Genomic DNA, 57,671 nt, shown 5'->3' with positions numbered 1-57,671 from the left:
AGTCAGTCCGGGGCGTACGGGATGGCGATCCGGACCCTGGCCGTCGACGAGCGCACCCGCTTCGCGAAGATCCTCGCGCCGGGCAACACCTGCGACGTCACCATCGCCGAGCTGCTCGGCGAGCTGTCCGCCGACCCGGCGACCCGCACGCTGTGCTTCCTGCTCGAGTCCCTGGCCGACGGGCGCGCGTTCGTCGCGACGGCCCGCCGCACGGGCCGCGAGAAGCCGGTGATCGTCGCCAAGACCGGCCGCTCGGCCGCGGGCGCCCGCGCGGCCGCGTCGCACACGGCGGCGCTGGCCTCGTCGGAGAACGTCTGGCGCGGCGTCTTCGCCCAGGCGGGCGTCGTCGAGGTGTCGTCGGGCCAGGAGCTGCTCGACGTCGCCCGCGCGCTCGACGGGCAGCCCCGGCCCGCCGGCGACCGTGTCGCGGTGATCACGAACTCGGGCGGCGTGGGCGTCGAGCTGTGCGACCTGCTCGCCGACGAAGGGCTCGTCGTCCCGGCGCTGTCGGCGCCGCTGCAGGAGACGATCCGCGCGATGCTGCCCGCCTTCGCGAGCCCCGTGAACCCGGTCGACGTCACGCCGGTGTGGTCGCGGTTCGCCGAGCTCTACCCGGCGATCACCGACCTCCTCGCCCGCAGCGGCGAGGTCGACGTCGTGGTGCCCGTGCTGCTGCAGCGCGCGGCGATGGACGCGGCGACGGCCGAGGGCCTGCGGGACGCGGTGGCGGGGCTGCGCGCCGACGGCGTCGACGTGCCGGTCGCCGTGTGCTGGGTCGCCCCGCGCGACGCCCGCCCCAACGCCGACCTGTTGCAGGAGAGCGGCGTCCCCTGCTTCGACTGGCCCGCCCGCACCGCGCGGGCGCTCGGGCACGCGCAGCGGTGGGCGCGCTCGCGCGAGCGGCCGCTGCCCGCCGTGCGCGCGGTCGAGCCCGCCGCCGCGCCCCCGCCGCTGGACCCCGCCGCGGCCGCGACGTTCCTGGCGCGCTTCGGGGTGCCCACGGCGTCGTCGACCACCTGCGCCACGCCGGACGCGGCGGTCGCGGCGGCGACGTCCTTCCCCGCGGTCGTGAAGATCGCCGAGGCCGCGCACCGCACCGAGCTGGGCGGCGTCCGTGTCGGGCTCGGGACCGCCGAGGAGGTGCGCGCGGCGGCCGTCGAGCTCCTCCCCCACGGCCCGGTGCTCGTGCAGCCGCTGCTCGCCGGCGTCGAGGTCGCGGTCGGCGCGCTGCGCGACCCGGTGTTCGGGCCGGTCGTGATGGTGGGGCTGGGCGGGATCTGGATCGAGGTCCTCGCCGACGTCGCCTTCGCCCTCGCCCCCCTCGACCGCGCCGACGCCCGCGCGCTCCTGGGCCGGCTCCGGGGATCGGCGCTGCTCACCGGCGCGCGCGGGGCCGAGCCCGTCGATCTCGACGCGCTCGCGGACGTCGTTGTCGGCGCCGGCGACGCCCTCGTCGCGGCCGACGACGTCACCGGGATCGACCTCAACCCGGTCCTCGCGACCCCGTCCGCGGCCGTCGCCGTCGACTGGAAAGTCACCTGATCCGCCCTTCCCTGACGCGACGGGAACGGACGAGAAACGTCAGCCCTGTTCTCAGAACGACCACGAACGAATCGCGATCCACCGCCGGGAGATCCGCGCACAGGCCCCGGAATTGATGTCTTTCGCTCGCACGCGGCGCGCTGGCATGCTGATCTGTGGCCGGCCGGCCGCTGATCGGGAATGCTGATCTCGTTGTGACCGGAATTAGACGTGAATGTCGTCGACCGGTGACCAACCGGACATGCACGAGATGCGTCTCTGGTCACGGGGCAGCACCATCTATTCATGGTCACCTTTCGCGACGGAGATCGCCGGCCGGGAGGAGGTGGAAACGAGCAGCGCAGACGGAGCGCCCGGAACGGTTGCGCAATACCGTTCCGAGAAGGGCGATCCGCGGGTAGCGACAGATGGGGGGAATGAATGGTTGAGCGTATCGGAGTAGTGGGTTACGGCTATTGGGGCTCGAAGCACGTCCGCGTGCTGAGCAGCCTGCCCGGCGTCGTCGTGAGCGTGATCGACGCGAATCCGGACCGTCTGGTCGAGGCCCGCCGCGTGCACCCGGCTGTCCGGGTCGAGCAGGAGCTCGGGGCGGCGTTACCCGAGCTCGACGCGGTCGTGGTCGCGGCGCCGCCGGGTGCGCACAGTGCGCTCTCGCTGCGGGCGATCGAGGCCGGCGTGGGCGTCCTGGTCGAGAAGCCGCTCGCCACCACGGTCGCGGACGCCGAGCTGATGGTCGAGCGCGCGGCCCAGAACGGCGTGTGCCTCATGGCCGGCCACACCTTCGAGTACAACGCGGCGGTCTGGAAGCTCAAGGAGATCGTCGATTCCGGCGAGCTCGGGCGCATCCTCTACGTCGACACCGCCCGCCTCGATCTGGGCCGGTACCAGAGCGACTGCAACGTCATCTGGGATCTGGCACCGCACGACATCTCGATCATTTCGTATCTGCTCGACGAGATTCCGGCCCGCACCGCGGTCTGGGCCCAAGGCTGCGTCGGACGCCGCTATTCGGACGTCGCCTACCTGCAGATGACCTTCGAGAACAGCGACGTCCACGCCTACACCCACGTGAGCTGGCTGGACCCCCGCAAGGTGCGCCGGGTGACCGTCGTGGGAGAACGCAAGATGGCGGTCTACAACGACCTCTCGGACAACGAGCGCATCCGGGTCTACGACATCGGTGTCGACGTCCTCGAATCCGACGACCTCCACGCGATGCCGGTCTCCTATCGCACGGGCGACATCGTCTCGCCCTACGTGCAGTTCTGCGAACCGCTCACGGTGCAGGACAGCCACTTCGTGGAGTGCCTGCGGACCGGCCGCCGTCCGGACACCCCGGGCGAACGCGGTCTCGACGTGGTGCGGGTGCTCGCCGCCACCGACGAGGCCGCCGTGGAGCCGACCGTCCCGGTGCACCGACCGATGCGGACCGCGTCGTGACGCTGATCGACCGCGCGGCGGGTCCCACGGACGACATGCCGGTGCCCTTCCTCGACCTGCGGGCCGTCCACGCCCGCACGCGCCCCTCCCTCGACGACGCCTGGGGCGCGGTGCTGGCGCACGGCCAGTACGTCGGCGGGCCGGAGGTCGCCCGGTTCGAGGCCGAGTTCGCGGCCTACTGCGGCGCACGCCACGCCGTCGGCGTCGGCAACGGCACCGATGCGCTCGAGCTGATCGTGCGCGGCCTCGGGATCGGCCCCGGCGACGAGGTGGTCGTCCCGGCCAACACGTTCGTCGCCACCGCCGAGGGCGTCTGCGCAGCGGGGGCGACGCCCCGGTTCGTCGACGTCGACCCGGACACGCTGCTCCTCGACCCCGACGCGGCCGCGGCCGCGATCGGGCCGTCGACCGCCGCGATCATCGCGGTGCACCTCTTCGGTGCCGTGGCCCCGATGGAGCCGCTCGCCGCGCTCGCCGCCCGGCACGGGCTGGCCCTCGTCGAGGACGCCGCCCAGGCGCACGGCGCCCGCTACGACGGGCGCCGCGCCGGGAGCCTCGGGCGGGCGGCGGCGTTCAGCTTCTACCCGGGCAAGAACCTCGGAGCCCTCGGCGACGGCGGCGCGGTCGTCACCGACGACGGCGACCTCGCCGAGCGGGTCCGTGGCCTCGCCGACCACGGCCGGCGCCGCGGCGACCGCGACCACCACGACCGGGTCGGGCGCAACAGCCGCCTCGACACGCTCCAGGCCGCGCTGCTCTCGGTGCGCCTGGGCTCGCTCGACGCCGAGAACGCCGCCCGGCGCCACGTCCTGGCGCACTACCGGGAGCGTCTGCCCGCGTCGTGCCGGCCGGTCGACGTCGACCCGCGGGTCGAACCGGTCGTGCACCTCGCCGTCGTCCGGATCCCGGACCGGCCCGCCCTGATCGCCGCGCTGACCGCGGCCGGTATCGGGTGGGGCGTGCACTACCGCGTCCCCTGCCATCTCCAGCCGGCGTTCGCCGGGTCCACCGGCGCGCCCCCGCGGCTGCCCGTGGCCGAGGAGGCAGCCGGCCGGATCCTGTCGTTGCCCTGCTCGCCGACCCTCGGCGAGGACCGTGTCGAGCGCGTGTGCGATGTGGTGAGGAGCGTGTCATGACCTCCGAGGACCCGAAGGAGGGCTCGAGCAGGCCGACGGTGTCGGTGCGCCGCTTCGCGGCCCCGGCCTGGCGCCCGGACCCGGGCCCGGCGGGCAAACCCTCCGTGCCGAGCGCGCGGACGTCGACCGAGTCCGGCACGGGCGACCGGTCCCATCCGCTCGACGACGACGCCGCGACGACCGAGATGTCCGACCGGACCGACCAGCCCGAGCGGGCCGAGGAGCCCGGCGGCGCGGCCGAGGGCGGCGGGTCGCTGCTCACGGGCTCCCCGCCGGGACCCGCCGGCACCGGCGCCGGATCCGGCGGCACCGACGGCGTCGGCAGCCGGGACGGCGCGTCCGCGCGCCGCGCCACCGACGCCCCGGACGGGGTGCTGCACGGCAGCGACGTCCGCCGGCTGGGCGTGATCGGCCTGGTGATCGTCGTGCTCGGTGCCCTGGTCGGGTTCGGGGCCTCGTTCCTGTGGCCCGCGCAGTACGTCGGGCGCGCGACGGTGCTCTACGTGATCTCGCAGGACCAGCCGACGGGCTTCCTGCGCGAGGACCGCAACCTGACCACCCAGCAGCTGCTCATGTCGAGCAACGCCGTGACCGCGCCCGTGGCCGGACAGTTCGGCCTGAGCGCAGAGGACCTGCAACGGAAGATGACCGTGACGCTGGCCGACGGCAGCGAGCTCCTCACGGTCGACGTCCGCGACCCGTCCCAGGACCTCGCCGTCCGGATCGCGGCCGCGGTGAGCACGCAGTACCTGCAGGTCAGCGCGGCGTCTCAGCCCGTGGCCGACCAGGCCCGGTTCCTCCAGGACCAGCTGAACGTCGTCGCGGGCCAGATCAACGCCCTGCAGACGGCGAACACGCCCGCGTCGCTGGCGCAGCTGCCCGCGGTGTCGCTGCGCCAGAGCCAGCTCGCCCAGCAGCTCGACCAGGTCAACCTCGTGCAGATCGCGCAGCCGACGGCCCGGCTCGTGGTCCCCGCCTTCCCGGTGGGGCAGGTCAGCCCGCGGCCGTGGTTCGGGGCGGCCACCGGTGCCGTCGCCGGCCTGATCGTCGCCATCGTGACGGTCGCGGTGCTGGCCCGCCGCCGGCACCGCGCTGCCCGGTCGCGGTGACCGTGCGGCCCGCCCGGGCGCGGGACGGGACCCCGCACCGGAGAGGGGACGGCGGCGACGACGGGGGCACGGCCCGGGGCTCGCTCACCACGGCCGGCTGGACGGTCGTCAGCCGCGTCACCGGGCTGCTGCGGGTGGTCGTGATCGGGGCCGCGCTCGGGCCGACGTACTTCGCCAACCTGTTCCAGTCGGCGAACCAGGTGCCGAACCTCACCTACGAGGTCGTCGCCGGCCCCGTGCTCGCGCTGGTCGTCGTGCCCGCGGCGGTGCGCGCGCGGGCGCCGGGCGACGCCGGGGGACCACGGTCGCCCGATCTCCTCGGCGGTGTCGCCGGGCTGCTGACGGTGGTGTCGGCGGCCGTGGCGGGCCTGCTGGTGCTCGTGGCGCCGGTGGCCGCCTGGGTGCTGACCGCGGGCGTCGACCTCTCGGGCGAGCGGGGCCGGGCCTGGCTGGTCACGGTGGTGCTCATCGTCCTCGTGGCGCCGCAGGTCGTGCTCTACGCGCTGGCCTACCTCGGGGCGGCCGCCCAGCAGTCGCGGCGACGGTTCGCCCTGCCGGCCGCCGCACCGGCGATCGAGAACGTCGTGCTGATGGCGGTCGTGGGCGCCGTGGTGCTGGTCCACGGGGCCGGGGTGGAGATCGACACCGCGTCGCCGGCGGTCGTGCTGCTGCTCGGCGGCGGGAGCACGCTGGCCGTCGCGATCCACGCCGCGATCCAGGTCGCCGGCGCCCGCGCGGCCGGGGCACCGGTCCGCCCGCGCCGGGGATGGCGGGACGACCCCGAGGTCATGGCGGTCGCGGTGCGCCTGCGGCGCTCGGTGCGGGTGGCCGCGCTGCCGGCGGCGGGCGTGTTCGGGCTGATCGCCGTGGCCGGCACCGTGCCTGGCGGGGTCTCGGTGTTCTGGCTCGCCTACAGCCTGGGCGCCGTGCCGACGGCGCTCGGCGCGCGGGCCGTGACCGCGGCCGTGCTCCCCTCGCTGTCCGCGGCGTCGCAGGCGCGCCGGGACGCGGACTTCGCCGCCGGGTGGCGCCGCGGCCTGACCTACTCGTCGCTGGTCAGCGTGCCGGCCGCCGCGCTCATGGTGACCTTCGCGGCGACCCTGGCCGCGATCCTCGCGGTGGGCGAGCTGCGCTCGGCCGCGATCGTGACGGCCCTGGCGGTCTGCATCGTCGTCATCGGGATCTCGCAGCTGTTCGGCTCGACCTACGAGATCGCCCGCCAGGCCCTGTTCGCGCGGCTCGACACCGCGACGGCCGGGCGGGCGAGCGACCTCGGGTTCGTCGCCGTCGTTGTCGTCGCGGGCGCCTCGTTGCTGACCTCGGACGCCGTGGTCCGCCTGGCGCTGCTCTGCGGCGCCGTGGTGGCCCGCGACGTCGTCGCGTCCGTGGTCGTCCTGACCCGGCTCCGGCGCGAGATCCGCCCCGAGCCGCTGGTCGACGGGCGCGCGATCGGCGTGGTCCTGGTGGCGACGGCGGCGATGGCGCCCGCGCTGTGGGGCGGCCGGGAGGTGCTCGCGACCGCGCCCCCGGGCGGGTTCGCCGCGATCGCCGCGGTGACCGTCGCGTCCGCCGTGGCCGTCGGCTGCTTCGCGGGCACCGCCCGGGTGGCGACGGTGCTCGCCCGCGGCCGCCGGGGTGCGCCGTGCTGACCGGGGCGGCCCCCGGCCCGGCGCGGCCCGTGGGCGGCGGCGCGCTCGTCCCGGTGGTCACCGCGGTCGCCGTCGCGATCGTGGGCTCGGCGGTCGCGGCGCCGCTGGCCCAGGGCACGCCCGCGGTCCTGGTCGGGCTCGCGGCGGTCGCGGTCGCGCTGGCCCTGGTCGCGCTGAGCTGCGCGCACCCGGTCGCGGGCACCTTCGTCTACGTCGCGACGCTGCCGTTCCTCGCCGGCATCGAGCGCGGGGCGCTGCTGCCGCTGATCCGCCCCAACGAGGCGGTGCTCGTGCTGGTGGTGCTCGGCGCGCTGCTCGGGTGGGCCCACCGCTGGCTGCGCGACGGCTCCATGAGCCTGCCCGCCCCACACCCCGTCGACGGGCCGTTGGCGATCTTCCTCGGGCTCTACACCCTCTGGCCGGTCTGCTGGATGATGCTGCGCGGCCTCACCCCGGAGGGCAGCGACCTCGCGGCCATCCTGCCGCTGCCGAAGCTCGTGGCCCTCTACCTCCTCGTGCGGCTCACCGTGCGCACCGACGCCGAGGTGGTGCGGCTGCTGCGCCTGGTGGTGTGGCCGGCGGCGGTGGTCGCGGTGATCGCCGTGCTGCAGGTGCTCGCGGTCGCCCCGGTGCTCTCGCTGCTGTCGACCTTCTGGATGTCGGCCACCGACGCCCCCGACGACCTCGCCGAGCGCGGCACCACCACCCTCGGCTCGCCGCTGTCCACCGGCGACTACCTCGTGCTCGCGCTCGTCGTGCTCGTCTGCTGCGGGATGCGCGGCCTGCTCGGGCGCCGCGAGCGCCTCGTCGCCGGCGGCCTGCTGGTGGTCGGGATCCTGGCCAGCGCGCAGTTCACGGCGTGGCTCACCGCGCTGATCGCCGGGGTCGCGATCCTCGCCCGCTTCCCGGACCTGCGCCGGCGGGCGGCCCGGCTGTGGCCGGTGCCCTTCGTGGTGGCGCTGCTCGCGGTTCCGGTGGTGGTGAGCCGCCTGCAGGACGTCACCACGGCGGGCATCCCCGTGAGCTGGGCGACCCGGTGGGACAACCTCACCCACTACTACCTGCCCGTGCTGGGCGGGTTCCGCTTCCTGCTCGGGATCGGGCCGAGCTCGGTGCTCCCGGCCCAGGAGACGTGGCGCGACGTCGTGTACCTGGAGAGCGGCTACCTCGAGTTCCTGTGGGTCGGCGGCGTGCCGCTGCTGCTGGGGTTCCTGTGGTTCGGCGTCGCCGTGCTGCGCACCGCCCGGGACGGCGCGGCCGGGCCCGGTCCCCGCGGTGCGGTCGCCGAGGCGCTGCGCGTCGCCTGGTGGACCCTGCTGGTCTCGACCGTCCTCGACCCGCACCTGACCCTGCGCGGCAGCGGCGACCTGCTGTTCGTCCTGCTCGCCCTCGTCGTCGGCCACCGGACCCGCACGCTCGCACGGCCCGACCCCGGCCCCTCGCGCACCGCGGCCGCGGCGGGCGGCTGGGGACCGCCGAGCGCCGTGACCGCGGGCGGCCCGGTGCCGCACGCGGGTGACACCCCGGGCGGCCGGGCCGAGGCCGCGGTCCGGCGCACGCTCGACGTCGCCGGCGCCCTGGTCGGCCTGGTGCTCCTCGCGCTGCCGATGCTCGTCATCGCGGCCGTCGTGCGGCTCGACAGCGCCGGCCCCGCGCTGCTGCACCAGCGGCGGGTCGGCGTCGACCGGCGCTCGTTCGTGCTGCTCAAGTTCCGCACGATGTACCTCGGCGGCTCCGACGAGGCGCTGCGGGCGCTCGTGGCCGCCGAGCTGCGCGGCGAGGACACCGCGATCGACGGCAGCACGAAGCTGGCCGGCGACGCCCGGGTGACCCGCATCGGCGCCTTCCTGCGCCGGACCAGCCTCGACGAGCTCCCCCAGCTGATCAATGTCCTGCGCGGCGAGATGAGCCTCGTCGGGCCGCGGCCCTGCCTCGAGTGGGAGGCCCCGCTCTTCCCGGCGGACTACGCCAGCCGGTTCGCGGTCCGCCCCGGCCTGACCGGGCTCTGGCAGGTCGAGGGCCGCAGCACGATGGGCACGCTGGAGATGCTGCAGCTCGACGCCACCTACGTGCAGGCGCGGCGCAGCCACGGCGTCCGCGGCGACCTCGTCATCCTCGCCCGGACCGTGCCCGCGCTGGTCCGCCGGGACGGTGCGCGGTGACGGCCACCGGGGTCCGGGCCCCCGTCGTCCTCGACCCGGGCACCGACCCGAGGTGGGGCGAGCTCGTGGGCAGCGGCCGGGGGTCGCTGTTCACCTCGCCGCCGTGGATCCGGGCGGTCGCCGGGACCTACGGGTTCAGCCCCCGCGCCCGCGTCCTCGTCACCTCCGACGGGACCCCGCGGGCGGGGATCGCGCACGTCGACGTGGACGACGCGCGCGGCCCGCGCCGGGTGAGCCTGCCCTTCGGCGACCGGGCGGACCCGGTGGCGGGCGCCGACGAGGACCTCGACGTGCTGCTCGCCGACCGGCCGCCGGGCACGCCCTGGACGCTGCGGGCCCTGGAGCCGACCGGGCTGCTCGCCGTCCCCGGCCGGGTCGTCACCGGCCGCGCCGCCTGGCACGCCACGACGGTCACGGGCGCAGCGGAGGATGTCTGGGCCCGTCTGTCGGGCACGGCGCGGCGCAACGTCCGGGCGGCGGCCCGCCGGGGGGTCACCGTCCGGGCCGACACCGGACCCGAGGGCGTCCGGGCGTTCCACCGCCTGCACGTGGCCCGCCGCAAGCGCCGCTACGGGATGCTCGCGCCGCCGGCGGCCCTGTTCGACGCGATCTGGCGCGAGTTCTCCAGCTCTGGCGGCGTGGTGACCCTGCTCGCCGAGCACGAGGGTCGCACCGTCGGCGGCGCGCTCTTCTGCGAGTGGGACGGCGTCCTCTACTACAAGTTCGGAGCCTCGCGGGACGACCGGCTCGACGTGCGGCCCAACGACGCCCTGTTCTGGGCGGGGCTCGAGCACGCTCACGCCCGCGGCCTGCGCCGGGTGGACTGGGGCGTCAGCGACCTCGACCAGCCCGGGCTCGTCGCGTTCAAGCGCAAGTGGGCCGACGTCGAGGGCTCGGTGGTGACGGTGCGGCTCGGCCCGCGCCCGGACTCGGCTGGCGTCGACGCCATCCTCGCCGCCGCGACCGCGCTGCTCACCGACCCGGCCGTGCCCGACGAGGTCAGCGCCCGCGCCGGCCGCGACCTCTACCGCTACTTCTGTTGAGCGCCGGAGGGGTCATGGGCGGAGAGGGAGAACGCCGGGCGACCGGGGCGCGCGCCGCGCAGCCGCTCGGCGAGCGCCCGCACCGCCGCCCGGCCACGGGGGTTGCGGCGCACCGTGTCGTAGGCCAGCCGCACCGGCGCCGGGACGATGCGCTCGACGGCGGGCGGGTAGGCGTACGGGACCCCGCCGAACGACAGCTTCGCGCGGTCGCCGCCGGGCCAGCGCTCCGGATCGTCGGTCCGCCCGGCGAGCAGGTCGTCGAGCATGCCGGTGTCGATGCCCCCGAAGTCGAACCAGCGGTAGCCCTGCCCCCGGGCCCACCGGATCTCCGCCCAGCGCATCGCCCCGGGGACGCTGAGCTTGCCCGCCTCGCCGGAGCGGTCGAACCCGCCGAGCCGGCCCTTGATCACGCCGCCGCACCCGGTGAGCAGGTCCGCGGCGACCGGGCGCCCGTCCACCTCCCCGACGAAGAGCACGGCGTGGTCGGGGGCGAGCTCCCGGTGGAACGCCTCGACGTAGGCCGCGGGCAGCGGGTCGTAGCCCTGGTGCTCGGCGGTGCGGGCCATCAGCGCGGCGAGCAGCGGGACGTCCCCGGCGTCGCCGCGCCGCACGGTCACGCCGCGCTCGGGCCACTTGTTGGTCCAGTACCGCAACCGGCGGCCCAGGCCAGCGCGCAGCGTCTCCTCGTCGGCGGCGAGATCGAGGCGCAGCGTGCCGGCCGGGGAGATCCCCGCGTCCGACGGGCGGAACCCGCGCCCCAGCAGGGCCCGGCTCGCCTCCTCGCCGTCGTCCGGCGGCTGCACGAACAGCGGCCGCAGCGGCCCGGCGAAGCGGTCGAGGGCCGCCGCGAGGGCGGTCACCGTCGCCACGCGGTCCGGGGCGTCCCGGGCCACCACCGGGCCGGAGGGCACGTAGGCGAGCGCCGCCGGGCCGACCGGGCGCAGCAGCACCTGCGCCCCGCCGACGAGCCGGCCGTCCTGGCGGGCGAGCAGCAGCCGGGAGCGGTAGCCGAGCGTCGCCCGCACCCGGGCCCACGCGCCGAGCTGGTTCACGTCGGTGCCGGGGGTCGCGACGACGAGCGCGTCCCAGGCGGCGCGGACCTCCGCCGTCGGCGCGGTGGGCGCCTCGACGGAGACGTGGCGGTTCACCCCGCCAGCGTCGCAAAGAAGAGCGGCAGGACCCAGGGGCCGGACCGGCCGGTCGCCGACGGACGAGAGCGAGGCCGAGGACCGGTGAGGACGTGACTGCGCGCAGGAGACGGATCGCGTGCGTCGGTGGCGGGCCCGCGGGCCTGTGCACCGCCATCGGCGCACGCCGGGCCGGGGTCGCCGACGAGGTGGTGGTCGTCGAGCGCGATCCCGCGGGCGTCACCCACGGCTGGGGGGTGACGTTCTGGGACGAGCTGCTCGACGCGCTGCACCGCCACGACCCGCCCACGGAACGGGCCCTGCGCGCCGCCGCCGTGGTGTGGGACGGCCAGGTGCTGCAGGTGGACCGGCGGGCGCCGGTGTTCCTGGGCGGCTCGGGCTATGCGGTGGGCCGGCACGCCCTGCTCGCGCTGCTGGCCGACCGGGCCCGCGAACTCGGCGCCGAGGTGCGCTTCGACGCGACCGCGGCGGACGTCGAGGACGCCGTCGACGGCGCGGACGTCGTCGTCGCCGGGGACGGGGTCGCCAGCGGCCTGCGCCGCCACCACGCCGAGCGCCTCGGGGCCGACGTGCGGGAGAGCGGGCACCGCTACATCTGGCTGGGCAGCCCGCACCCGTTCACGACGTTCACCTTCGCGTTCGTGGGGACCTCGGCCGGCTGGGTCTGGTGCTACGGCTACGTGTTCGGCAGCGACCGCAGCACGGTCGTCGTCGAGTGCGCCGAGGCGACCTGGCGCGGGCTGGGCCTGGACACGATGCCCGCGGCGGAGTGCCTGCTGACCCTGGAGCGGCTCTTCGCGCACCTCCTGGACGGCGCTCCCCTCTGGATCGCCCCGACCCGGCGTCCGCCCGACGGCGCGCCCGCTCCGTGGGTCCGCTTCCGCCGCGTGGACAACCGCCGCTGGCACGACGGCCGGGTGGTGCTCGCCGGCGACGCCGCCCACACCACCCACTTCTCCATCGGCTCGGGCACCACGCTCGCGCTCGGGGACGCGATGGCGCTGACCCGCCGCCTCGCCGGGGTCGACCTCGGCTGCGACGCCTCGGTCGAGCGCGCCCTCGCCGCCTACGAGGCCGAGCGGCGCGCGGTGCTGCGCCCGCTGCAGGCCGAGGCGGACCGCAGCACGGCCTGGTTCACCGGGCTCACCGACGGGCTCGGGGGTCGGCCCGACGACCTGGCGCTGGGCTGGTCGCTGGCCCGCCGCTGCCACGACGAACCCGCGTGGCGGTGGTACCTGCTGCGCGCGACCCAGGTCCCCGCGCTGCGGGCGCTGCGCAGCTCGGCGGAGTCGGTGCGCCGCCAGGTCCGCGCCCAGCGCCGCGAGCTCGCCGGCTCGGGGCGGCGGTCGTGAGCGGGCGCCGGGGTGTGTCAGCGAAGTGCCGTCGCAGACGCTCAGCGTCCGTATCGGTACTTCGATCACCCGGGACCCGGGCGCGCCGGCTCCCGCACGTCGTCGTCGCGCTCGCCGGTCTCGTGCTCCTGCTGACCGGCGCGTGCGCGGGACCCCCGGCGGCGTCCGTCCCGACACCGGGCCCCGCGTCGGCCGACGTCCCCGCATCGGCGGCGGGCCCGAACGGCGAGCCGCCGCCCGACGGCTACTTCGCCCTCCGGCCCGTCGGCAGCTTCGCGACGCTCCCCGACGACGAACAGGCCGCGGCGACGGTGCGCCGCACGTCCTGGGAGCCGCGCCCCGAGAACGACGCCGCGAACAAGACCCCCGCCCCGCCGGGGACCCACGTCACCGGCTACGCCGGGATGCTCAACAGCCAGGCGGTGTTCGGGCGGGTGACCGGCGACTTCACCGGGACCACCGACGAGGTCATCCAGTGGGCCGCGGTGAAGTGGGGGCTGCCCGACGAGCTCATCCGGGGCGAGGCGGTCGTCGAGTCGTCCTGGTACCAGGGGCTGGTGGACCCCTCGGGGGCGCCGATCAACCAGCGCGGCTTCGGGGACTTCGGCGACTGCGGCGGCTCCCCGCCGGGCGCGCCGTACGGCCCGCGCGGACCGTCGAGCTTCGGGCTGCTCCAGGTCAAGTGGTGCTCCATGGAGAACCGGCCGGCCACCGGCACCGGCGGCTGGCCGTGGACCGAGCGCTCGACGGCCTACGCCGTCGACCTGTACGCCGCGGTGATCCGCGGCTGCTACGAGGGGTGGGACGTGTGGCTGGGCGCGAACTACCGGGCGGGCGACCTGTGGGGGTGCGTGGGCCGCTGGTTCGCCGGGGACTGGCACTCCTCGACCGGCGACGCCTACGCCGACCGCGTGCAGCAGGCGGTGGCGGCGAAACCGTGGCTGAGCTGGCCGAACACGTAGGCCCGCCCCGGGTCGCGGTGGTGCGCCAGCACTACGTGCCGCAGGACTCGCGGGTCGCCCGGGCGGTCGAGGCGCTGGCCGCGACCGGCGCCGAGGTCGACGTGTGGTGCCTGCGCGCCCCGGGCCAGCCCCGGCGGGAGCGGAGCGGGCGGGTCACCGTGCACCGGCTGCCGCTGCGGCACCGGCGCGGGACGAAGCTCGGGTACCTCGTGGAGTACGGCGCGTTCGGCGTCCTCGCGACGCTCGTGCTGACGGTCGCGCAGCTGCGCCGGCGCTACCGGCTCGTCGAGGTGCACTCGCTGCCCGACGCCCTCGTGTTCGCCGCGGCGCCGGCCCGCCTGCTGGGGGCCCGCGTGCTGCTCGACCTCCAGGAGTGCATGCCGGAGTTCTTCGCGACGCGCTTCGGCGCCGACCACCCCGCGGTCGGGGCCCTGGCGGCGATCGAGCAGCGCGCGATCGCGTTCGCCGACCGCGTCATCACCCCGACCGAGCAGATGCGCGCCGTGTTCGTGGGCCGTGGCGCGCCGCCGGGGCGGATCACGACGGTGATGGACGGCGCCGACCCGGCCGTCTTCGCACCGCCCGCCGACGACGGCCGGCGCGGGGCGCGCTTCACCGTCGTCTGCCACGGCACCGTTGAGCCCCACTACGGGCTCGACACCGTGGTGCGGGCGATCGACCTGGTGCGCCGCGGGGTCCCCGCGGTCCGCCTCGAGGTGATCGGCGACGGCAGCGACCTGCCCCGCCTGCGCGGGCTGGTCGCCGATCTCGGCCTGGACGACCACGTCGGGTTCAGCGGCGGCTTCCTCCCGGTCGGGGACCTGGTGGCCGCGCTCGCCGCCGCCGACGTCGGGGTGGTCGCCATGGTCCGCGACCCGTTCCGGGACGTCGCGCTGCCCGGCAAGGTCTTCGACTTCGTCGCGATGGGCCTGCCCGTCGTCGCGTCACGCACCCGCTCGATGGAGGAGACCTTCGGCCCGGACGCGGTCGAGCTGTTCACCTCCGGCGACCCCGAGGAGCTGGCGCGGGCGCTGCGCCGTCTCCACGACGACCCGGCCCGGCGCGCACGTATCACCACCGAGGCCGCCCGCGTCGTCGAACCCCTGCGCTGGGAGCGGCAGCGGGCGACGTACCTCGCCGTGGTCGACGAGCTGGTCTGATCTACCACCCCAGCCAGGGCTTGGCCTGCAGCTGCTCCTGGACCCCTCGGATGTAACGCTCGGCCACGGGGTCGTGCCACGCACCGGAGTTCCACCGCCCGACGCAGCCCCAGAGGTCGCCGGCCCGGTAGGCGGGGCCCAGCCAGGGCTCCCAGCCCTCGTAGCAGGCGCGCACGACAGCGCCGTAGGTGTCGAGGGTCCAGGCGGTCGAGTTCTCGGTCCACGGCCACCCGCCGGTGCCCGGCGCGGTCGGGTCGTTGAGCGTGCACCACTTGACCTGCATGATCCCGAAGCTCGCGGGGCCGTCCGGCCCGTACGGCGACCCGATCGGGGAGCCGCCGCAGTCGCCGAAGTCGCCGAAGCCCTGCTGGTCGATCGGCTGGCCGTCTGGCTCCTTGTGGTTCTGGAACCAGCCGGACTCCTGCACCGCCTCGGCGCGGATCATGTCGTCGGGCAGGCCCCACTTGGCCGCGGCCCACTGGATGATCTCGTCGGTGGTCCCGGTGAAGTTCCCCGTGATCCGGTCGAAGACCAGCGGCCCGTTCTCGAGCCCCGGGTAGGGCGGCGGCCGGAAGTCCGGCGGCGCCACGGTCCGGTTCGCGGCGTCGTTCTCGGGCCGCGGCTCCCACGGCGAGCGGTGGACCATCGCGGCCGCCCCCGCGTCGTCGGGCAGCGTCGAGAACGTCCCGACCGCGGTGGGCACCGGGAAGTAGCCGCCCGCGGGCGGCCGGACGACTCCGGCGGGCAGCGGCACCGCCTCGGCCGGACCGGTGCCCGGCGGCGCCGTGGCGGCCGGGGGCGAACATCCCGCGACCAGGGCCATGATCAGGGCGAGGAGCACCGCGACGACGACCAGGACGGCCGTGGAGACCCTGCGACGCAGCACGGACACGCGGCACCTCCCCCGGAGAATCATTGTGCTCGCGGGATCAAGACGTCTCGTCCTGACGGGACGAGGAGCCGCCGGTCCTCTGTCCTGCCGTACCGACGTGGCCGACCCGCGCGCTCCCCTAGCGTCGACGGACCGCCGGGGACGGTCGCCGCTGGTCGCGCGCCCCGCTCGGCGCTACGGTGTGTGACACCTGACACATCAGGGGCTGCGCATGACGACATCGACGGCGAGTGGCCTGCCGGGGGTCCAGCTCCGGCCCGGCGCGCACATCTGCGCCTTCTTCCGCGGCCCCGAGGAGCGCGACGAGCTGCTGCTCCCCTATCTGCGCGAGGGTCTGCTGGCGGGCGACATGTGCCTGTGCGTCACCGACGACCCCGCCGCGCAGGAGGCCGTGCGCGCGCTGGGCACCGACGAGGGTCCGGGGCGCCTGGACGCCCGGTGCTCCGAGTCGACCTACCTCGCCGACGGGCACTTCGTCATCGATCGCATGATCGGGTTCTGGGAGACCGCGGTCGACCGCGCGATCGTCGACGACGGCTTCACCACCGTGCGCTCGGTCGGCGAGATGACCTGGGCGCTGTCGGGCAAGCCCGGCGTCGAGGGCCTGCTGACCTACGAGTCGCGGCTCAACCTCTTCCTGCCGCGCTACCCGAACATCGCGCTCTGTCTCTACGACCTCGAGCGCTTCAGCGACGGCGAGATCGTCCTCGAGATTCTCCGGACGCACCCCGCCGTGCTCTTCGGCGGGCAGCTGCTCGAGAACCCCTGGTACATCGAGCCCCACGACTACCTCGGCCGGGATCCGGCGCCGGTCCCGTGACCGCCCTGCAGACCGCCGGGGAGCGCGAGCTGCTCTCGAGCATGCGCAGCCTGCTGGTGCTCGGCAAGCTCATGACCGACGGCGCCGACGAGGAGCAGATCCTGCGCCTGGCGACCACCGCCGCGCCCTCGATCGCCCGCTGCGAGGTCGCCACCGTCGTGGCCGCCGACGACGCGCGCGACGCCGGGCTGCCCGAGCAGGCGGGCGTCACGGGCGGCCCCGTCGAGCTCGCCGACGTCCCCGACGCCTGGGCGTTCCCGCTGACCAGCCACGACGGGCACCTGGGCCACCTCGTCGTCGGCGGCGCGACCGACCTCTCGGCCGAGGAGCAGTTCCTGCTGCGGGCGCTCGCGCAGCAGGCGGGCGGCGCGCTGGCCAACCGGCGCCTGCACGCCCAGGAGCAGGCCACCGCGTCGACGCTCTCGGCGCTCAACGACCGCCTGCGCGGCACCGTGACCGCCCTCCAGCGCAGCATGGAGATCCACACCCGCCTCACCGCCGTCGCCGCGTCCGGCGAGGGGCGGGAGGGCATCGCTCGCGCCGTCCACGAGCTCACCGGCCTGCGCGTCGCGATCGAGGACCGGCACGGCAACCTCCAGGCCTGGGCCGGCCCGCAGCGCCCCGATCCCTACCCGAAGGACACCCCGTCGCGCCGCGAGCGCCTCGTCGCGCGCGCGAGCCGCGAGGCCCGGCCGCTGCGCCACGGCCAGCAGCTGCTCGCCGTCGCGCACCCGCAGGGCGACACCCTCGGCGTGATCGTGCTCCACGACCCCGACGAGCGGGCCGGCGACCAGGAGCTCATGGCGCTCGAGCACGGCGCGACGATCCTCGCGATGGAGCTCGCCCGGGTCCGCAGCTTGGCCGAGAGCGAGCTGCGGCTGCGCCGCGACGTCGTCGACGAGCTGCTCGACGGCGCCGAGGAACGCAGCACCCTCGACCGGGCCGTCGCGCTGGGCTACGACCTGCAGCGCCCGCACCGCGTCGTGGTCGTCGAGGGCGGCGGCGTCGCGGGGAACGGTGAGGACGCCCTCTTCCAGGCCGTCCGCCGGGCCGCGCGGGAGGGCGGCGCCGGCAGCCTCGTCGTCGCCCGCCGCGGCGAGGTCGTGCTGCTCGCCGACGTCGAGCCGGACTGGGAGTCGCTGCGGCAGACGGTGCTGCGCGACCTGGGCGGGGGACGCGTCCGCATGGGCATCGGCGAGCGCTGCGACGCCGTCCCCGACTACCCGCGGTCCTACCGGCAGGCCCGGCTCGCGCTGCGGCTGCCCGCCCAGTCCGAGTGGGACGACACCGCGATCCGCTTCGACGACCTCGGGGTCTACCGCCTGCTGGTGGGCATCGAGGACCTCGGCGAGGTCGACCGCTTCGTGCAGCGCTGGCTCGGCCCGCTGCTGGAGTACGACGGCCGGCGGGGCTCCGAGCTGGTGCGCACCCTGGCCCACCACCTCGAGCGCGGCGGCAACTACGAGCTCACGGCGAAGTCGCTGATTGTGCACCGCAACACGCTGAAGTACCGGCTCCAGCGCATCCGCCAGATCGCCGACGTCGACCTCGGCGACCCGGAGACGTGGTTCAACCTGCACCTCGCGACGCGGGCCTGGAGCACGCTCGACGTCCTACGCTCGCTCCGGTGACACACTCGCACCTCTCCCACTGGGGCGCGTTCACCCCGGAGGTCGGCGACGGCGACGTCACGGCGGTGCGCCCGTCGCCCCTCGACCCCGACCCGTCCCCGTTGCTCGACAACCTCGTCGGCTCGCTGCGGCATCCCCTGCGGGTCCCGGCGCCGATGGTGCGGGAGGGCTGGCTGCGCGACGGTCCCGGCCCGGACCGCCGGCGGGGCGAGGACCGTTTCGTGGCGGTGTCGTGGGACGAGGTCACCGAGCGGCTGGCCGCCGAGCTGGGCCGCGTCCACGCCGAGCGCGGGCCGGCGGGCGTGTTCGGCGGGTCCTACGGGTGGTCCAGCGCCGGGCGCTTCCACCACGCCCAGAGCCAGGTGCACCGCTTCCTCGCGACGCTCGGCGGCTACGTCGCCTCGGAGAACACCTACAGCGCCGGCACCTCCGAGGTGCTGTTGCCGCACCTGCTGGGGGCCCACGACGTCCTGCGCTCGCTGACCAGCTGGCCCGTGCTCGCCGAGCACACCGAGATGATGGTCTGCGCCGGCGGCGTCCCGGCGAAGAACACCGCCGTCACCCCCGGCGGCCAGACCGTGCACGGGACCACCGACGCCGTGCGCGCCATGGCCGCGCGCGGCTGCGAGTTCGTCCTGCTCGGCCCGGACCGCCGCGACCTGCCCGTCGACGCGACGTGGCTGCCCGTGCGCCCTGGCACGGACGCCGCGCTGCTGCTCGCGCTGGGCCACACGCTGGTGGTCGACGGGCTGGCCGACCAGGCGTTCCTCGACGGCTGGTGCGCCGGCGTGGACGAGGCCGTCGACCACCTCATGGGCCGCGACGACGGCGTCGCGAAGTCCGCGAAGTGGGCCGCGCCGCTCTGCGGAATCCCGGCACGCGACATCGTCGCGCTGGCGCGGCGGATGGCGGCGCGGCGCACGATGGTCACGGTCACGTACTCGCTGCAGCGCGCGGAGTACGGCGAGCAGCCGGTGTGGGCCGGGATCCTGCTCGCCGCCCTGCTCGGCCAGATCGGGCTGCCCGGCGGCGGCTTCGGGCACGGCTACGGCTCGATCGGCGACAACGGGCACTCCGCCCGCGGCGGCCCCGTCCCGACGATGCCCCGCGGGTACAACGAGCACCGCGAGCGCATCCCGGTCGCGCGCATCGCCGACATGCTCCTGCACCCCGGCGCCGAGTACGCCTACGACGGCGAGGTCCGGCGCTACCCCGCGGTCGACCTCGTGTACTGGTGCGGCGGCAACCCGTTCCACCACCACCAGGACCTCGCCCGGCTGCGCGAGGCCTGGCGCCGCCCCTCGACCGTCGTCGTCCACGAGCCGTACTGGACGCCCGCGGCCCGTCACGCCGACATCGTGCTGCCGGCGACGGTGACCCTCGAGCGCGACGACATCGGCGCCTCGCGCACCGACCCGGTCGTCACCGCCATGCGGGCGGCCGCGACGCCGCACGCGCAGGCCCGCGACGACTACGCGATCTTCACCGACCTCGCCGACGCCCTCGGCGTCGCCAAGGACTACACCGAGGGCCGCACCCCGCAGGAGTGGCTGCGCCACCTCTACGAGGGCTGGCGCGGCGAGTCGTCGACCCTGCCCGGCTTCGACGCGTTCTGGGCCGCCGGGCACGTGCGGCGCCCGGACCCGCCCCCGTCGGTGCTGCTCGACGACTTCCGCCGCGACCCGGCCGCGCACCCGCTGCGCACGCCCAGCGGCCGGATCGAGCTGGCCTCGGCCCGCGTCGCGTCGTTCGGCTACGACGACTGCCCGGGCCGGGCGACGTGGCTCGAGCCCACCGAGTGGCACGGCTCGCCGCGGGCCGCGCGCTACCCGCTGGTGCTGCTGGCCAACAACCCGGCCGCGCGCCTGCACAGCCAGCTCGACTTCGGCCCGCACAGCCGCGACTCGAAGGTCCACGGCCGGGAGCCGGTCCGGGTGCACCCCGACGACGCCGCGGTCCGCGGGCTCGCCGACGGCGACCTGGTGCGCGTCCACAACGACCGCGGCGCCTGCCTGGCGGGTGTGGTCGTCGACGGCGACCTGCTCCCGGGCGTCGTCCAGATGTCGACGGGCGCGTGGTTCTCGCCGGTCCCCGGCGTCGAGCCCGTGCTCTGCGCCGCCGGGAACGTCAACGTGCTGACCCGCGACGTCGGCGCCTCGCGGCTCTCACAGGGCTGCGCGGGCAGCCGGGCGCTCGTGGAGATCGAGCGGTGGGCGGGCCCGCCGCCGCCGATCAAGGCCGCGGGCCCGCCCGAGGTCGTCGGGCGCTGACGTCAGACCGCGAGCTTCGCCCCGGCCTTCGCCTCGGCCTTGGCCTCCTGGCGGGCGACCTTCAGCGCCTTCTTCTCCGCCTTCCGCGCGATCTTCTCGTCGCGGCGGCGGTTGCGGCCGCCGAGCACCAGCGCCGCGCCGATGCCGAGCATCCAGATGTCCTTGGCGATCGGCGTGCCCTGCTGGGTCGGGCGCAGGTTGCCGTCGTGCATGCCCGGCGTCCGGACGTAGAGCCCGAGCAGGCTCCCGGCGAACCCGACCAGCGCGACGCCCGCGAGGCGGCCGGGCACGAACGGGGTGAGCAGCGCGGAGCCCAGGGCGATCTCGCCGGCCGCCAGGCCCTTGAGGAAGGTCGGCGGGTCGACGTTCTTCACGAAGGGGTAGGTGCCCGCCGCCATGCCGTGCACGCCGGCGGCGGTCTGCTCGTCGCCGGACCACTTCTGGAGCCCGGAGTTGAGGATGAAGGCGCCCGTCGCGAGACGCTGGGGCACCTGGGCGAGGTCGACTGAGGTCATGCCCCGATCCTCCGCCCGTGATCGCGCGGACGCACACCGTGGTCGGCCTGGTCGCAGGAGGTTGCCCCGATAGGCTGCCGTCGTGGCCGCCGTCCAGCCCTCCCCCGCGGAGCCACGATGACCCGCATGCCCATCTGGCTGCTCTTCCTGCTCCTCGTCGTCGTGGTCACGGCCGTGGCGGTCGGCGTGCAGCTGCTCGTCCGTCGGCGGTGGCCGCACCTCGCGCAGGGCGACCACAACGACGTCACCGGCTACGGCATCGCGATCGTCGGCGTCATCTACGCGGTGCTGCTCGCGTTCGTCGTGATCGTGTCGTGGCAGCAGTTCAGCCAGGCGGCGGACCTCGTCGGGGAGGAGGCGAGCGCGCTGCGCGGCCTCTACCGCGAGACGGTCGCGTTCCCGCCCGACGCGCGCGGGCGCATCGAGGCCGACGTGGAGCTCTACGCCCGCGCGGTGATCACGCAGGAGTGGCCGGCCATGGCGCGCGGCGAACCGGGCGACCCTGCCGCGGCCGCGGCGCTCGATCGCATCGCCGACCACCTCGCGGCGCTGCCGGCCGACACCCCCGTGCGCCAGGAGTACGTCGGGGTCGAGGCCGACCGGTTCGCCGAGCTCGTCTCGTTCCGGTCGCAGCGCCTCGACTACGTGGGCCAGGGCCTCCCCGGCGTGCTGTGGGTCGCGCTGGTGTTCGGGGGCGTGGTGACCATCGGCTTCGCGATGGTGTTCGGGCTGCGCAGCACGACGCTGCACCTGTTGATGACGGGCAGCCTCGCGGCCGTCATCGGGGTCCTGCTGTTCGTCTGCGTGGCGATCGACCAGCCGTTCGTCGGCGACGTCGCGGTCAGCCCGGTCCCCATGGCGCGCTTCCTGTCCGACTTCGGGGCCCGCTGACGGGTCACCCCCGCTGACCGCTCACCCGCGGGTGGCGGCCAGGACCGCGGCGTAGCAGGACGGGTCGATGCGCGCGTCCACGAGCCGCGGACCGCGGGTCGCCCCGGCCAGCACGGCCCGCAGCTCGTCGCGCGAGGCCACGGTGTCGGCGGGCATCCCCGTCCCGCGGGCGACCGCGGCGAAGTCGACCGCGCCGTACCGCACGGCACCGGCCGCGCCCTGGCCCTCGGTCTGCTTGATCTCGATGAGGCTCAGCGCGGCGTCGTCGAACACGACGACGGTGACGTCGAGCTCCAGGCGCACCACGGTCTCGAGCTCGGCGAGGGTCATCCCGAGCCCGCCGTCGCCGACGAAGCACACCACCGGCTCGCCCGGGCGGGCCAGCGCCGCCCCGATCGCGGCGGGCAGCGCGAACCCCATCGTCGCCAGCCCGTTGGAGATCAGCACGCGGCGCGGGGCACGGGCCTCCCACAGCGGCATGGCGACCAGCATGTGCGCGCCGGCGTCGACGCTCAGGGTCGTCGCCGGCGCGGCGTGCTCCATCGACGCCCGCACCACGTCGTGGGGCGAGAACCCCGCGCCGGCGGGCTCGAGGGCGGCGAGGGTGCGCCGGCGGTGCGCGGCGGCCGCGCCGGGTTCCCAGCGGGGGTCGAGGTCGTCGAGCAGGGGCGGCAGGCTCTGCGCGAGGGGTCCGACGACGATCTCCGGCGCGCCGAACCACCGCCCGTCCACGGGCTGCGGGTGCAGCACCACGACGGGGGCGTCGTACGTCCACGCGGACGGGATCGGCTCCACCGGGTCGACGCCGAGGGCCAGGATGAGGTCGGCCTCCGCCAGCAGCGGGCGCTCGAGGACGCCGCCGGTGAAGAGCCCGGCGCTCTGCTCGTCGGGGACCGCGCCCTTCGCCTGGTAGGTGCACAGCACGGGCGTCCCGGCCGCGGCGAGCCGGTCGAGGCCGGGGGCGTCGACACCGGCCGGGCCGACGAGCACGACCGGGCGGCGGGCACCGCGGGCGAGCCGGCGGGCGCGGGCCAGCGCGGCGCCGTCGAGGTCGGGAACGGGGTCGAGGCGCGGCGGCGGGTCCCCCTCGGCGGTGGGATCGAGCTGGAGGTGCACGCCGCCCGGTCCGCGGCGGGCCAGATCGACCGCCGCCCCCGCCACGGCGGCGGGGTCCCGTGTCCCGAGCGTGCCCGACCACGTGGCCAGCGGTCTCGTCGCCGCCACCTGGTCGAGGCGCTGGTGGGCGACCCGCTCGGCGGTCGCGCGCGGCACGGCGTCGCTGACCAGCACCAGCGGCGAGCGGTCGAGGGTCGCCTGCGCCAGCCCCGTGGCCGCGGCGGTGACCCCGGGCCCGCGGGTGACGACGGCGGCGCCGACCGTGCCGGTGAGCAGCCCGTGCGCGCCGGCCATGATCGCGGCCGCGGTCTCGTCGTGGGCGAGGACGAAGCGCAGGCCCTCCTGCTCGACCGCGCCGACGACGTCGAGGTTCGCGCCGCCGCCCGGCACCCCGAACAGGACCGACGTCCCCGCCGCCCGCCAGGCCCGCGCGAGGTGGGCCGCCAGGGATCGCGCCGTCACGGAGCTCCTCACCGGGGTCGACGCGGGCGTTGTGCCCCTGATCACAGGAACCTACGCTCGCTTCCGGATCACGCCCACACCGTCGCGGGAGGCCCGTGGTGAGCATCAGCGTCGCCAACATCAAGGACGTCTCGCAGGGCACGCAGCCCGGACAGTTCACGGTCGGCGATCGGCACGCCGTCGCGCACCTCGGCGAGCTCGACCCGACCTACCGCCAGCTGCTCGACCGTCCCGTCACCGCGACCGTCGCCGTCGTCGGCCGGGACGGGCTGCCGAACCTGACGCCGGTCTGGTTCGACTACGAGGGCGAGCTGGTCCTGCTCAACCTCGCGCACCACCGCAAGAAGGTGGGCTGGCTGCGCGCCACCCCGCACGCGACGTTCATGCTGATGAACCCCGACGAGCCGTACCACTGGCTCTCGATCAAGACGACGGTGCACCGCGAGATCGCCGAGGACGACCCGGCGGACGGGCAGTGGGTGACCGACCAGCTCAACCGCATCTGGCGCAAGTACACCGGCGACGACGGCGACTACGCGCTGCGCGACGCGTCGGTGGGCGAGAGCCGCATCCTCTTCGAGCTGACCGTGGACAAGATCGCGACGTTCGGGGTCCCGCCCGCGTGAGACTCCACGTGGCCGTCGTCGGCGGCTCCATCGGCGGGATCACCACCGCCCTGTTGCTGCGGGACCTCGGTTGCGACGTGCACGTCTACGAGCGCTCGCGCTCGGAGCTCGACGCCCGCGGGGCGGGGATCGCGGTGCTCGACGCGACCGTGCGCTACTTCGTCGAGCGGGGCGGGATCGACCCGGACGGGTTCTGCTCCCGCACCTCCGCGATCCGCTACCTGTGGCGGGACGGCTCGTGCCGCCACCGGATCGACCACGGCTACCGCTTCTCGTCGTGGAACGCGATCTACCGGGAGCTGCTGCGCCTCCTCGACGCCGACCGCTACCACCTCGGCCGGGAGATGACCGCGTTCGCCGATGGTCCCGACGGGGTGCGCGTGACGTTCGCCGACGGCGGGAGCACCGACGTCGACCTGCTGGTCGCCGCCGACGGCATCAACTCGATCACCCGGGGGCGGCTCTTCCCCACGGCGACCTCGGCGTACTCCGGCTACGTCGCCTACCGCGGCACGCTCGCCGAGAAGACCCTGACTGGCGCGACGTTCGCCGAGCTCCGCGACGCCATCACCTACCAGGTGATCACCGACAGCCACATCCTCGTCTACCCCATCCCCGGCCCCGGGGGGACCGTCGTGCCGGGCGAGCGGCTGGCCAACTTCGTCTGGTACCGCAACGTCGCGGACGGCGCGCCGCTCGACCGCCTCCTCGCCGGGCGCGACGGGCAGGAGCGCCGGGTGTCGGTGCCGCCGGGGATGCTCGCCGACGACGCGGTCGACGAGTTCCGCGACACCGCGCGCCGGGAGCTCGCCCCGCCGATCGCGGAGGTCGTCACCGGCGCCGAGACGCCGTTCGTGCAGGCCGTGTACGACATCGAGGTGTCGGCCATGACCGCCGGACGGGTCGCGGTGCTCGGCGACGCCGCCTTCGCCGTCCGCCCGCACGCCGCCGCGGGGACGGCCAAGGCCGCGGACGACGCCTGGGCGCTCGCCGACGCGCTGCGCTCGCACTCCGGCGACGTCGCCGCTTCCCTGGCGGCGTGGGAGGACGGCCAGCTCACGGTGGGCCGCCGGCTCCTGGAACGCTGCCGGGACATCGGCCGGCGCTCGCAGCGGGACAACGCCTGGGACCCCGCCGACCCGTCGCTCATCTTCGGTCTGCACGGACCGGGGCGCTGACCGGCGCTGAGCCTGCTCAGAGCCCGGCGACCAGCCGCGGCAGCAGCTCGGAGATCCCGCCGCGCAGCACGACGTCGGCGACGTCGTCGTACGGCGTCTCCGCCCCGTTGACGATGACCACCGACGCGCCGGCCGCCGCGGCGAGGTCGACGACGCCCGCGGCCGGGTGGACGCCGAGCGAGGTCCCCACCGCCAGCAGCACGTCGGTGTCGATCGCCGCCTGCCGGGCGCGCATCAGCACGCCCGCGTCGAGGTTCTCGCCGAACGAGATCGTCGCCGACTTGAGGATGCCGCCGCAGTGGGGGCACGGCGGGTCGTCCTCCCCCGCCGCGACCCGCGCGAGCGTCTCGGCCATCGGTGCCCGCGCGCCGCAGGAGAGGCACTGCGTGTGGTGCATCGTCCCGTGCAGCTCGACCACGAGGTCCGGCGACGAGCCGGCCGTCTGGTGCAGTTCGTCGATGTTCTGGGTGAGCAGCGCGTGCAGCCGCCCCGTGCGCTCGAGGTCGACCAGCGCCGTGTGCGCCGGACCGGGCCGGGCCTCCCAGACGGGGTGCACGGCGCGCTGGCGCCACGCCTCGCGGCGCACCTCCGGGTCCTCGACGTAGGCCTGCAGGGTCGCGAGGCGCTCCGCGGCCGGGTCGCGGGTCCACACGCCCTGCGGCCCGCGGAAGTCGGGGATCCCGGAGTCGGTGGAGACGCCGGCACCGGTGAGCACCGTGACACGCCGGGCCCGCGCGAGGAGGTCCGCGGCCCGGTCCACCTCGTCCGATAGGTCCGGATCGTCCTGGTGGGTCATCCCTCCACCGTCGCACGCGTCATCCGACCGGGTGTCCTGGTGTAACGCGCACCTGGCTCACTCCGACCACACCCATGCGACGTCGCGAGTGCCTCCGGGTGTCGGATCCCCGGCTCCGGCGCGCAGTGGGAGGGGTGTCGTGGGGACCCACCGCAGTTCGTCGGCCTCGTCGTCGCGCGTCATCGGCGTGCACAGCCTGCCGATCGCCGTCATCTCGCTGATCCGCGAGCAGGCCCAGCAGCGCGGGCTCGTCCGCGACCCGCTGCCCGAGGTCACGCACGCCGTGCGCACCGACGTCGTCGCGAGCGGCGGACGCTTCCTCGGCCGCGGCCGCGCCCGGCACACGTTCACCGAGATGCTGCTCACGCCCGACGTGCTCGTGGTCGTCGACCGCGACCCGGAGCGCGACGGCGTCGACCCCGACCTCCAGCTCGCCTTCCACCGCCTCCACCAGCTCGAGGTGACCACGGCGGCCGAGGGCCTCGGGCTGCTCAGCACCCCGGTCGGGTCCACCGAGCGCGGCTCGCGCGTCGTCCCGGCCGAGGGCGGCCCGGAGATGACCCGCTTCCACCAGGCGCTGGTCGAGGCCACCGAGAACTCGCGCCGCGTCGACGTGCCGGCGAGCCGCATGCCCGACGAGGCCGAGTCGGTCGTCGAGTACTCCTGATCGCCACCCTCCGCGCCGTGAGGTCGTGCTCGGCTTGGTGTCGAGGCACGTCACTGACCGCGGTCGAGGTGACGACCCCGCCGGCGCTGCCTTCTCAACCCCGACGGAGCCGCCCCACCCGCCAGCACTCGGCCGGCGGTGTCCTCGCGTTTCCCGATCCGGCAGGAGCCCGAAACGGCGTGAGGCATCCCCATCCGGCCGCGGAGCGCGCACACTCGGGCGACCGCGTGCGAGGAGGGGTCATGTCGAAGGGCGAGATCGAGCAGAAGGCGACACTGACCCGCCAGGAGACCGCGCGGTGGCTCGCCGACCTCGCGGCGGCGATCGCCGCCGGCGGCCCCGTGGAGCTCTCCCTCACCGGAGCGCCGGTGACGCTGCACCTGGCCGACGAGCTGCGCTGCGAGCTCGAGATCGAGCCGCACGGCGACACGATGGAGCTGGAGATCGAGCTGAAGTGGTCGGTGCCCCGCACGGGTCGCGACGACGCCCCGTCCGGCCCGATCGCCCGCTCGGCCCGGACCTGATCCACCCGGGCCCCGCGGTCGGTACGCTGTTCCCCGGGCCCCCGTAGCTCAGGGGATAGAGCACCGCTCTCCTAAAGCGGGTTGTCGCAGGTTCGAATCCTGCCGGGGGCACCCAGGTCGAGCAGGGCATCTGATGCCGGTAGTGCCACGCCGCAAGCATCCATCCGTGTCCGTGGGTGCGGACTTGGGTGCGAGATTCACAGCGTCAAGCGATCGACGCCTCCCGGACCTGAATCGCCTCGGTGTCCGACACGCCGGGGTGGTTCACGGCGACGGTGGCCGGCTGGACGGGTTGGGCGGCCAGCCAGCGTTTCTGGGTCTGTTGCAGCCACTCGACCTTGCCGCAGGTCTGTGGGTGGTTCGGCTTGGAGTTCTCCTGCTCGACCCCGAGTCCGGCGAGCTCGGTCTCGAACCCGTTGCGGGTCTTGGCGCGGGCCCGGCCGCCGGCGAAGCGGGTGGTGAACACCATCCCGTTGTCGGAGAGCACGCTGGCCGGCGGGCGGCGACCGCGGCCCGGAAGACCTCGACGACCATCCCGCCGGTGACCCGGGCGGCGGCCACGCGCGCGGCCGGGGTCGCCGACGTCCAGAACGCCATCCTCGCCGACCGTTACACCTGGCTCACCGGGCTGGTCAGCGACTTCCTCAATCTTGACCACAATCTCGGCAAGCGCCTCAGCGAGGAGACCGTCCGCGCCATCTGGGCCGCCGGCACCGACGCGTCCCCCCAAGCGACGTGGGCCTGCGTGTTCGGCTGGCTCGACGACTTCACCGCCGATTACGCACATATCGACGTACCGACCCTCATCCTGCACGGCACCGCCGACCGCATCCTGTCGATCGACGGGCAGGGCCGCCGGCTGCGCGCCGCGCTACCGAACGCCCGCTACGTGGAGATCGACGGCGGACCCCACGTCCAGTGCGTCACCCATAGCTCGGAGGTCAACCACGAGCTGCTCGCCTTCCTCGCCGACACCACATCCACAATCCAGGGCACCCCATGACCGCGCCGTGGCCAAGCGTCTCCCGAGACGCTGCCTACGCCGTCGCCGAAGCCGCCGCATCCTTCTCAATGCGACACGACTTGTACCTCGGACGGCAGCGCGCAGCTCGCGACCCCGGCGCTCCCCCTCGCAGAAGAGTCAGCCATGAGCTCTGAGGCGGCCGGCAGCAACTCACCGCGGGACGCGCTCGCCGCCTCACTCGAGCGCCGAGAGGTCCAGCGGGCCGATTCCTCGATCTCGGGCCGAGAGATCGTGCAGGTGCTGACCCAGATCCCCGTTGGCGTCGCGTCCGGCTGGCACACCCACCCCGGCGAGGAGGTCGGATACATCGTCGCCGGCACCGTGCAGATGGAGGTCGCCGGGGGCTCCACCTTGACCCTCGAGGCTGGCGACGGCTTCCTGATCCCGCCTCGAACACCACACAACGCCACCGACCTCGGCCCTGGGACTGGGCAAATGCTCTCGACCTATCTTGTGGAGGTCGGTCAACCCATCGCCACATTCACCGCCTGACCCGCAGGGGTCTCCGTCACGAGCCTGACCACTCCGGCTTCTCCTGCGGCGGCGGTGCCGCCCGAGGCGCCCACCGTCACCGGCATCGTGGTGTTCTCGCTGATGGGCGGATTCGCGGTCGGTGGCTTCTACGCCGTGGACGTCGCCCTGATGAGCGAGGTCCCTCCCCAGCGCTGCGCCACGAGGCTGGGACCTCGACATCCTCAACGTCGCCACCACCGGTGGACAGGTCCTGGTCCGGTGTCGATCTCGCCGCTGCTAGGCCTCGGGCCGGGGTGCGCCGCTATGTTCGCCCGCGCCCACATCGTGCTGCTCGCATTGCACGCCGCATGATCTGCTCAACGCAACGCACCCGCACCCGCGGACCGAGCCCCTTTACGAATAACGTACAGAACTGTTAAGGAGCCGACGCCGGTTGGAGACCCAGCCTGAACCGAGTCTGAATGCCCCGCCTCGCGGCCTCTGCGCTTCTGCTTCTCTTCGCGACCGTCCCCAGAGTTGAGCTTTGACCACGGCACCGTTCCAGCGAGTACTCTCTATTGCCGACAACCCCCGAGCCCCAACCACCAAACCTGGCTACGGGCCGGCATCTGCAGGGTGGCCCGAGCGAGCACCCAAAGTGCTCACAGTGGGACCTCACTCGCGGTGTCCGGCGCACAACGACACCCAGTGCTGAGTGAAGGGTCGGTCCCGGACTTCGTCCCGGGGAAGGAACGGCGCCCGGGACCGGCACCGTCGTGGTGGCAGTCATGCGGGGTCTAACCCGGCCCGACCGCTGCGAGCAGGACGCATAGCTCAACCACCAACACGGCGGACCGCTGTTCACACCCGGTCTGGTCGAGGTGATGTGCTGCGAGTGGCGCGGAGTCGGGATGCCTGGTTCAAGTGGTTGCCGGGAAGCGGGTCGATAGGCTCGGCACCCGCTGGCACGGTGGCCACATGCCGGTCGAGGACGCGGTGGGCAACCGGGCCTTGTACCGGCCTCGCAGGCGATCTGTCATGCGAGCCATTCCACTCCTTCGGTTCTCGGCCCCGCGCCGATAGGCTCTCACGTCTCGACAGAACGCAAGAATTTGAGGTTACCGGCAGCGCGCTTTGCGCTCTTCTCGTCGCCCGACTCGATGATTCGCTGATAGATTTCACGAGCCGACTCAGGGTCACCTTCGATCGCGAGGAAATACGCAACATCGAGATAGCCTCGCCACGCGATGCCGCCTCCACCTCTGCCAAGAGCTGCGTCGAGGCATTCCGTCACAATTGCGATCTTCCCCGTCGACAACAAGTCGCTTACGGTAGATTTCACTACATCGGCTCGGTCCTCACAAAGTGCTCGCGTCAGAATAGAGGTCGCCTTGGCGGTGTCGTCTTGGAACTCGACAGAGATGCGACTTAGGTGACGGAGACCCACTGACGATACTTCGGGGTCGGCACTAGCGCTCATCTGTTCGAGCAGACTGGCAGCTCGGAGCGTCTCGATTCGGCCTGCTATTAACTTCGCAACCTGATCGGCCAGCTCTACTCTGCCGATCTCTACGACCCGGCTGACGAGCCGAGAGAGACGGTCGCCGCCTTCATCTTGACGAGTCAAGACTTCGGCGAACTGGTAGATCGGACCCGATGGCGACTCAGAACCCGGTAACACAGCCGCCCGTTCGAGAAGATCAGCGAGCCCGGTTAGCCCCAGACTAGACGGTTTCTCCCGTGCGAGGGCGTAGGCGAGATCGGCGACGCACTGGGGGCCCCCGATCTCAATCGCGCGAGCTAACCAATGCTTCTTGGTGGCCGGGCCGGCCCGTCGGAGACAGTAGTCGGTGAGCTCGTGAACCACGTCAGGTTCCTGCCGCTCGATCCCGTGCGAGAGGATGCGAGCAGCTTCAGACGCATTGTTCTCGTACTTAGCCTGCTTAGCGAGTTCCAGAAGCACATCCCGGCGATCCGGTAGACCCGATCTATCCCCCCGCTTCCATTCGTAGGCATCTCGCCTCGCCAGGACCGCCTCGGCCTCGCGACTCCACGCCGCAGCAAGTTCGAGACGGGCCTGACGACGTAGGCACCATGACCCGTCGGTGAGTACTTGCCAGTAGTCGCTCCAGTAGAGACCTGGCTCTCGCCTATAGAGGCGCTCGTAGCTCCTTACAGCGTTCTCATATGCCTTGTCTTGGTGATCGTAGCTTCTCGTCGATCTCGCCCTTTCCGCCAGCTCCCGTGCCTGCCGAGCGTCATAGTTTTCTTCCACACTCGCCCTCCTCAGCAACGAAGTCGGACAGTTGGAGCAGAACCGACCTTGCGGACATTCTGTCCATAGCCAGTCGGTCCTCAAGAATCATGACATCGGGTGCCGTTAGAAACCATTGGCCCGGTCGACTGCGCACACAACAGATGAACAGGATAGATACGGCATCGCCGCGTCGTAGGTCTCTTCGGAACCCTGCGATGCGCCTGTCGGCGATCCCCCACAACGACCTCTGGCGGCGAGGACCACCATGGCGATCCCTCGAAGGCGACAACCAGACCGATGTCGCCCAGGGCCCGCGACCACCGATGTCGTTGGCTCGGTTATCCGGCGCTGTCCTGCTCGAACTCTCGGGCGAGCAGGTATGGGTCGGGGCGCAGCAGGGCGACTCGCACGCCGCCAGGCGAGCACGCAGGCGGCACGGCCCGGCCAGTGCGGGGCGCCCCGACCACGCGGGCCAGCGCCGATTGGCTCGACAAGGTTCGGCCCGCCGAGCGCCGACGGTGGTGGAGACCGTCGCCGCGCTCGTCGCGGTGTCCCGTAGGGGCTGGATGCGCCAGGTCGGAATACGCGCCAGCGGGCTCTCGCTCACTCGCCCCGACTGAGGAGAACGCCTAGCTGCGCCGGGGCCAACGAGATCCTCAGGGCTGAGTCGGCCTTCATCGCGGCCGAGATAGACCGGCCGTCTGGCCGCTCGTGAGGTTCGTCTGCGAGCACGCCGCCCGCGCTAACAGCGGGGGGCGGTGGGCCGTCGAGTCGATCTGCGTGCGCTCGGCGAACTGGCGCACTGATCTCGACGATCGCCACGGAGGTGCCGGAATGATCTCCATCTGGGTGCGGATTTGGGTGCGAACTCGTGTCGAACGCGGCCGTGGGTGCGAGTTCTGCGACCTTCGGCGTCAGCAAAGTGCCTGGTAGCAGGCCTAGTACTGGCGGTCGGCCGGCCTCCTAAAGCGGGTTGTCGCAGGTTCGAATCCTGCCGGGGGCGCCCAGGTCCACCAGGGCATCTGATGCCAGTCGTGCGGCGCCGCGAGCATCCATCCGCGTCCTTGGGTGCGGACCTGAGTGCGAGATTCGCGGCGCCGAGCGATCGACGCTTGCCGGGCCCTCAAGCGAGTCGGTCTCCGACAGGTCGGGGTGGTTCACCCGTCCCACGCCGATCCTCATTGGCTGGCGCGGGAGCGATGTCCTGGGCGCGGCGCTGCCCGCCAAGCGCGACGGCAGAGCGATGAGAGCCCTCACCACGCCCAACTGCTTTCGACGTGACGTCGCATTGACAGGACGATGACGCGCTGGATCGATGCTTCGCGCCATGGGCAGCTCTCCCGGGAGCCCACGGACGCTCCGTGGGGCGATCATGTCGGTGGCCGGCACCAGCTCTGTTCCGCGGATCGTCGCGTTCCAATTCAACCCCGATCAGGTCAGCCGGACGCTGACGCCGCGGACGGCCACGGAGGCCGGTCAGGTCGCCCCGGGCGACGCCCTGCGCACGCGGGGCGCCCCCGTGGAGATGATCGCCATGACGGTCGAGGTGGACGCCACCGACGATCTCGAGCGTGGCGACTCGGTGGCGGCGACCGTCGGGGTCGCCCCGCAGCTGGCGGCGCTGGAGATGCTGCTCTACCCCTCGACCGACCAGGTCCTCGCGTCCGCGGCGATGTTGCTCGCCGGCACGATCGAGATCCTCCCGCCGGAGGCCCCGCTCACCGTGCTGGCGTGGGGTCCGACCCGCGTGGTCCCGGTGCGGCTGACCGGCCTGACCGTCACGGAGGAAGCCTTCGACGTGACGCTGAACCCGATCCGCGCGACGGTGCAGCTGACCGCGCAGACCCTCTCATACCACGATCTGCAGGTGACGGACGCGGGCTACTCGTTGTTCCTGGCCCACCAGGTGCTCAAGGAGACCCTGGCGAGCTCGTCCCTCGCGCTCTCGGCGAGCGCGGCCGTCACGGCGGGCCGCTGAGGTGGCCGGACCGGGCCGCTACGCCGGCCTCGACACCGGCGTCGCGTCCGTGCCGCTGGCCTCCGGCGGGAGCCGCGAGGTGCGTTACGTGCGCCGTCGCCCCCTCCCGCCGCCGGATTCGCTGGTCGTCCTGGCGCGCCACCGGGTCCTCGACGGCGATCGGCTCGACCTGATCGCCGCGCGCTACTACGGGGACCCGACGGCCTCGTGGCGCATCGCGGAGGCCAACACCGCCTTCGACCCTGACGCCCTGACCGGCCCCGACGCCGTCGGGAGCGTGCTCGTCATCCCCGTGCCGGGGATGTGACCGTGCCTTCGCTCGGGCTTCGCCTCACCGTGCTGACCGGGAGCACGGTCCCGGTGCCGCTCCCCGGCCCGCTCGCCGCGCGGGTGCGTTCCGTGCAGGTGACCGAGTCCGACGAGGACCGATCGGTGTTCACCGTGACCCTCGACGCGGGACGGTCGAGCACCGACGGCGCGCTGGACCCCGGCGCGCTGGCCGCCTCGCCGCTGCGGGCCTTCGCCCGCGTGGTGCTCGTCGTGACCTTCGGCGCACTGCCCCAGGTCCTCGCCGACGGCATCGTCACCGAGGTCCGCTGGACCCCGGGCGACCACACCGGGGAGGCCACCCTCAGCGTCACGGGCGAGGACGTCTCGACCCTCATGGACCGCACCGAACGCGACGTCGAGCACCCGGGCCTGGACGACTATCCGCAGGTGCTGGCGGTCCTCGCGCGGTACGCGGCGGACGGCATCTACCCGCTCGCGGTGCCCACCCCGGCCACGGACCCACCGCTGCCGATCGACCGCATCCCCACCCAGCACGGCACCGACCTCGAGCATCTCGTCACGCTCGCCCGCCGGCACGGTTACGCCGCCTACGCGCTCCCCGGACCGACGCCGGGCACCAGCCGCTTCTACTGGGGACCGCCGGTCCGGGCCGGCGTTCAGGGCGCCCTGTCGGTCGACCTCGGTCCGGAGACCAACGTCGTCTCGATGAGCTTCCGCGCGCAGGCGTGGGCTCCGGTCACGGTCTCCGGGGCGATCGTCGACCGCCGTACCGACACCGTCGTGCCCGTCGTCGCGGCGGTCCCGTCCCGCCCTCCGCTGTCCGCGGTCCCGTTGTGGGCCTCGGCCGGTGCCCAACGGGGCGAGCGGCGGCTGCGGGACCCCGGCAGCGACGCGATCTCCGCGCAGGCCCGGGCCCAGGGCGAGGTCGACCGCAGCGTGGACGCGGTCGTCGCGGAGGGCGAGCTGGACGGAGCCCGCTACGGCGCCGTGCTGCGCCCCCGTGCGCTGGTCGGGGTCCGCGGGGCGGGGTGGTCCCACGACGGGCTCTGGTACGTCCGCCGGGTCGCGCACACGCTCGCCCCCGGCAGCTTCCGGCAGGCCTTCACCCTGTCCCGGGACGGTTACGGCTCCACCCTGCCCGCGGTCCCGGTCACGGCGGTGGGCTGATGCGCACCTTCTACGGAAAGTATCGCGGTCGGGTGGAGAACGACGTAGACCCGCAGGGGCGGGCCCGTGTGCAGGTCTCGGTCCCCCGGGTGCTGGGCGAGGGCCGCCTGAGCTGGGCAGAGCCGTGCGTCCCCCACGCCGGGCCGGACCAGGGCTTCCACACCGTGCCCCCACGCGGGGCGGCGGTGTGGGTGGAGTTCGAGGGGGGCGACCCCGACTACCCGATCCTCGCGGGCGGACGGTGGGAGGCGAACCAGGCGCCGGCCCGGGGTCTGCCCACGGCCAAGGTGTGGAAGTCCGAGAGCGTGACGATCACCTTGAGCGACCTGCCGGGCGCCGAGGGTCTGACCGTGCGGGTCGCGTCGCCGACGGCGCCCCTGCCGCTGACCCTGTCGATGACCTCCGACGGGATCGAGCTGTCCGTCGGGGCCTCGAGCATCGTGCTTGACGGCAAGCAGGTCGCCATCAACAAGGATGCCCTGGTGGTGACCTGATGCCGGCGCCGCTGGTGACGACGACCTCGGCGGTGGTGTGCACCCACGGCGGCCAGGCGCGGGCCACCGTGCCGAACCCTCGGGTCCGGGTCGCGGGCAGCCCGGCGATCCTGCTCCCGACGCCGTGGACGGTGGCGGGGTGCACCCTGCCACCGCCCCCCGCTGCCCCGCCGCCCTGCGTGAGCGCGGTCTGGACGATGGGCACGCTGCGCGTCCGGTCGACGAACCAACCCCTCGTGGTGCAGGGCGGGAGCGGGACCTGCGTCCCGAACGGCACCCCGCCCGTCGTCATGACCGCCCAGCCGCGGGTGGTCGCCACGTGAGCCGCCGACCGCTGCACCTCGGCTTCCCGTGGTGTCTCGACCGGCGCGGCCGCACCACGAGCCTCGATGTCGAGAGCTACCTGCGCGGGCTGGTCGAGGCCGTCCTGTTCACCCGGCCCGGCGAGCGGCTGCACCGCCCCGAGTTCGGCGGTGGGCTCGACCGCCTGGTGTTCGCGCCGGCCGACGACGAGCTGTCCCGCAGCGCGCGGGCGCTCGTGCACGGCAGCCTGCAGCAGTGGCTCGGTGACCTGGTCCGGATCGAGGAGGTCACCGTGGACTCCGCGGACTCCCGCCTGGACGTGCGGGTGAGCTACACGCCGCTGGACGGTGCCGGCGGCCCCGGCGCCTCACGGACGGTCACGGTGCGCCGCGACGTCGTGACGGGCAGCGCCTCGTGACCGCGGTGGAGGACGACGCGCTCGCCATGGGGGTGGACCGCGAGACGCGGCGCGCGATGCTGGCCGCCGCCGACGCCCCGGACCTGCTCGGCGTCGACCGGGTCGAGGTCCTGTCCAACCTGCCCGGCCGCCCCGACACCGTGGCCGGCGTCCCGCCGCGCCGGACCCTCCTGGTCTGGCTGGTCCGGGGTCCGGTGCCCGATGCGCTGGGGGCCGACGGCGTGGCGATCGTCGGTGGTGTGCGGGTCGACCCGCGGGTGAACCCCGTCCGCGTGCGGTGGGCCCGGCGGGCCGATCGCCTCGCGACCGGCGGGAGCGGGCCCGTCCCCACCGCCGCCGACCGCGCCCTCGTCGAGCGCACCGTCGCGCGGCAGGACCGTCCCCGGGTCCTGGTGGTGCGCACCTCGTCGGCCGGGGACTGGTCCACCTACGTCCTGGTGCTGCGCGCCCCGGTCGGCCGGAGCGATCCGCCCGCCTTCGACCCACCGCTGGCGCGGGCGACCTTCTCCTTCACCGTCGACCTCCCCGCGTCGCTCGACGACCGGACGTCACCGCCGTCGACCCCTCCCGTGCCGTCTCCCGCCGCGGACTATCTGGCTCGCGACGCCGACGCGCTACGGACCCGGCTCGTCGACCGGATGGTCAGCCAGCTCCCGGACTGGCAGGACCGCAGCCCCGCGGACCCGCTCGTCACGGTGCTCGAGCTCTTCGCCGGGCTCGGCGATCGGCTCGCGATCTGGCAAGATTCGGTCGCCGCCGAGGCGTACCTGGGCTCGGCGCGGCGGCGGGCCTCGGTGCGACGACACGCGCGGCTGCTCGACTACCGGGTGCACGAGGGCTGCGCGGCGCGGACATGGCTCGCCTTCACGGTCGGCGACACCGACACCGACGACGACGACGCCGACAAGGTCGGCGCCGACGTGATCGACCTGCCGCCCGGTGTCGCGGTGGCCGACGGACCGCCGACGGGTCCCCGCTCCGAGCCGGGCCTCCCGCCCTCGGTGGCCGACGTCGTCGCCGACGGTGGCACGGTCTTCGAGACCTGCGCCCCGGTGACGGTGCGCCGGGCGCGCAACGCGCTGCCGTTGCACTCGTGGGGGGATCCGGAACACGTCCTGCCTCCCGGGACGACCTCGGCGTTCCTCGCTCCCGGGCCGGCGGACCCGGGGCTGCGCGCGGGTGACGTGCTCGTCCTGGCCGCGCTCGGGGCGACCGGGGTGGCCGAGGACGGCGACCCGAATGCTCGGCACGCCGTGCGCCTGGTCGCCGACCCCGTCGTGCACGTCGATCGCCTCGCCGACGGGCCGGTGACGGTCCTGGAGGTGCGCTGGGGACGGGACGACGCCCTGCCCGCTGCGCTGGTGGTCGCGCGACGCGGCGCCGACGGCCGGCCGCGCCTGGCCGCGGTCGCGCTCGCCAACGTCGTGCTCGCCGATCACGGAGCACGGACGGGCCCGGAGGCGCTGGTCCCCGAGCGGGTCCCGTTAACGGGCGCCGTCCTCCCCCGGCTGGCCCGCCCCGATCTCGCCTGGGTCGACCCCCCCGGGGCCGCACCGTCGAGCAGCGTCGCGCAGGCCGGCAGCCCCGCCGCGGCCGACGCGCTGACCCCGGACCCGTACCGGGCCGCGCCGGCGCTGCTCGTCGACGACGGCACCCGCGTCTGGACACCCCGCCCGGACCTGCTCGACGTCGGCCCCGGCGCGGCCGGCGTCGTCGTCGAGCCCGAGACCGACGGCACGTGCCGCTTGCGCTTCGGCGACGGGGTGTCCGGCCGTCGGCCGGACCCCGGGACCGCCCTGCACGCCACGTACCGGGTGGGAGGCGGCGCCGCGGGCAACGTCGCGGCCGGCGTCCTGACCACGATCCTCGCCTCGACCGTGACGCAGGCACGGACGACGGCCCGGTCGTGGACCCGGCTCCGGGTGACCAATCCCCTGCCCGCTCGCGGCGGCACCGACCCGGAACCGCTCGCGGACGCCCGCGAGCGGGCGGCGCGGGCGTTCCGGACGCAACAGCGGGCCGTCACCGAGTCCGATCACGCCGCGGCCGCCCAGGACCATCCCGGCGTCTCCCGCGCCGTGGCCCGCCGCCGCTGGACCGGTTCGTGGTACGTCGTCGACGTCACCCTCGACGTCGACGGCGAGCAGAGCGAGACGCCGGCGATCTGGTCGAGCGTGGCACGCGATCTGGAGGCCCGGCGGATGGCGGGGGTCGACGTCGCGCTGTCGACGCCGGTGCCGGTGCCCGTCGAGATCGTCATGTGGGTGCACGTGCGTCCGGGCTTCCCCCGTGCGCAGGCGCACGCGCTGCTCGCCGACGCGTTCGCCGCCCACGCCGGTGGGTTCTTCGATCCCGCCCGGTTCACCTTCGGCCAACCCTTGCCGGCCGTCGACGTCGTCCTCGCCGCGATGGCGGTGACCGGCGTCGACTGGGTCGAGGTCCGTGACGACCCCGAGCACCCGCCCGAACGCGGGCGTACGGCCCTCGACAATCCGCCGCGACCACGGTTCCGCCGCTGGGGCGCCACTCCCACCGCGCCGTCGGACCGGATCGACGTGGGCGCCCGGGAGGTCATCCGCGCCGACAGCGACCCGACCCGCCCCGAGAACGGTCGCGTCGAGTTCGTGCTGTGGGGTGGCGTGTGACGGCGCCACGGTCCCCGGAGCCGCCGTCGATCACCAACCCCCCGGGTCGCGCTGCGCTGGACCGCCGGGTCGCCGCCCACCCGGTGTCGCTGGCCCGGATGCGAGCACGCCTGGGGGCCGAGGACCAGCCACTGGCGGTGCGGGCGCTGTCCGGGCACGCGAGCGACGATCCCGCGATCGCCCTGCTCGACGCGTGGGCGACGGTGGCCGACGTCGTCTCGTTCTACAGCGAGCGGATCGCCGACGAGGGATACCTGCGCACCGCGACCGAGCCGGCGTCGCTGCGGGAGCTCGGGCGGACCCTCGGCCACGAGCTCCGGCCGGGCGTCGCGGCCCAGGTCGGCCTCGCGTTCACCGTGGACGACACGGCCGGCTCTCCCTCGGAGGTCGACGTCCCCCGGGCGACGCCGGTGCAGACCGTCCCCGGGCCGGGTCAGTCCCCGCAGGTGTTCGAGACCACGTTCGACCTCACCGCCCACGCGGCGTGGAACGCGATCCCCGTCGGGAGCGGGGAAGTCCAGCCCGCCCCGTCCGGTGCCACAGGCACGCTCTGGGTCGAGGGGACCGCTCCGGGACTGCGGGCCGGTGACGCCGTCGCGGTCGGCACCGGGGACGCGGGGTCGCTGTGGGTGGTCACCGCGGTCGGCGAGAACCCGGACGGGCGGGTCGGGTGGACGCGGCTGGACCTGGCTCGTCGCGGAGCTGTGACGACCTCGGCGGGCGCACCGTCGCCGCCCGTGCACGCCTTCACGACCCGGTCGTACCTGTTCGGGTGGAACGCGTCGGCGTCCGCCCCGGACGCCCACGAGGAGGGGGCCACCCTCGACGTCGACGGCGACCACCCGGAGATCCTTCCGTCCGGCGTGGTCGCCGTCGAGGTCGGCGGGCGGGTCGTGGTCCGCACGGTGCGGGACGTCCACGCCGACACCGTGGCGGGCGAGGTCGTCGGGACCCAGATCACCCGCATCGGGAGCCGAATCACCCGCATCACGCCGGAGGGCGATGTCGGAACCTTCACGGCGCCGGAGCGTCGAGGTGCCGTGGTCCACGCCGGCTCCCGGGCGCTGCCGGCGGCGCGGCGACCGCTCACCGCACCCGTGACCGGTCGGGACCTCGGCCTCGCCGCCACGGCTCCGCTGCTGCCCCCGGGACGGCTGGTGGTCGTCACCGGCTACCCGGTCGGCGTCGCTCCCCCGAGGCCGGGCACGCCCGACGCCGCGCTCCCGCCGCCGCAGGCCGAGACCACCCGGGTCGTGTCCTGCTCGGCCGACAGCGCGAGGCCCGGCGTGATGGCCGTCGCAGTCGACCCGCCGCTGCAGGAGCGCTACGACCCACGCGGGCTGACGGTGCTGGCCAACGTCGTCCCCGCCACCCACGGCGAGACCGTCACGCAGGTCCTCGGGGGTGGCGATGGCCGTGCCGACCACCAGGAGTTCCTCCTGCGCCGCGCGCCCCTGACGCACGTCCGGGCGTCCACCGCGACCGGGATCCGCAGCTCGCTCGAGGTCCGGGTCGATGACGTCGCGTGGACCGAGGTCGAGTCGCTGGCCGACGTCGTCGGCGACGCGCACGTCTACGCCGTACGCGAGCAGGACGGCACGGCGACCGTCGCGTTCGGGGACGGGAACCACGGGGCGCGCCTGCCCACCGGCCAGGAGAACGTCACCGCCACCTACCGGGTGGGCATCGGTCCCGACGGCGACGTCGTGCCGGGCCAGGTCGCCATGCTCGTGCGGCGCCCCTGGGGCATCCGCGCAGTGACCAACCCGTCGATCAGCGTCGACGCGGCCCCGCGGGAGACCTCAGATGAGGTACGCGCGACCGCACCGGTGCGCGTCCGCACGTTGGAGCGGGTGGTGTCCGTCGACGACCACGCCGACAGCGCGCGGGTCTTCGCCGGTGTGCAGGCGGCGACGGCCGCGACGGTGTGGGACGGCACCCAGGACGTGGTGACGCTCGGCCTGCTCGGCACGGGTGGGCGCCCCGTGAGCGATGCCCTCCTCGTCGACCTGCGCCGAGCACTGGACGCGGTGCGCGACCCGACGACGCCCCTGCTCCTCCAGCGGATCGACGTCCTCGCGTTCGGGGTGCAGGTCGAGATGGCCACGGACCCGGCCTTCCGCCGCGAGGACGTCGAGACCGCCGTGACCGACGCGTTGGACGGTGCCTTCGGGCAGGGGCGCTGGGCCCCGGCGACACCGGTGACCGCGGCCCGGGCCCTCGTCATCGTGCGCGCGGTGCCCGGCATCCTCGCCGCCCGTCTGCCCCGGTTGACGAGGGACGAGCGGGCGGAGGCCGTCCGGGCCGGGGCTCCGCGCCCTCGGCCCGGCGGCGTCGACGTCCTCGAGGCGCAGACGGCCCGGTGGGAGGACGGGGAGGTCCGGCCCGCGCAGGTGCTCGTCCTCGACCGGGACGTGACGTTCGGGGGCCTCCTGTGACGACCTCGACCCCCGTGGACCGTGTGCTCGCGCGCCTGCCCGCGTACGTCCGCGCTCGCGACGTCGAGGGCGGAGGCGTGCTCCGGGCGCTGCTCACCGCCGTCGCCGACGAGCTCGCGATCCTCGAGAACGATCTCGAGGAGTTGTACGACGGATGGTTCGTCGAGACCTGTGCGGAGTGGCTGCTGCCCTACCTCGCTGACCTGGTCGGGCTTGAGGAGCTGCCGGGGGATCTCGGGCCGGGCACCAGCCGGCGCGCCCTGGTCGCCAACACCATCGCCTACCGGCGGCGCAAGGGCACGGCGGCCGTCCTCGGGCGGGTCGCCGCGGACGTCACCGGGTGGCCGGCGCGCGCCGTCGAGTACCACCAACGCCTCGTCACCAGTACCGCCCTCGACTACGTCCGTCCGGACCGGCCCGCGACGGCCTCGGTGCGCGACCCGGACCCGTTGCGCCTCGCCGCACAGGACGCCGCGGCCGCGTCGAGCCTGCTCCCGGGACTCGACCCGCTCGCTCACACCGTCGAGGTCCGCCGCATCGGCTCGCGGCGCGGTCGCTACGGGCTGGCCGCCGTGGGGGTGCATCTGCACCCGCTGCGCGTCGACGAGATCGGGGAACGCGGCTGGGCCGACGCCGGGACCTCGCCCTCCGGTCGGACCGTGGACCCGCTCGGGCGGGCGGTCCCGCTGTTCGTCCCGCGCTCCGACGACGGCACGGACCCGGCCACGCCGCTGGACCCGCATCGCCTGCACGCGTTGCTCGAGTCCACCCGGGCCGGCGGCAGCGATCCGGCGAGGCTCCCGGTCGGGGTTCGCGTGGGCGACGACCCGCCGTTGGCGCCCGAGGCCCTGCGGGTGGCGGGGCTGGAGGACCTGGTCACGGGGACCGGCGCGCCGCCGGTGCAGGCCGTCCTCGACCCCGTCACGGGTCGCCTCGCCCTGCACCCGGACGACGGGCGCGTCGTGGCCGTGCGCTACTCGATCGCCTCGACGGCCGAGGTGGGTGCGGGTCCCTGGGACCGGTCCGTGGTGCACTCCTCGGTGCTCGCGACGGATCGTTACGACGGGCATCCGGAGCCCGTCGCCCAGGCGGCGGCGCGGGCCCCCACGACGTCGATCTCGCAGGCACTGGCCACCGCTCGGCCACGGTCCGATGAGACCGTCGTCGTGTCCGTCGGGGACAACGCGACCCACGTCGGCGACGTGCGGGTGACCGTGCCGCACGGGGGACGCGTCGTCATCGTGGCCGCGGCGCGACCGCTCGGGAGCGACTCCCCCGGCACCTACCTGCCGGTGGGCCTGCGCCCGCACCTGCGCGGCGACGTCATCGTCACGGGAGGTCCGGGCGCCAGCGTGGTCCTCGACGGCCTGCTGATCGAGGGCCGGGTCGTCGTCGCGCCGGGCGAGCTCGGGGCGCTGACCCTCGCGCAGACCACGGTCGTGGGGCACGTGGTCGTCGAGGCCGGCTCCGCCGGAGCGAACGGGGATCTCCGCGTGCGCGGCGTGCGCAGCGCGCTCGGTGACCTCGCGCTCGCCCCCACCGTGCCCTCCCTCGCCGTCACCGACACGATCGTCGACGGTGCGGCGACCGCGCTCGGGGCCCACGCGACGCTCGACGGGGTCACGGTGCGTGGATCGCTCGCCGCGCGCTCGCTGGAGGCCAGCAGCTGCCTGCTCGACGCCGACCTCGCGGTGGCCCACCGTCAGAGCGGGGGGCTGCGCTTCACCTGGACCCGGCCCGACGCCCTCACGCCCCGGCGCTTCCGGTGTGTGCCCCCGCAGGCCGGGACGGACGCACCGGCACCCGTCTACGCGTCGACCCGCCCGGGCGCGCCGGATCACCTCGCGCTCGCGAGCACCTGCCCCGACCCGATCCGGCTCGGCGGCGAGGACGGCGCCGAGATGGGCGTGCACCACCACCTCCGCCGACCCCTGCGCCGAGCCGCGGCGGTCCGGGCGCTGGCCCCCTACCTGCCCGTCGGGCGCGAGCTCGGGATCTTCGGGAGCGGATGATGCACGGCGACTTCAGCCGGTTCACCTTCGACGAGACCCGCGACGACCGCGCGGTCCTCCTGCAGCAGGGTCGCGTCCTGCTCGACGCCGACTGGAACGAGCAGGCCGAGATCAGCGCCCGCCGGGACGAGATCCGCAGCTGCGATCTGCTCGGTCGGCACGGTGGCTTCGCCGGCGACGCCGGCTTCGCGGTCGGCGGCGCCTCCGCGTCCGGGGTGGCGTGGTCGTCACTTCGCCTCGGGGCCGGCGCGTACTACGTCGACGGGAGCCGGTGCTTCCTGGGCGACGCCGCGACCCTCGCCACGGACCTCGAGCTCACCGAGCCCGGGCCGAGCGGCGACCACCTGCTCTACCTCGACACCTGGGTGCACCACGTCACCCCCGACGAGGACCCCACCCTGCTCGAGCCGGCGCTCGGCGGGCCCGACACCACGACCCGCACCCGCACCGTCTGGCGGGTGCGGACCGCGAAGGTCGACGCCGACGTCACGACGCTGCCGACGCCGATCGCCAGCCCGACGCGCGGCACGATGACCGCGTCGTTGACCCCCGGCCCGGTCGACCCCCTGGACGGGTCGCCCGCGTCCGGGCGCTACACGCGGCTGGAGAACCAGCTCTACCGCGTCCAGATCCACGACGACCGCACGACGTCGGCGCAGTACCTGTGGTCGCGCGAGAACGGCAGCGTCACCGCCCGGGTGCTCGAACTGACACCGGGCGCGGCGCACGACCCGTGGACCCTGCGGATCGACCGCGCCGGCCGGGACGAGGAGCTGTCGATCCGCCAGGACGACCTCGTCGAGGTCACGAGCGCCGACCGGGCGCTGGACGGGCTCCCGGGGTTCCTCGCCACGGTCGGGGCCCCGGACCGCCTGCAACTGCCACTCACCTGGCTCGGCGAGCCGCCGACCCCACCACTGACCGAGCTCGGGGCCGGACCGATCGTGCGTCGGTGGGACGGCCGGGGCACGGTGGACGACGGCGCCGCCCCGCTGGAGTCGGGGATCGAGGTCGCCTTCCCGGGCGGGACGTACCGCGTCGGTGACTACTGGTTGATCCCGGCCCGCGCCGTCCGCCTGGCCTACGGTCTCGCCGACCTGCCCGGCACCATCCTCTGGCCCAAGGACGACCAGGACCGTCCGCTCCCCCGGACACCGGACGGCCCCTCCCACCAGGTCGCCGAGCTGGCCCTGCTCAGGAGGAGCGCCGACGGGAAGTGGACCGTTCGGACCGACCTGCGTCGCCTCGCCCCGCCGTTGCCCGACGCGCTGACCCTCTCGGTCGTCGGCGGTGACGCGCAGGAGGCCCCGGCCAACACGCCCCTCCCCCAACCGATCCGGGTCGCCGCCCATCGCGGTGGGCTGCCGGTGCGCGGGGTCCGCGTGCGGTTCACCGCCGGCGCCGGCGCGACGGTGGCCGTCGCCGGCGGGACGAATCCGGGGGTCACCGGAGCGGACGGGACGATCTCCGCGCAGTGGACGCTGAACCCCGCCACCACCGCAGACAGCACCCAGACCCTCGATATCCGGCTCGACGACGGCACCGGCATCCCCCTCACGGTGACCGGCCGCAAAGCGATCACCGTCGACCAGATCGAGCGGGAGATCGCCGAGCTCGACGCGAGGCTCACGGCGCTCAAGAAGATCCTCACCAAGAGGGGTGACCTCTACGTCGCCCAGGGCGACGGCGACCCCGTCCGGCTCGGCCTCGGCGCCCAGAACCAGGTCCTCACCGCCGACCCCAACGCCGCCACCGGCCCCGGCGTCAAGTGGGCGACCGTGGACCAGAGCGGCAAGGTCGACAAGTCCACGCTCACCGCCACCGGCGACCTCTACGTCGCCAGCAGCGCCGGGACCCCCGCACGCCTCCCCGTCGGTACTCCGAACCAGGTCCTCACCGCCGACCCCAACGCCACCGCCGGCCCGCGCGTCAGATGGGCCGCCGTCAACCTCGACGCCAAGGTCGACAAGTCCACGCTCACCACCCGGGGCGACCTCTATGTCGCCGACAACGCCAACAGCCCCACCCGCCTGGGCCTCGGCACCCAGAACCAGGTCCTCACCGCCGACCCGAACACCGCCGGGCCGGGCGTGAAGTGGTCCACGCTCGACCTGAGCAGCAAGGTCGACAAGTCCACCCTCACCGCCACCGGCGACCTCTACGTCGCCAGCAGCGCCGGGACCCCGGCACGCCTCCCCGTCGGCAACAACGGCGACATGCTGATGGTCGGTTCCGACGGGAACCGTGTGAGGTGGGCGAATCTCATCTCCATCCGCTACAAGACGGCCGATGAGTCCCGGTCGAACGGACACGTGATCAACGACGACGCGGCCCTGACTTTCAGGACCGGCGACCCCGTCACCGCCGGCATCTTCGTCATCGACGGACTCATCGTGTACACGACCACGACCACCGCCGCGTGGAAGGGACGGCTGATCCACAACGGCAGCGCCACGTCACGGCTGTCCGTCAAGTACCTGGCCGCGAACACCGAGTCGCCGAACCGCGACTTCGGCAACGGGACCCAGTTCGAAGCCGCCGGCAACGTTCCCGGCCAGCGAGGAGTCATCCAGGTCCTCGGCACTCTCGATTCCGGCGGTTTCGGGGTGGACCTCATGCTGCAGTGGTCGCAGAGAAGCGACGAGAACACTCCGACGACGGTGCACGCCGGGTCGTTCCTCCGTCTCATCAGAGTCCGCTGAATCCTGGGAAAGGACGTCTCGTGAGCGACACCGACAACCCGACCACCATCCGCTACAAGGACTCCGACGAGACCCGATCGAACACGAGTTCCCTCCAGGACGACACCGCGCTGAGCTTCCGGGTCGGGGAGACCGTCGCCAGCGGCATCTTCATCGTGGATGCGCTCATCGTGTACTCGAGCACGCCCACGGCGAACTGGAAGGGAAAGTTGGTCCACAACGGCAGCGCCAGGTCACGACTGTCCGTCAAATATCTGTCCGCGAACACCGACGTACCGAACCGCGACTTCGGCGACGCGTTCCCGTTCGAGGCGGCCGGCAACAACGTCGCGGGACATCGAGGGGTCATCCAGCTCCTCGGCACCCTCGACTCCGGGGGCTTCGACGTGGACCTCGCGCTGCAGTGGGCGCAGAGAAGCGCCGAGAACACCCCGACCACGGTCCACGCCGGGTCGTTCCTGCGTTTGAGCCGCGTGCGCTGAGGACGTCGTCCTCATTCCTCCGAGGGCCAGTAGAGGTGGAAGAACCGGTCGTGCCGACAGTTGGGACGCGCGCAGATGCCGGAGTCCTCGTCGATGTATGCGAGGCACGGATCGTCCCAGGGATGTGCGAGGTGGGAGCAGCCGCCCAGCACCGACCCGGCGGGCGGGCCGGTCTCCGGAGGATCCGTGGCCGCCGACAGGACGACCTCCGTACGGTGCTGCTCCTTGTGTCGATCGTTGCATCGGGGCGCGTAGTAGGTCGCGTCCGGGATCGCGACAGGCGGATCGGGCGCCCGGAACCGGATCGTGATCGTCGCTCCCGCGTTCGCGGGAACCACCGGCACAGCCGTCCGCAACTGGAAGTACGTGCCGATCGTCAACCCCGCCTCGTCCTCGAGCACCAGATCGGCCGACCCAAGGTTCGCCACCTCCACGATGCGGTCGCTGATTCCTCCCGCCGGGACCCAGCCATCGAGGTCGTCGTCGTCCGGGAAGCGCACCCACGGCGGCACGTCGATCCACGGCTGGCGGGCGTCGTCGTCGGTGGCGGCGACGACCCACGTGTAGCGCCGCGTGAACGGCCCGTCGTTCCCGATCTGGACGTGCCAGCTCGAGCCGAGCTGATCGAGCTCCACGCGAACGAGATGGATGCCCTGCCCTTCGTCGATGCGGGTGGCCGACGCGACCACGCTGCCTGCCGCGTCGGTGATGGCCGCCGACACGGGGAACGTCGTCGGGGCGACGGGCAGGCCCGTGCCCGCCCGCAGCAGGATGCGCGGTGGTGGGTCGTCCGTCGTCGTGATGACGTCGTTCACGACGACGAGGCGGAGGAACATCTGCCGATCGATCCCGACCGACTCCTCGAAGCCCACGAACGGGCTCGAGCCCCCGGCGGCGACCGAGAGCGGCGAAGCATCGTCCGGGAAGACCTGAGGCTCCAAGGGACCCACCTCCGACGGGTGACAGGTGACGGGTGACGGGTCGCGACGCGCGTCGCGAGGCCCGACGTCAGGGAACGTTCTTGAGCGGGAACTGCATGGCACCTCCGCGGAGCGCGACGGTGCCGCGACCTCGCGCTGCCGCGAGCGTGTCGTCGCACTCGGGCTCGTAGCGAGCAGTGATGGTGTCCTGGGGCACGCGATGACGGATGCGGATCGACCCCTCCGAGTTCGGCCCGAGCACGCCCGGTGTCGCGACGACCGAGAACCACTGGCCGACGAGGCGGTCGGGCGGATCCTCGATCGTCAACGGTGCGGACCCGAGATTGGCCACGGGCAGGTCCTCCTCGACCGTCATACCCGGGGCGAGATGGGAGGAGAAGCGCAGCTCTCGCGGCAGGTCGATCCACGGTGCGCGCGCGTCCTCGTCGGTTCCCGCCACGGTCCACGTGAACCGCCGCCGGCGGTCGTCGTCGTTGCGCAGCTGCAAGCCCCACGTGGCGCCCGTCTGCTCGAGGTTGATCACGACGAGCTGCATGCCGTTCGCCTCTGGTCGGGTACTCGCCGACCCGACGGGGAAGCCGCTCCCGTCGGGGATCGGCGTCGCCAGCGGGAAGGCGCCGACCTCGGTGGGCGTTCCGGAGCCGGCCTGCAGCACGACCCCGGGCTGTGGAGGGTCGGCCCTCTCACCCGGCTCGCGGGCGGCCACGATCCGCACGACGATCGTCCTCGCCGCGGCGACGCTCTCATCGAACGACACCGCGTGACTCGTGCTGCGGGCGCCGATGAATTGGGGCGTGGCACCGTCCGGGAGAACCTGCCGCATCGACGAGCTCCTCACGCTCTCGGGGTGGACGTACTTCTCGGGCCCGCAATGAAGGCGGGTGCACGACGCGGACCCCCGGTTGGATCGGTGCCGTGGCATTCTGGGCGGGAGCCGGGAGGTTCTCTGTGCACGAAAGCGGACCGCGCCGCGCGGAACAACGACGCCGAGATGTCCACCCCGCGCGAATCCACGAACCGCCGTCGCCGCTCGAGCCCGGGCACCCGCTCGACGAGAAGGTGCAGAGGGCGATGGCGGAACTGCTGGGGCACGACTTCGGCGCGGTGCGGGTCCATGCCGACGCGAGCGCCCGTCGGGCGACCCGGGCCGTCGGGGCGGCGGCGTTCACCGTCGGACACGAGGTCGTGCTGGACCGCCCGGTCACGGCGCCCGGCGGGCCCTGGCTCCTGGCCCATGAGCTCACCCACGTGGCCCAGCGGTCGGGGCCCGCGACCCAGGTCTCCGAGTCCTCCGAGGCGTCCGAGGCCTCCGAGCGGGAGGCGGACCGCGCCGCGCACGTGGTCCTGCGCGGGGAGCCCGTCACCGTGCACGAGCACCTCGCGCCGGGGACGCCGGCGCGCGCCGACGAGTCCGGCATCGAGGAGTACACCGGGCCACCGGGGCCTCCGATCCGCCCACGGCCCGGCCGGCTGCCCTCGAACGCGGCGTCGACCGCCGCCCGCGCGGAGTTCGACCGCCTCCAGCCGGACCACGCCAGGCGTCTCGGCGTCCCCCAGGGCGGGCAGGTGCACCACGGCATCGAGCTGCAGGTCCTCGACCGCTATCCGGGTGCGTTCACCGCCTCGGAGCTGAACTCGCTGGCCAACATGAGGGGCATCCAGCCCGAGCAGGAGGGCCGCCGGCAACTGCACAACTCCCGGATCCGCGACGTCTGGGACCGCTTCTACACGCAGCTCGACGCCGACATCGCGCGGAACCACCTCCTCCCGGGCACGGCGGAGTACGTCACCTACGTCCGCTCGTTCCTCACCGAATGCCGCGCCCAGATCGACTACTACGAAGGCATCCACTTCGCCGAGAGCCGGTCGGTCCGGCTCACGGAGGACGACCAGAAGCGGGCCGACGAGGCACGCCGAGCGCTGGGTTTCGATCCGCTGGCGCCGCCGGAACCCGCGACCTACTTCGAGAGCCGGCTGCACCGCGGGCTCCCGGTCGCCGTCGGCGGGGTCACGGTGCCGGCCTCCGCGTTCCGGGTGGGACGGCACCCGGCGACCAAGCGGATCACGCACTACGTCGCGGAGAGCGGGGCGACCCTGACCGTCGTGTCGCGCGAGGGCGCCGTCGTGATGAACCGGGCGCTGGGCGATCTGCCGCTGCGGGCGCCGCTGGTCGATCCCGTCGACGTCTGCGTCGCGATCCTGACCGCGGGCCTCGGGGTGGCCGCGGCCCGTGGAGGCGTGATCAGCTTCGCCGAGGGGGCAGCCACCGAGGCCCTCGCCGGGAGCGCCCCGCGGGTCCGTGTGGCGCAGTTCGTCCGGGTGGAGGTCGTCAACGGGGTGCGCATCGCGGCCGAGGAGTCCGCCTACGACGCCGGCGAGGCGATGGTCGAGGAGGTGCACCAGCGGGCGTTGCGGCTGAGGCTGCCCGAGTGACCCGCTCACGCGGACACGGAGCCGTGATCTCCTGACGGTGGCGGCGATCATCGGGCGTCGGGTGGGTTGTAGACCGCGACGTCGTCGTACTTCGCGCCCAGTCCCTTGACCCGTTGCGCGGCGTAGGCCCGGGCGGCCTCGGGCGACAGGGGTGCGGGGAGACCGAAGTTCTGGTGGGTTGGCGAGGCCGTGACCTGGCCGACGATGAGGTTGCGGGTCGCCTCGACGTGGTCGTCGGGGATCCGGAACACGGTCTGCTGCCGGATGTAGCCCTCCGGGTCCTTCGCGTACTCCGGGGGGAGCGCGAGCGAGCCGCCCTTGGCCTGCGCCTTCGCCCCGGCGCGCTCGAGGGCCCCGACGGCCTTGACCGCCCCGGCACCGATGCCAGGGTCGGTCGCCAGGTCGTGGAGGTCGTTCACGTAGCGGCGGGCGGGGTCCGGTGGGCCGTACGCCTTCACCTGGGTCAGCTCGGTCCCGCTCGCGGTGTCGAGGGCCGGGAACTTCGCCTGGTACGTGTTCAGATCCACCGCCCCGCTGCGCTGTTGCCAGGTCCGCTCGGCCTTGTCGCCGGTGGCCACCTTGTTGAGGGTGCCGCGGGCGGAAGGCGTGGTCGCCGCCGGCTTCGCCGTGGGGCGGGCGGGTGCGCCGTGAGCCTCGGCGTGGCCCCGGAAGTCCTTCGACGCGGCCGTGCCCGTCGCCGGCGTCGGGGTCTTCGGCGGGCGGGGTGGCCCGCTCACCGGGGTCTCGGTCACGGTGACCTCGAGCGTGCCCGGCGCGACGAGCCGGCCCCGGCCACGCGGACGCAGGGTCTCCGGCGCACCCCCGGACGGACCGATCGCCTGGGCGTGGAAGGCGATGTCGAACCCGAGGTTGACCAGGCCCTCGGTCGTGGTGATCTGGTCGAGGTAGGCCCGCAGTCCGCCTGCGGCGACGACCTGCATGGTCTGCCCGGCGACGAACAACCCGATCTCGGTCGCCGCGATCGGATGGCTGAGGACCAGCGCGACGGCGGGAGCGAGCGTGGCCGAGCCGACCACGGCCTCGACGGCGATCCCCATGACGATCGGCAGCGAGAGACCGGCGACGAGCAGGGTCGTCGCCCCGGCCGCGACGCCCGTCACGGCCGCCACGGTGGCGGAGGTCCCGGCCCCGGCGGCCGCGGCGCCGCGCGTGGTCAGATCGGCCTGGGCGCGGAGCAGCGGATGCCGGACACGTAACGCGGGATTGCGGTACCACGCCAAGACGTACGCCGGCCCGAGCAGGCTGAGCCACCAGGGCGGTGCCTGCGCCGCGAGCTCTCGGTCCTGCTCGAACTCGCGCTGGATGTCGGCCGGGGTGCGCGGTCCATCGAGCTGGACCCGTCCGACCTCGAACCCGTGACGCTGGGCCACGACATGGGCCAGCTCGTGCCCCAGAAGGCGGTCGCCGGCGGGGCTTGCGGGGTCGTACCGGCCGGCGTCGAACACGACGTCCTCGCCCAGGGTCGCTGCGTTCGCGTCCAGCCGTCGGGCCACGCCCGCCGCAGCCGTGTCGGCGTGCACCCGGACCGTGCTGAAGTCGTGGCCGAGGCGGCGGGTCATCCGGTCCCGGACCGCTGGAGGCAGCGGGTGGCCCCCACCGTCCCGCGCCAGCGCGGAGACCAGGGCCGGCGCCGCGCGGTCGGGAGCCACGTGGCTCGGCGAGGGCGCCGGGCGGGGTCCGGCCGTGTCACGGGATGCCGTCACGGCACCCTCCGGCCACCGGGGAGCGGCGGGCTCACGCGACCGGACTTCGCGAGCTCCCACCGGGTGGCGCGCCGTAGGTGCTCGGCACGCATCGGGCCGCCGTCCTCGGCGGCGAGGTAGGCCGCCGTGAGCGCCGCCGCCGCGATGCCACCGCCCGGTAGGTCGATCTCGGCGAGGCGATCGGGGTCGACGTCGTGGGTGGGCACGGTCGGGGGCACCCCGACGCGCCAGAGCTCGCGACGGGTGGGGAGGTCCGGGTAGGGGAAGGTGACCACGACGTGCAGGCGCCGCAGGAACGCCGGGTCCAGGGCGGCGCGGTCGTTCGTGGTCAGCACGGCCAGCCCGCGGAACTCCTCCATGCGCTGCAGCAGGTAGCCGACCTCGAGGTTGGCGTAGCGGTCGTGGCTGTCGCGGACCTCGCTGCGCCGCCCGAACAGCGCGTCCGCCTCGTCGAAGAGCAGTACGGCCGCGGCGTCCTCCGCGGCGTCGAACAGGCGGGCGAGGTTCTTCTCGGTCTCCCCGATGTACTTGCTCAGCACCTGGCTCAGGTCGACCTGGACGAGGTCGAGCCCCACGGCTCCGGCCACCACCTCTCCCGCGAGGGTCTTGCCGGTCCCGCTGGGACCGGTGAAGAGCGCGGTGGTGCCGAGCCCACGCGTGCGGGCGCCGAACCCCCAGTCGTCGAGGACGGTGTGGCGATGGCGCAGCGCCGCGACCAGGGCTCGGAGCTGGGCGCGCTGTGGCTCGGCCAGCACGAGGTCGTCCCAGCCGGCACGGGGGACGACGACCCGAGCCCAACCCGCGAACGACCCGCGGCCGGCGCGACGGCAGGCCGACCAGAGCCGGTCGTGCCTCGCGTCCCCCCGGGCCTCGCCGCGTCCGTTCCCCGGGTTTGTCGCGGCGGCCGGGAGGGCGAGGTCCGCCGCGGCGTCCTCGACAGCCTCGAGGTCGAGGTCGAAGACGTCGGCGGCCCGGTCGCGCTCCTCGGTGGACACCACGTCCTCGCCGACGTCCCAGCGCCCCAGCGTCCGCGCCCAGAGCGCGCGGCGCTGCCCACGGTCTAGACGGGGCACGGCCACCGGCACCACGTGTGCCGCTGCGGCCGGCGGGACCTCGAGCCCGTCGCCGAGCAGCACGAGCGGCGCGTCGAGGGTGCGAAACGCCCGCGGCACCCAGTGGATGTCCTCCGCGCGGGCGAGGTGGACCGCCCACGCGCACCCGTCGAGCACCGTCTCGCGCTCCATCAGCCTCATGAGGCCGTCGCGCGCCGCCGGATCGGCGGGGATGTCCTCCGCGCCCATCCACCGCAGGCGCAGACCCGAGCGCACAGCGGCACGCGCCGCGACGGCCTCCCGGTTCGGTGGCTGCGGGCCGTGCAGCAGCACCGTCCGTTCCCGGCGCCACGTCCGGGCCACCTCGCCGGCCGCGGCGTCGAGCAGACCGGGAAGCCATGCGGGCCCGGCGACCGCACGCGTCAGCGCGGCGAGATCCGCGTCGAGGTGACCGGCACCGACCAGGTGGTGCAGCACACGCTCCTCGACGACCAGCGGGCTGTGCGTGGGAAACGCGGGCTCGGTCAGGCGCAGCAGTCGCCACCGCCGCAGCGGGGCCACCGGCGTCACGGCGTCCCAGTGCGCGTCCGGGAGCAGGCGCAGCGCCAGACCGAACGAGGGCTGGGCGCGTCCGGAGACCGCCTCGAGCTCGTCGCGCACCGCGGCGACGAGCTCGGGCCCGGCGGCGAGGAGGAGCACCGCGCGCTCGAAACCGCTGAGCCCGAAGCCCTCCGCGAGCAGGTCCAGCGGACCGGGACCACGCCGACGTCCCTCGGCGGCGGTCAGAGCGGCCCGAGCGTCCGCGATCTCGACGTCCTCCGCGTCCCCGGCGTCCCCGGCGTCCCCGGCGTCATCCGCGTCGTCAGCGGCGTCCGCGTCGTCCGCCTCCGCGGGCGACGCGGCCCGTGCGAGCGTCCGCAGCCGGGCCCGGAGCACCCCGAGCTCGGCAGCGAGGCAGACGCGCGGGTCCTCGGCCGCGTCGCTGCTCACGGGGCAGGCACCGTCAGGACCGGAGCGCCGGGGTCGTCGACGGACTCGACGCTCTCCTGGCTCTCGAGGCCGTCGACCCGCACCCGGACCCACCAGGGACCGGGCGCCACGCCGGCCAGGTCCAGCGTGAAGCGGGACACCGATGCCGACGCCCTGGGGGTCGCCGGGGCCGGTCGCACGGCCACGCTCGCCCCCAGAGCACCGGTGGCGTCGACGATCGCCGAGAGCCACACCTCGAGCCGTTGCCCCCGCTCCACCGGCGGGGAGACCCGCAGCTCGACGCCGCCGGCGGCGACCGGACCGAGGACGACGTGGGGGCGGACCGTCGCCGGCAGGGCGTTCGACTCGGCCGCCACCCGTGGCCGGTCGCCGTCGGCCGGCGGCTTCTCGAGATGCCGGACCTGGACCGCGTGCACCCCGATCGGCACCGCATCCGCGAGCGGGACCTCGAGCCGTGTCGGGGTCGACTCGGCGGGGGTGAGGGTCGTCGGCCCGATGCGCACCCGGGTGCTCGGCCCGGCGAGGTCCGTGCCGTCGAGGACGGCGGTGCCCCCGGCGGTCCCCTCGACGCGGACCGCCGTGAGCCGCGGCGAGGTCCCGGGCGCGACCGTCACGGTCCGCCGGCGCACCGGCCGCGCCACGTGCGGTCGCCGATCGGCCTCGACGAGCACGACCGAGGCGGTGTAGACGAGCGAGGGCGCGAGGGGCGCCTGGCACGCCGACCAGAGCTTGGTCATCTCGTCGAGCGAGAGCACGCGGGGCGTCACGCGGACCAGCTCCACCTGGTCGGCGAGGTCGGCGCCGCTCAGGTAGTCGAGCGGGGGCACGTCGTCCAGGTCCTCCAGCACCGACGCGACGAAGGACGGGCGCAGCACCGGGTCGGCGTGTAGGGCGGACGCCACCCGGGCGAGCAACCGATGCCCGTCGAGGGCGTCGTCGTCGCCGTAGGCGTGCACCAGGTAGTGCAGATCGAGCGCGGCCAGCGGTCGCTGCAGCAGCGTTCCGTCACCGTTCCGGGTCGGGAGGTCGCTGCCCTGCCAGCCCGGGTTGGGCGTGAGGGCGTAGAGGAAGAGGTTCACACCCGGGGCGTCGCCTGTGACGCGGTCGGGCCGCCTGGTGGTGACCCGGGCGCCCGCCAGCGGCGGCGGCGTCCGGAGCTGGAGCGCACGCTCCAGCAGGACGCGCAGGACGGCGGTGGCCGCGGCGACGGCGAGGTCGTTGCTCACCGCCGCTCCTGGCGCCGGACGAGGTAGTCGGCGTGGTCGACCCCCGGCGCGGCCCGCGCGGGCGGAGCGACCGCGGGCGGGTGGGTGGGCCGCACGGGAGCCGCGGGCGGCCCGGCTGCGGGATGTGCGGCGGCGCGGACCACCTCGACCCGCCCGATGTGGACGTGCACGTCGCTCGCTCCCCGCGCGGACGTGTCGCCCGGGTCGGCCGCTGAGGGCTCGGGTGTCGTGACGAGGACGGCCGCCCCACCGGCGGGAGGATCCGGACGGGGCCCCGGGGACGGGTGGACCACCGCCGGTTCGTCGAGCTCCAGCACGCCTGCCTCGCGCAGGGCCGGCAGGAGACGGCCGAGGATCGCGCCGTCGGGCATCGCGGCCAGGTCGTCCTGATGCCGGACCGGACGTACCCGGCCGGGTCCTGCGCGCGGCGAAGCCTCGACGCCGCCGCGCCCCGGATCGCGGCCGCGGGTGGGCCCGCCCGGCCTGTGTGGCGCCTGCCCCGGAGCGGCGGTGCGGTGTGGCCGTGCCGCGGTGACTCCGCTCGCGGCCCTCGGCCACGCTGCCGTCTCCGCGTCCTCGTGACCCGACCCCGACGCACCCACGCCCGGTGCCGGACCCGCGGAGCCCTGCCCCCCGACCGGCGCGCGCGTCAGCCCGACGTCGCCGTTCCCTGCGGGCCCGTCCGCCTCCTGAGCGACCGTCGGCCCGACGTCGCCGTTCCCCGCAGGCCCGTCCGCCTCCTGCGCGACCGCTGGCGCGTGCGCGGGAGATCGCGTCCCGAGCGCGGGGCGCGCGTCCGCTCGCGGCCTCGGGAGGTACGCCACGGGGCCTCCGGCCGCAGGAGGCTGATCGGACGGGCCGCGCGCCGGGTCGCTGCCTCCGCTCGCGGCCTTCGGCGACGCCGCCGATCCCGCGCCCTCGTGACCCGACCCCCACCCGCTCGTCGGTCCGGTGCCGCCGTCCCGCGCCGCGGACTCGTCCGCCTCCTCCACGATCCTCGACCCCGGCGCACGAGGTTCCGTCCCGACCGCGGGGCGCCCATCCGGACGCCGCTCAGCCGGGGACGCTGCCGGCCCCCGGGAGGCCGGACCCGCAGCGCTCCTGCCGTCCACCGGACCCGCTGTGTCGGTTCCCCCGACCGGCGGGCCGGCCAGCGGCGATACGGGCTCTCCACGCGCCGGGTCGGTCGGGTCTGCGCGGATCCTCCCGACGGTCCGCCCGTCCCGTGGCACCGCGAGCACCGGCACGCCCCCGACCGCACCCGACGTCGTCGCGGCCAGCCCCGCGGCACCGGGACCCGACGTCGATGCGGTCGGGGGGCCGATCGGCTCGACAGACCTCGCCGTCGCCGCGGTTCCCTCGACCCCCGGAAGCCTCTCGGACGAGCCGAGCCGCTGGTCGCCGTCCGCGCCGGGCCCGCCACGACCCACGGCGTAGGGGCCATCGGTGCGAGGAGCATCGGTGCGAGGGGCATCGGTGCGAGGGGCATCGGTGCGAGGGGCATCGGTGCGAGGGGCATCGGTGCGAGGGGCATCGATGCGAGGGGCATCGATGCGAGGGGCATCGATGCGAGGGGCATCGATGCGAGGGGCATCGATGCGAGGGGCATCGATGCGAGGGGCATCGATGCGAGGGGCATCGATGCGAGGGGCATCGGCGTGATCGCCCGTCGGTGCGCCGGGATGCGGCTCGACGTGCTCGCCCCACGTCGCGCCGGCGGCCTCCGTCGTGACCGGCACCGGGGCGCTCCCGGGCTCATAGCGAGCACGACGACGCAGCCCCACCGCCGGCGCGGTGTCCTGGGCGCGGGCCGCCATCTCGGCGAAGAACCCGGTCACGGGACGCCGGCCTCGCCCGCGAGCGCGAGGTACGTCGCCCGGCGCGTCGGGGAGAGCGCGAGCACGGCGTCCTCGCCCCAGCCGAACGCCCGGGCCAGGACGGCGACCTCGGCGAGCAGCCGGCGTGCGTCTGCCGCGGTCTGCTCCCACCACAGCGCCCCGAGGTCGAGGGGCACGACGACGTCGGCGTCGCACGCGGGGCAGGAGGTCCGGATCACCGCGCCCGCCGGGCCCGAGAGCTCGCGGGCGGCGTCGTCGATCCGTCCGAGGTCAGCCGACGTGAGGTGCGCGAGCTGCGCGACGGTGAGCTCGCCGCGGTCAGCGCCACGCAGACAGCGGGCGCGCAGTGCCGCGACCGGGTTCCCCGTGTCGCGACAAGCGAGCAGGTCGCGAGTGGTCGGAGCCCGGACGCTGACCTCGCCGGAGACGGTCGAGACGCTGGCCTCCTCCGCGACGGAGGACGTGTGCGGCACCGCTGCCCACGGCTCGACGTCGAGCGTGATCTCGAGCTCGGCGGCGCAGGCCGCACAGGTGAGGACGACGTCGACGTCGGTCCCGCCGACCCGGGACAGCTCGGCCGCCGACCACGCCGCGCAGACCCCGATCGGGACATCCAGGGCGGCTTCGGCGACGTCGTCGAGATGCGCTAGCAGGACCGCCGGCCTCGCCACCGCCGGCACCACGGCGGCCGCCTCCCACGCCGCCAGGTGGGCTGCGGCGTCGGACGGACCCGCGGAGCGGGGCAGCCGGGTCATCGACGGCTCACGGCTCGAACGTCGGCTCGGCCGGCTCGATCACCGCGACGTCGCGCTCCCAGCCCTCGTTCTCCAGCTTCAGCGACTGGATCGCGGTCGCGTTGGCGTTCGCGTCCAGATCGGGCAGGGCGTGGAACTCCGAGACCCAGCACCGGTAGAGCGTGTAGGACAGCGCGACCTGACCGGCCTCGTTGAGGACCTCCACGATGATGTCCTTGCGGAAGTCGGCGAGCGACGTCTCCGAGCCCACGGCCGCACCCCAGTTCCACACCTTGTTCGCCCACCGCTCGAACTCGGGATCGTGGGTCACCCCGCGCTCGAGGGTGACGGCCTCGTACTCGGTGCGGCCGGGCGACTTGCGGCTGCTGCTGGGATCGCCCCCGTGCCGGTGCCGCACGACCTCCGTGGTGCGTCGCAGGGCGCTGACCTTGCTCACCCCGGCGATGTAGCGCCCATCCCATTTGACCTTGAACTTGAAGTTCTTGTACGGGTCGAAGCGCCGCGCGTTCACCGCGAACTCGGCCATCGGGCATCCCTCCTGTCCGTGTTCAGCTCGCGGCGTCCGCAGTCATCTGCTGGATCCCGACGACCACGAACTCCGCGGGCCGCAGGGGGGCGAAGCCGACCCGGATGTTCACGAGCCCCCGGGCGACGTCGTCCGGCGTGGTCGTGTCCCCGTCACAACGCACGGAGTAGGCCTCACGGGGCCGGCCTCCGGCGAAGGCGCCCTGGCGGAAGAGGTCCTGCATGAACGCGGTCACGCTGGCGCGGATCTGCGACCACAGCGTCGCGGAGTTCGGCTCGAACACGACCCACTGCGTCCCTCGGTGCAGGCTCTCCTCGAGATAGAGGGTGAGACGCCGGACCGGCACGTACTTGTACTCGTCGGCGAGCACATCGGCACCGCGCAGCGTCCGGGCACCCCAGACGACGGGGCCGACCGACGGGAACGTCCGC

Annotated in this window: 49 protein-coding genes and 1 tRNA gene (2 of these 50 only partly in view); 34 read left to right on the top strand and 16 right to left on the bottom strand. The window is 74.4% G+C overall.

All coding sequences use genetic code 11. The annotated features are described in order from the left end of the window. The 7 genes from QSK03_RS22100 to QSK03_RS22070 form a co-directional block, all read left to right on the top strand. Positions 1-1,542, top strand: the 3' portion of a protein-coding gene (locus tag QSK03_RS22100) for an acetate--CoA ligase family protein (protein WP_285656744.1). Its footprint begins 435 nt before the window's first position; 1,542 of the gene's 1,977 nt are visible here — the last part of the coding sequence; the start codon falls outside the window, past its left edge; its stop codon occupies positions 1,540-1,542. Between the two features lie 420 nt (positions 1,543-1,962). Continuing rightward, the gene (locus QSK03_RS22095; protein WP_285656741.1) at positions 1,963-2,982 is read left to right on the top strand and encodes a Gfo/Idh/MocA family protein; all 1,020 of its coding nucleotides are present in this window, start codon (positions 1,963-1,965) and stop codon (positions 2,980-2,982) included. Next, positions 2,979-4,118: a DegT/DnrJ/EryC1/StrS family aminotransferase gene (locus QSK03_RS22090; RefSeq protein ID WP_285656739.1), complete on the top strand. Its 1,140-nt coding sequence runs from the start codon at positions 2,979-2,981 to the stop codon at positions 4,116-4,118. Before QSK03_RS22095 ends, QSK03_RS22090 begins: the two co-directional genes overlap by 4 nt. Next, entirely contained in the window at positions 4,115-5,227 is a 1,113-nt protein-coding gene (locus tag QSK03_RS22085; RefSeq protein WP_285656736.1) for a YveK family protein, read from the top strand. The genes QSK03_RS22090 and QSK03_RS22085 overlap by 4 nt, the downstream gene beginning before the upstream one ends. After that, positions 5,224-6,876: a lipid II flippase MurJ gene (locus tag QSK03_RS22080; protein ID WP_285656735.1), complete on the top strand. Its 1,653-nt coding sequence runs from the start codon at positions 5,224-5,226 to the stop codon at positions 6,874-6,876. The genes QSK03_RS22085 and QSK03_RS22080 overlap by 4 nt, the downstream gene beginning before the upstream one ends. Continuing rightward, positions 6,870-9,038, top strand: a complete 2,169-nt coding sequence (locus QSK03_RS22075; RefSeq protein ID WP_285656733.1) for a sugar transferase — start codon at positions 6,870-6,872, stop codon at positions 9,036-9,038. The genes QSK03_RS22080 and QSK03_RS22075 overlap by 7 nt, the downstream gene beginning before the upstream one ends. Beyond that, the gene (locus QSK03_RS22070) at positions 9,035-10,081 is read left to right on the top strand and encodes a GNAT family N-acetyltransferase (RefSeq protein WP_285656731.1); all 1,047 of its coding nucleotides are present in this window, start codon (positions 9,035-9,037) and stop codon (positions 10,079-10,081) included. Before QSK03_RS22075 ends, QSK03_RS22070 begins: the two co-directional genes overlap by 4 nt. On the opposite strand, the gene QSK03_RS22065 is transcribed toward QSK03_RS22070, so the two are convergent. After that, positions 10,069-11,229 (bottom strand): lipid II:glycine glycyltransferase FemX, encoded by a 1,161-nt coding sequence (locus tag QSK03_RS22065; protein ID WP_285656729.1) that lies wholly within the window; start codon positions 11,227-11,229, stop codon positions 10,069-10,071. The genes QSK03_RS22070 and QSK03_RS22065 overlap by 13 nt on opposite strands. 92 nt (positions 11,230-11,321) lie before the next feature. On the opposite strand from QSK03_RS22065, the gene QSK03_RS22060 reads away from it, so the two are divergent. The 3 genes from QSK03_RS22060 to QSK03_RS22050 all read left to right on the top strand — a co-directional run bounded on the left by QSK03_RS22060 (position 11,322) and on the right by QSK03_RS22050 (position 14,703). Then, positions 11,322-12,581 carry an FAD-dependent monooxygenase gene (locus tag QSK03_RS22060; protein ID WP_285656728.1) on the top strand — a complete coding sequence of 420 codons (1,260 nt, stop codon included), beginning with the start codon at positions 11,322-11,324 and terminating at the stop codon, positions 12,579-12,581. A gap of 122 nt (positions 12,582-12,703) precedes the next feature. Further along, positions 12,704-13,543, top strand: a complete 840-nt coding sequence (locus tag QSK03_RS22055; protein ID WP_285656726.1) for a hypothetical protein — start codon at positions 12,704-12,706, stop codon at positions 13,541-13,543. Next, entirely contained in the window at positions 13,519-14,703 is a 1,185-nt protein-coding gene (locus QSK03_RS22050; protein WP_285656724.1) for a glycosyltransferase, read from the top strand. The genes QSK03_RS22055 and QSK03_RS22050 overlap by 25 nt, the downstream gene beginning before the upstream one ends. Before the next feature lies 1 nt (position 14,704). On the opposite strand, the gene QSK03_RS22045 is transcribed toward QSK03_RS22050, so the two are convergent. Next, positions 14,705-15,595, bottom strand: coding sequence for a hypothetical protein (locus QSK03_RS22045; RefSeq protein ID WP_285656722.1), 891 nt, complete (start codon positions 15,593-15,595; stop codon positions 14,705-14,707). 211 nt (positions 15,596-15,806) lie between these two features. Here QSK03_RS22045 and QSK03_RS22040 point away from each other — a divergent pair, with 211 nt between their 5' ends. Genes QSK03_RS22040 through QSK03_RS22030 form a run of 3 tightly spaced genes read left to right on the top strand, consistent with a single transcriptional unit; the run spans position 15,807 to position 20,316 of the window. Further along, positions 15,807-16,415, top strand: coding sequence for an MEDS domain-containing protein (locus QSK03_RS22040; RefSeq protein ID WP_285656720.1), 609 nt, complete (start codon positions 15,807-15,809; stop codon positions 16,413-16,415). After that, complete coding sequence (locus tag QSK03_RS22035) at positions 16,412-18,046, top strand: helix-turn-helix domain-containing protein (RefSeq protein ID WP_285656718.1); 1,635 nt, start codon at positions 16,412-16,414, stop codon at positions 18,044-18,046. The genes QSK03_RS22040 and QSK03_RS22035 overlap by 4 nt, the downstream gene beginning before the upstream one ends. Beyond that, entirely contained in the window at positions 18,043-20,316 is a 2,274-nt protein-coding gene (locus tag QSK03_RS22030; RefSeq protein ID WP_285656717.1) for a molybdopterin-dependent oxidoreductase, read from the top strand. The genes QSK03_RS22035 and QSK03_RS22030 overlap by 4 nt, the downstream gene beginning before the upstream one ends. Positions 20,317-20,318: 2 nt before the next feature. On the opposite strand, the gene QSK03_RS22025 is transcribed toward QSK03_RS22030, so the two are convergent. Further along, positions 20,319-20,831: a hypothetical protein gene (locus tag QSK03_RS22025; RefSeq protein WP_285656715.1), complete on the bottom strand. Its 513-nt coding sequence runs from the start codon at positions 20,829-20,831 to the stop codon at positions 20,319-20,321. Positions 20,832-20,948: 117 nt separating this feature from the next. Between QSK03_RS22025 and QSK03_RS22020 the strand changes: the two genes are divergently transcribed. Next, a complete protein-coding gene (locus QSK03_RS22020) occupies positions 20,949-21,722 on the top strand; it encodes a bestrophin-like domain (RefSeq protein ID WP_285656712.1) in 774 nt (257 codons plus the stop codon). A gap of 21 nt (positions 21,723-21,743) precedes the next feature. Here QSK03_RS22020 and QSK03_RS22015 read toward each other — a convergent pair whose 3' ends face one another. Next, complete coding sequence (locus QSK03_RS22015) at positions 21,744-23,300, bottom strand: thiamine pyrophosphate-binding protein (protein WP_285656711.1); 1,557 nt, start codon at positions 23,298-23,300, stop codon at positions 21,744-21,746. Positions 23,301-23,398: 98 nt separating this feature from the next. Between QSK03_RS22015 and QSK03_RS22010 the strand changes: the two genes are divergently transcribed. Both QSK03_RS22010 and QSK03_RS22005 read left to right on the top strand, forming a co-directional pair. Further along, positions 23,399-23,926, top strand: a complete 528-nt coding sequence (locus QSK03_RS22010) for a PPOX class F420-dependent oxidoreductase (RefSeq protein WP_285656710.1) — start codon at positions 23,399-23,401, stop codon at positions 23,924-23,926. After that, entirely contained in the window at positions 23,923-25,104 is a 1,182-nt protein-coding gene (locus tag QSK03_RS22005; protein ID WP_285656708.1) for an FAD binding domain-containing protein, read from the top strand. Before QSK03_RS22010 ends, QSK03_RS22005 begins: the two co-directional genes overlap by 4 nt. Before the next feature lie 16 nt (positions 25,105-25,120). Here the strand turns inward: QSK03_RS22005 and QSK03_RS22000 are convergent, their stop codons facing one another. After that, positions 25,121-25,900, bottom strand: coding sequence for an SIR2 family NAD-dependent protein deacylase (locus QSK03_RS22000; RefSeq protein ID WP_285656706.1), 780 nt, complete (start codon positions 25,898-25,900; stop codon positions 25,121-25,123). Between the two features lie 139 nt (positions 25,901-26,039). Between QSK03_RS22000 and QSK03_RS21995 the strand changes: the two genes are divergently transcribed. From QSK03_RS21995 to QSK03_RS21985, 3 genes are all read left to right on the top strand, one after another. Next, entirely contained in the window at positions 26,040-26,567 is a 528-nt protein-coding gene (locus QSK03_RS21995) for a hypothetical protein (RefSeq protein ID WP_285656703.1), read from the top strand. A gap of 242 nt (positions 26,568-26,809) precedes the next feature. Beyond that, positions 26,810-27,091, top strand: a complete 282-nt coding sequence (locus tag QSK03_RS21990; RefSeq protein ID WP_285656700.1) for an amphi-Trp domain-containing protein — start codon at positions 26,810-26,812, stop codon at positions 27,089-27,091. Positions 27,092-27,128: 37 nt separating this feature from the next. Beyond that, positions 27,129-27,202, top strand: a tRNA-Arg gene (locus QSK03_RS21985). 94 nt (positions 27,203-27,296) lie between these two features. Here QSK03_RS21985 and QSK03_RS21980 read toward each other — a convergent pair. Further along, the gene (locus QSK03_RS21980) at positions 27,297-27,560 is read right to left on the bottom strand and encodes a hypothetical protein (protein WP_285656695.1); all 264 of its coding nucleotides are present in this window, start codon (positions 27,558-27,560) and stop codon (positions 27,297-27,299) included. 72 nt (positions 27,561-27,632) lie between these two features. Here QSK03_RS21980 and QSK03_RS21975 point away from each other — a divergent pair, with 72 nt between their 5' ends. Further along, a complete protein-coding gene (locus tag QSK03_RS21975) occupies positions 27,633-28,094 on the top strand; it encodes an alpha/beta fold hydrolase (RefSeq protein ID WP_285656692.1) in 462 nt (153 codons plus the stop codon). A 144-nt stretch (positions 28,095-28,238) separates the two neighbouring features. Continuing rightward, positions 28,239-28,607 (top strand): cupin domain-containing protein, encoded by a 369-nt coding sequence (locus QSK03_RS21970; RefSeq protein WP_285656690.1) that lies wholly within the window; start codon positions 28,239-28,241, stop codon positions 28,605-28,607. A gap of 1,048 nt (positions 28,608-29,655) precedes the next feature. Here QSK03_RS21970 and QSK03_RS21965 read toward each other — a convergent pair. Then, the gene (locus tag QSK03_RS21965; RefSeq protein ID WP_285656688.1) at positions 29,656-30,843 is read right to left on the bottom strand and encodes a hypothetical protein; all 1,188 of its coding nucleotides are present in this window, start codon (positions 30,841-30,843) and stop codon (positions 29,656-29,658) included. A 1,309-nt stretch (positions 30,844-32,152) separates the two neighbouring features. Here QSK03_RS21965 and QSK03_RS21960 point away from each other — a divergent pair. From QSK03_RS21960 to QSK03_RS21910, 11 genes are read left to right on the top strand one after another with little or no spacing between them, the layout of a single operon-like run. Beyond that, a complete protein-coding gene (locus QSK03_RS21960; RefSeq protein WP_285656685.1) occupies positions 32,153-32,803 on the top strand; it encodes a hypothetical protein in 651 nt (216 codons plus the stop codon). 1 nt (position 32,804) lies between these two features. After that, positions 32,805-33,110 carry a LysM peptidoglycan-binding domain-containing protein gene (locus tag QSK03_RS21955; protein WP_285656682.1) on the top strand — a complete coding sequence of 102 codons (306 nt, stop codon included), beginning with the start codon at positions 32,805-32,807 and terminating at the stop codon, positions 33,108-33,110. 2 nt (positions 33,111-33,112) lie between these two features. Next, a complete protein-coding gene (locus QSK03_RS21950; protein WP_285656680.1) occupies positions 33,113-34,261 on the top strand; it encodes a hypothetical protein in 1,149 nt (382 codons plus the stop codon). A 32-nt stretch (positions 34,262-34,293) separates the two neighbouring features. Continuing rightward, positions 34,294-34,755, top strand: a complete 462-nt coding sequence (locus QSK03_RS21945) for a phage baseplate assembly protein V (protein ID WP_285656678.1) — start codon at positions 34,294-34,296, stop codon at positions 34,753-34,755. Then, on the top strand, positions 34,755-35,078 hold the full coding sequence (locus QSK03_RS21940; RefSeq protein WP_285656675.1) for a hypothetical protein: 324 nt from the start codon (positions 34,755-34,757) through the stop codon (positions 35,076-35,078). Before QSK03_RS21945 ends, QSK03_RS21940 begins: the two co-directional genes overlap by 1 nt. Continuing rightward, complete coding sequence (locus QSK03_RS21935) at positions 35,075-35,476, top strand: GPW/gp25 family protein (protein WP_285656673.1); 402 nt, start codon at positions 35,075-35,077, stop codon at positions 35,474-35,476. Before QSK03_RS21940 ends, QSK03_RS21935 begins: the two co-directional genes overlap by 4 nt. Continuing rightward, positions 35,473-38,121: a baseplate J/gp47 family protein gene (locus QSK03_RS21930; RefSeq protein WP_285656671.1), complete on the top strand. Its 2,649-nt coding sequence runs from the start codon at positions 35,473-35,475 to the stop codon at positions 38,119-38,121. The genes QSK03_RS21935 and QSK03_RS21930 overlap by 4 nt, the downstream gene beginning before the upstream one ends. Then, the gene (locus QSK03_RS21925) at positions 38,118-40,559 is read left to right on the top strand and encodes a baseplate J/gp47 family protein (RefSeq protein WP_285656668.1); all 2,442 of its coding nucleotides are present in this window, start codon (positions 38,118-38,120) and stop codon (positions 40,557-40,559) included. The genes QSK03_RS21930 and QSK03_RS21925 overlap by 4 nt, the downstream gene beginning before the upstream one ends. Before the next feature lie 14 nt (positions 40,560-40,573). Further along, positions 40,574-42,571 carry a phage tail protein gene (locus tag QSK03_RS21920; RefSeq protein ID WP_285656666.1) on the top strand — a complete coding sequence of 666 codons (1,998 nt, stop codon included), beginning with the start codon at positions 40,574-40,576 and terminating at the stop codon, positions 42,569-42,571. After that, on the top strand, positions 42,571-45,273 hold the full coding sequence (locus tag QSK03_RS21915) for a DUF6519 domain-containing protein (RefSeq protein WP_285656663.1): 2,703 nt from the start codon (positions 42,571-42,573) through the stop codon (positions 45,271-45,273). The genes QSK03_RS21920 and QSK03_RS21915 overlap by 1 nt, the downstream gene beginning before the upstream one ends. Positions 45,274-45,293: 20 nt before the next feature. Beyond that, a complete protein-coding gene (locus tag QSK03_RS21910) occupies positions 45,294-45,755 on the top strand; it encodes a hypothetical protein (RefSeq protein WP_285656662.1) in 462 nt (153 codons plus the stop codon). 11 nt (positions 45,756-45,766) lie between these two features. Here QSK03_RS21910 and QSK03_RS21905 read toward each other — a convergent pair whose 3' ends face one another. Together QSK03_RS21905 and QSK03_RS21900 are read right to left on the bottom strand one after the other, a co-directional pair. Continuing rightward, entirely contained in the window at positions 45,767-46,696 is a 930-nt protein-coding gene (locus tag QSK03_RS21905) for a hypothetical protein (RefSeq protein ID WP_285656660.1), read from the bottom strand. A gap of 67 nt (positions 46,697-46,763) precedes the next feature. Further along, the gene (locus tag QSK03_RS21900) at positions 46,764-47,519 is read right to left on the bottom strand and encodes a hypothetical protein (RefSeq protein WP_285656656.1); all 756 of its coding nucleotides are present in this window, start codon (positions 47,517-47,519) and stop codon (positions 46,764-46,766) included. Between the two features lie 92 nt (positions 47,520-47,611). Between QSK03_RS21900 and QSK03_RS21895 the strand changes: the two genes are divergently transcribed. After that, positions 47,612-49,129: an eCIS core domain-containing protein gene (locus tag QSK03_RS21895; protein ID WP_352232025.1), complete on the top strand. Its 1,518-nt coding sequence runs from the start codon at positions 47,612-47,614 to the stop codon at positions 49,127-49,129. A gap of 47 nt (positions 49,130-49,176) precedes the next feature. Here QSK03_RS21895 and QSK03_RS21890 read toward each other — a convergent pair whose 3' ends face one another. Genes QSK03_RS21890 through QSK03_RS21875 form a run of 4 tightly spaced genes read right to left on the bottom strand, consistent with a single transcriptional unit; the run spans position 49,177 to position 54,492 of the window. After that, complete coding sequence (locus QSK03_RS21890; RefSeq protein WP_285656646.1) at positions 49,177-50,853, bottom strand: eCIS core domain-containing protein; 1,677 nt, start codon at positions 50,851-50,853, stop codon at positions 49,177-49,179. Then, the gene (locus tag QSK03_RS21885; RefSeq protein ID WP_285656643.1) at positions 50,850-52,895 is read right to left on the bottom strand and encodes an AAA family ATPase; all 2,046 of its coding nucleotides are present in this window, start codon (positions 52,893-52,895) and stop codon (positions 50,850-50,852) included. Before QSK03_RS21885 ends, QSK03_RS21890 begins: the two co-directional genes overlap by 4 nt. After that, the gene (locus tag QSK03_RS21880) at positions 52,892-54,121 is read right to left on the bottom strand and encodes a Pvc16 family protein (protein WP_285656640.1); all 1,230 of its coding nucleotides are present in this window, start codon (positions 54,119-54,121) and stop codon (positions 52,892-52,894) included. The genes QSK03_RS21885 and QSK03_RS21880 overlap by 4 nt, the downstream gene beginning before the upstream one ends. Continuing rightward, positions 54,118-54,492, bottom strand: coding sequence for a hypothetical protein (locus QSK03_RS21875; protein ID WP_285656635.1), 375 nt, complete (start codon positions 54,490-54,492; stop codon positions 54,118-54,120). The genes QSK03_RS21880 and QSK03_RS21875 overlap by 4 nt, the downstream gene beginning before the upstream one ends. A 1,075-nt stretch (positions 54,493-55,567) precedes the next feature. Here QSK03_RS21875 and QSK03_RS33190 point away from each other — a divergent pair. Next, positions 55,568-55,783: a pentapeptide repeat-containing protein gene (locus QSK03_RS33190; RefSeq protein WP_352232024.1), complete on the top strand. Its 216-nt coding sequence runs from the start codon at positions 55,568-55,570 to the stop codon at positions 55,781-55,783. Between the two features lie 172 nt (positions 55,784-55,955). Here QSK03_RS33190 and QSK03_RS21870 read toward each other — a convergent pair whose 3' ends face one another. The 3 genes in view from QSK03_RS21870 to QSK03_RS21860 are tightly spaced (at most 22 nt apart) and all read right to left on the bottom strand, a layout consistent with a single transcriptional unit that may run on beyond the window. After that, positions 55,956-56,714, bottom strand: a complete 759-nt coding sequence (locus tag QSK03_RS21870; RefSeq protein ID WP_285656633.1) for a hypothetical protein — start codon at positions 56,712-56,714, stop codon at positions 55,956-55,958. A 7-nt stretch (positions 56,715-56,721) separates the two neighbouring features. Next, positions 56,722-57,240: a phage tail protein gene (locus tag QSK03_RS21865; RefSeq protein WP_285656630.1), complete on the bottom strand. Its 519-nt coding sequence runs from the start codon at positions 57,238-57,240 to the stop codon at positions 56,722-56,724. A 22-nt stretch (positions 57,241-57,262) separates the two neighbouring features. Beyond that, positions 57,263-57,671, bottom strand: the 3' portion of a protein-coding gene (locus QSK03_RS21860; protein WP_285656627.1) for a phage tail sheath family protein. 1,685 nt of this gene lie beyond the right edge of the window; 409 of the gene's 2,094 nt are visible here — the last part of the coding sequence; its start codon lies off the right edge, out of view — the gene reads right to left on this strand; its stop codon occupies positions 57,263-57,265.

The sequence above is a fragment of the Actinomycetospora sp. NBRC 106375 genome, assembly GCF_030269665.1.
Classification (GTDB): Bacteria; Actinomycetota; Actinomycetes; order Mycobacteriales; family Pseudonocardiaceae; genus Actinomycetospora.
Note: the sequence above shows the minus strand (reverse complement) of the source record. Positions and strands in the feature narration are given on the sequence as shown.

What these genes read in the sequence shown, in the direction of transcription:
- QSK03_RS22085 (WP_285656736.1), top strand. Translation starts at nt 4,115, where the DNA reads ATGACCTCCGAGGACCCGAAGGAGGGCTCGAGCAGGCCGACGGTGTCG.
- QSK03_RS21980 (WP_285656695.1), bottom strand. Translation starts at nt 27,560, where the DNA reads ATGGTGTTCACCACCCGCTTCGCCGGCGGCCGGGCCCGCGCCAAGACC.
- QSK03_RS21990 (WP_285656700.1), top strand. Translation starts at nt 26,810, where the DNA reads ATGTCGAAGGGCGAGATCGAGCAGAAGGCGACACTGACCCGCCAGGAG.
- QSK03_RS21865 (WP_285656630.1), bottom strand. Translation starts at nt 57,240, where the DNA reads ATGGCCGAGTTCGCGGTGAACGCGCGGCGCTTCGACCCGTACAAGAAC.
- QSK03_RS22020 (WP_285656712.1), top strand. Translation starts at nt 20,949, where the DNA reads ATGACCCGCATGCCCATCTGGCTGCTCTTCCTGCTCCTCGTCGTCGTG.
- QSK03_RS22095 (WP_285656741.1), top strand. Translation starts at nt 1,963, where the DNA reads ATGGTTGAGCGTATCGGAGTAGTGGGTTACGGCTATTGGGGCTCGAAG.
- QSK03_RS21875 (WP_285656635.1), bottom strand. Translation starts at nt 54,492, where the DNA reads ATGCCCGACGGCGCGATCCTCGGCCGTCTCCTGCCGGCCCTGCGCGAG.
- QSK03_RS22000 (WP_285656706.1), bottom strand. Translation starts at nt 25,900, where the DNA reads ATGACCCACCAGGACGATCCGGACCTATCGGACGAGGTGGACCGGGCC.
- QSK03_RS22040 (WP_285656720.1), top strand. Translation starts at nt 15,807, where the DNA reads ATGACGACATCGACGGCGAGTGGCCTGCCGGGGGTCCAGCTCCGGCCC.
- QSK03_RS21940 (WP_285656675.1), top strand. Translation starts at nt 34,755, where the DNA reads ATGCCGGCGCCGCTGGTGACGACGACCTCGGCGGTGGTGTGCACCCAC.
- QSK03_RS21900 (WP_285656656.1), bottom strand. Translation starts at nt 47,519, where the DNA reads ATGCGGCAGGTTCTCCCGGACGGTGCCACGCCCCAATTCATCGGCGCC.
- QSK03_RS21870 (WP_285656633.1), bottom strand. Translation starts at nt 56,714, where the DNA reads ATGACCCGGCTGCCCCGCTCCGCGGGTCCGTCCGACGCCGCAGCCCAC.
- QSK03_RS21915 (WP_285656663.1), top strand. Translation starts at nt 42,571, where the DNA reads ATGCACGGCGACTTCAGCCGGTTCACCTTCGACGAGACCCGCGACGAC.
- QSK03_RS21970 (WP_285656690.1), top strand. Translation starts at nt 28,239, where the DNA reads ATGAGCTCTGAGGCGGCCGGCAGCAACTCACCGCGGGACGCGCTCGCC.
- QSK03_RS22025 (WP_285656715.1), bottom strand. Translation starts at nt 20,831, where the DNA reads ATGACCTCAGTCGACCTCGCCCAGGTGCCCCAGCGTCTCGCGACGGGC.
- QSK03_RS21960 (WP_285656685.1), top strand. Translation starts at nt 32,153, where the DNA reads ATGGGCAGCTCTCCCGGGAGCCCACGGACGCTCCGTGGGGCGATCATG.